The 55,787-nt window shown below is 67.8% G+C and carries 54 protein-coding genes and 2 tRNA genes (2 of these 56 cut by a window edge); 21 read left to right on the top strand and 35 right to left on the bottom strand.

Annotated elements, in window-relative coordinates:
* The 3 genes from ASF87_RS14055 to ASF87_RS14045 all read left to right on the top strand — a co-directional run.
* On the top strand, positions 1–801 hold the 3' portion of the coding sequence (locus ASF87_RS14055) for a GNAT family N-acetyltransferase (RefSeq protein ID WP_056376685.1). It extends 279 nt beyond the left edge of the window; 801 of the gene's 1,080 nt are visible here — the last part of the coding sequence; its start codon lies beyond the left edge, outside the window; it ends in the stop codon at positions 799–801.
* An 89-nt stretch (positions 802–890) separates the two neighbouring features.
* Positions 891–1,586, top strand: coding sequence for an ABC transporter ATP-binding protein (locus ASF87_RS14050; protein ID WP_056376684.1), 696 nt, complete (start codon positions 891–893; stop codon positions 1,584–1,586).
* On the top strand, positions 1,583–2,905 hold the full coding sequence (locus tag ASF87_RS14045) for a hypothetical protein (RefSeq protein ID WP_056376683.1): 1,323 nt from the start codon (positions 1,583–1,585) through the stop codon (positions 2,903–2,905). The genes ASF87_RS14050 and ASF87_RS14045 overlap by 4 nt, the downstream gene beginning before the upstream one ends.
* Positions 2,906–2,908: 3 nt before the next feature.
* Here the strand turns inward: ASF87_RS14045 and mutM are convergent, their stop codons facing one another.
* From mutM to ASF87_RS14015, 6 genes are all read right to left on the bottom strand, one after another.
* The gene (mutM, locus tag ASF87_RS14040) at positions 2,909–3,772 is read right to left on the bottom strand and encodes a bifunctional DNA-formamidopyrimidine glycosylase/DNA-(apurinic or apyrimidinic site) lyase (RefSeq protein WP_056376682.1); all 864 of its coding nucleotides are present in this window, start codon (positions 3,770–3,772) and stop codon (positions 2,909–2,911) included.
* On the bottom strand, positions 3,765–4,457 hold the full coding sequence (gene rnc / locus ASF87_RS14035) for a ribonuclease III (protein ID WP_042541693.1): 693 nt from the start codon (positions 4,455–4,457) through the stop codon (positions 3,765–3,767). Before rnc ends, mutM begins: the two co-directional genes overlap by 8 nt.
* A 17-nt stretch (positions 4,458–4,474) precedes the next feature.
* Positions 4,475–4,684, bottom strand: a complete 210-nt coding sequence (gene rpmF / locus ASF87_RS14030) for a 50S ribosomal protein L32 (protein WP_042541694.1) — start codon at positions 4,682–4,684, stop codon at positions 4,475–4,477.
* Positions 4,685–4,686: 2 nt separating this feature from the next.
* Positions 4,687–5,235, bottom strand: a complete 549-nt coding sequence (locus ASF87_RS14025) for a YceD family protein (RefSeq protein WP_056376681.1) — start codon at positions 5,233–5,235, stop codon at positions 4,687–4,689.
* Positions 5,236–5,318: 83 nt separating this feature from the next.
* Positions 5,319–5,816, bottom strand: coding sequence for a pantetheine-phosphate adenylyltransferase (coaD, locus tag ASF87_RS14020; protein WP_042541696.1), 498 nt, complete (start codon positions 5,814–5,816; stop codon positions 5,319–5,321).
* A 30-nt stretch (positions 5,817–5,846) separates the two neighbouring features.
* Positions 5,847–8,021: an ATP-dependent DNA helicase RecG gene (locus ASF87_RS14015; protein ID WP_056376680.1), complete on the bottom strand. Its 2,175-nt coding sequence runs from the start codon at positions 8,019–8,021 to the stop codon at positions 5,847–5,849.
* Positions 8,022–8,082: 61 nt separating this feature from the next.
* Between ASF87_RS14015 and rsmD the strand changes: the two genes are divergently transcribed.
* Entirely contained in the window at positions 8,083–8,685 is a 603-nt protein-coding gene (rsmD, locus tag ASF87_RS14010) for a 16S rRNA (guanine(966)-N(2))-methyltransferase RsmD (protein ID WP_056376679.1), read from the top strand.
* On the opposite strand, the gene thiL is transcribed toward rsmD, so the two are convergent.
* Positions 8,655–9,650 carry a thiamine-phosphate kinase gene (thiL, locus tag ASF87_RS14005; RefSeq protein ID WP_056376678.1) on the bottom strand — a complete coding sequence of 332 codons (996 nt, stop codon included), beginning with the start codon at positions 9,648–9,650 and terminating at the stop codon, positions 8,655–8,657. The two genes, rsmD and thiL, sit on opposite strands and share 31 nt — an antisense overlap.
* Before the next feature lie 23 nt (positions 9,651–9,673).
* Here thiL and ASF87_RS14000 point away from each other — a divergent pair, with 23 nt between their 5' ends.
* On the top strand, positions 9,674–10,180 hold the full coding sequence (locus tag ASF87_RS14000; protein WP_056376677.1) for a DUF3515 family protein: 507 nt from the start codon (positions 9,674–9,676) through the stop codon (positions 10,178–10,180).
* Positions 10,181–10,195: 15 nt separating this feature from the next.
* Here the strand turns inward: ASF87_RS14000 and ASF87_RS13995 are convergent, their stop codons facing one another.
* The 6 genes from ASF87_RS13995 to leuC form a co-directional block, all read right to left on the bottom strand.
* A complete protein-coding gene (locus tag ASF87_RS13995) occupies positions 10,196–11,278 on the bottom strand; it encodes a D-alanine--D-alanine ligase family protein (RefSeq protein ID WP_056376676.1) in 1,083 nt (360 codons plus the stop codon).
* Positions 11,184–12,275, bottom strand: coding sequence for an NAD(P)H-dependent glycerol-3-phosphate dehydrogenase (locus ASF87_RS13990; protein ID WP_442922804.1), 1,092 nt, complete (start codon positions 12,273–12,275; stop codon positions 11,184–11,186). The genes ASF87_RS13995 and ASF87_RS13990 overlap by 95 nt, the downstream gene beginning before the upstream one ends.
* A gap of 31 nt (positions 12,276–12,306) precedes the next feature.
* Positions 12,307–13,062, bottom strand: coding sequence for a lysophospholipid acyltransferase family protein (locus tag ASF87_RS13985; RefSeq protein WP_056376674.1), 756 nt, complete (start codon positions 13,060–13,062; stop codon positions 12,307–12,309).
* 5 nt (positions 13,063–13,067) lie between these two features.
* A complete protein-coding gene (gene murA, locus ASF87_RS13980; protein ID WP_056376673.1) occupies positions 13,068–14,435 on the bottom strand; it encodes a UDP-N-acetylglucosamine 1-carboxyvinyltransferase in 1,368 nt (455 codons plus the stop codon).
* 65 nt (positions 14,436–14,500) lie between these two features.
* A complete protein-coding gene (gene leuD, locus ASF87_RS13975; RefSeq protein WP_042541705.1) occupies positions 14,501–15,097 on the bottom strand; it encodes a 3-isopropylmalate dehydratase small subunit in 597 nt (198 codons plus the stop codon).
* Positions 15,098–15,099: 2 nt separating this feature from the next.
* Positions 15,100–16,551 (bottom strand): 3-isopropylmalate dehydratase large subunit, encoded by a 1,452-nt coding sequence (leuC, locus tag ASF87_RS13970; RefSeq protein ID WP_042541706.1) that lies wholly within the window; start codon positions 16,549–16,551, stop codon positions 15,100–15,102.
* Positions 16,552–16,738: 187 nt separating this feature from the next.
* On the opposite strand from leuC, the gene ASF87_RS13965 reads away from it, so the two are divergent.
* Together ASF87_RS13965 and ASF87_RS13960 are read left to right on the top strand one after the other, a co-directional pair.
* Positions 16,739–18,034, top strand: coding sequence for an O-acetylhomoserine aminocarboxypropyltransferase/cysteine synthase family protein (locus ASF87_RS13965; protein ID WP_042541707.1), 1,296 nt, complete (start codon positions 16,739–16,741; stop codon positions 18,032–18,034).
* Entirely contained in the window at positions 18,031–19,344 is a 1,314-nt protein-coding gene (locus ASF87_RS13960) for an LLM class flavin-dependent oxidoreductase (RefSeq protein ID WP_056376672.1), read from the top strand. The genes ASF87_RS13965 and ASF87_RS13960 overlap by 4 nt, the downstream gene beginning before the upstream one ends.
* 21 nt (positions 19,345–19,365) lie before the next feature.
* On the opposite strand, the gene ASF87_RS13955 is transcribed toward ASF87_RS13960, so the two are convergent.
* Positions 19,366–19,863 carry a DUF427 domain-containing protein gene (locus tag ASF87_RS13955; protein ID WP_056376671.1) on the bottom strand — a complete coding sequence of 166 codons (498 nt, stop codon included), beginning with the start codon at positions 19,861–19,863 and terminating at the stop codon, positions 19,366–19,368.
* 36 nt (positions 19,864–19,899) lie between these two features.
* On the opposite strand from ASF87_RS13955, the gene ASF87_RS13950 reads away from it, so the two are divergent.
* Entirely contained in the window at positions 19,900–20,493 is a 594-nt protein-coding gene (locus ASF87_RS13950; protein ID WP_056376670.1) for an LON peptidase substrate-binding domain-containing protein, read from the top strand.
* Between the two features lie 11 nt (positions 20,494–20,504).
* On the opposite strand, the gene ASF87_RS13945 is transcribed toward ASF87_RS13950, so the two are convergent.
* Positions 20,505–21,509, bottom strand: coding sequence for a TerC/Alx family metal homeostasis membrane protein (locus ASF87_RS13945; protein WP_056376669.1), 1,005 nt, complete (start codon positions 21,507–21,509; stop codon positions 20,505–20,507).
* A 340-nt stretch (positions 21,510–21,849) separates the two neighbouring features.
* On the opposite strand from ASF87_RS13945, the gene ASF87_RS13940 reads away from it, so the two are divergent.
* The 4 genes from ASF87_RS13940 (at position 21,850) to ASF87_RS13925 (ending at position 25,387) form a co-directional block, all read left to right on the top strand.
* Entirely contained in the window at positions 21,850–22,407 is a 558-nt protein-coding gene (locus tag ASF87_RS13940) for an RNA polymerase sigma factor (RefSeq protein WP_056376668.1), read from the top strand.
* Entirely contained in the window at positions 22,404–23,486 is a 1,083-nt protein-coding gene (locus ASF87_RS13935; protein WP_056376667.1) for a DUF4349 domain-containing protein, read from the top strand. The genes ASF87_RS13940 and ASF87_RS13935 overlap by 4 nt, the downstream gene beginning before the upstream one ends.
* Positions 23,487–23,600: 114 nt before the next feature.
* Positions 23,601–24,149 carry a winged helix-turn-helix domain-containing protein gene (locus tag ASF87_RS13930; RefSeq protein ID WP_056376666.1) on the top strand — a complete coding sequence of 183 codons (549 nt, stop codon included), beginning with the start codon at positions 23,601–23,603 and terminating at the stop codon, positions 24,147–24,149.
* The gene (locus tag ASF87_RS13925) at positions 24,146–25,387 is read left to right on the top strand and encodes an MFS transporter (protein ID WP_056376665.1); all 1,242 of its coding nucleotides are present in this window, start codon (positions 24,146–24,148) and stop codon (positions 25,385–25,387) included. The genes ASF87_RS13930 and ASF87_RS13925 overlap by 4 nt, the downstream gene beginning before the upstream one ends.
* Positions 25,388–25,469: 82 nt before the next feature.
* Here the strand turns inward: ASF87_RS13925 and ASF87_RS13920 are convergent.
* Positions 25,470–25,542, bottom strand: a tRNA-Glu gene (locus ASF87_RS13920).
* Between the two features lie 153 nt (positions 25,543–25,695).
* Here ASF87_RS13920 and ASF87_RS13915 point away from each other — a divergent pair.
* Both ASF87_RS13915 and ASF87_RS13910 read left to right on the top strand, forming a co-directional pair.
* Positions 25,696–26,334, top strand: coding sequence for an MBL fold metallo-hydrolase (locus tag ASF87_RS13915; RefSeq protein ID WP_056376664.1), 639 nt, complete (start codon positions 25,696–25,698; stop codon positions 26,332–26,334).
* A 2-nt stretch (positions 26,335–26,336) separates the two neighbouring features.
* Entirely contained in the window at positions 26,337–27,215 is an 879-nt protein-coding gene (locus tag ASF87_RS13910; protein WP_056376663.1) for an aminoglycoside phosphotransferase family protein, read from the top strand.
* On the opposite strand, the gene pepN is transcribed toward ASF87_RS13910, so the two are convergent.
* The gene (gene pepN, locus ASF87_RS13905) at positions 27,212–29,695 is read right to left on the bottom strand and encodes an aminopeptidase N (protein ID WP_056376662.1); all 2,484 of its coding nucleotides are present in this window, start codon (positions 29,693–29,695) and stop codon (positions 27,212–27,214) included. The genes ASF87_RS13910 and pepN overlap by 4 nt on opposite strands.
* Positions 29,696–29,774: 79 nt before the next feature.
* On the opposite strand from pepN, the gene ASF87_RS13900 reads away from it, so the two are divergent.
* Together ASF87_RS13900 and ASF87_RS13895 are read left to right on the top strand one after the other, a co-directional pair.
* Entirely contained in the window at positions 29,775–30,221 is a 447-nt protein-coding gene (locus ASF87_RS13900; RefSeq protein WP_056376661.1) for a MarR family winged helix-turn-helix transcriptional regulator, read from the top strand.
* 35 nt (positions 30,222–30,256) lie between these two features.
* On the top strand, positions 30,257–31,114 hold the full coding sequence (locus tag ASF87_RS13895) for a 3-hydroxyacyl-CoA dehydrogenase (RefSeq protein ID WP_056376660.1): 858 nt from the start codon (positions 30,257–30,259) through the stop codon (positions 31,112–31,114).
* A 6-nt stretch (positions 31,115–31,120) separates the two neighbouring features.
* Here ASF87_RS13895 and ASF87_RS13890 read toward each other — a convergent pair whose 3' ends face one another.
* The gene (locus ASF87_RS13890) at positions 31,121–32,080 is read right to left on the bottom strand and encodes a DNA topoisomerase IB (protein WP_056376659.1); all 960 of its coding nucleotides are present in this window, start codon (positions 32,078–32,080) and stop codon (positions 31,121–31,123) included.
* A gap of 210 nt (positions 32,081–32,290) precedes the next feature.
* Here ASF87_RS13890 and ASF87_RS13885 point away from each other — a divergent pair, with 210 nt between their 5' ends.
* Entirely contained in the window at positions 32,291–33,133 is an 843-nt protein-coding gene (locus tag ASF87_RS13885) for a hypothetical protein (RefSeq protein WP_157550117.1), read from the top strand.
* Positions 33,134–33,186: 53 nt separating this feature from the next.
* On the opposite strand, the gene ASF87_RS13880 is transcribed toward ASF87_RS13885, so the two are convergent.
* Together ASF87_RS13880 and gltX are read right to left on the bottom strand one after the other, a co-directional pair.
* Positions 33,187–33,258: transfer RNA gene (locus ASF87_RS13880), tRNA-Gln, on the bottom strand.
* Between the two features lie 169 nt (positions 33,259–33,427).
* Positions 33,428–34,933 carry a glutamate--tRNA ligase gene (gltX, locus tag ASF87_RS13875; RefSeq protein ID WP_056376657.1) on the bottom strand — a complete coding sequence of 502 codons (1,506 nt, stop codon included), beginning with the start codon at positions 34,931–34,933 and terminating at the stop codon, positions 33,428–33,430.
* Positions 34,934–35,105: 172 nt separating this feature from the next.
* On the opposite strand from gltX, the gene ASF87_RS13870 reads away from it, so the two are divergent.
* Positions 35,106–36,350, top strand: a complete 1,245-nt coding sequence (locus ASF87_RS13870) for an acyl-CoA dehydrogenase family protein (RefSeq protein WP_235558968.1) — start codon at positions 35,106–35,108, stop codon at positions 36,348–36,350.
* Positions 36,351–36,438: 88 nt separating this feature from the next.
* On the opposite strand, the gene ASF87_RS13865 is transcribed toward ASF87_RS13870, so the two are convergent.
* The 6 genes from ASF87_RS13865 to ASF87_RS13840 form a co-directional block, all read right to left on the bottom strand.
* Positions 36,439–37,203 carry a class I SAM-dependent methyltransferase gene (locus ASF87_RS13865; RefSeq protein WP_056376656.1) on the bottom strand — a complete coding sequence of 255 codons (765 nt, stop codon included), beginning with the start codon at positions 37,201–37,203 and terminating at the stop codon, positions 36,439–36,441.
* On the bottom strand, positions 37,200–38,459 hold the full coding sequence (locus tag ASF87_RS13860; RefSeq protein ID WP_056376655.1) for an MFS transporter: 1,260 nt from the start codon (positions 38,457–38,459) through the stop codon (positions 37,200–37,202). Before ASF87_RS13860 ends, ASF87_RS13865 begins: the two co-directional genes overlap by 4 nt.
* Entirely contained in the window at positions 38,456–39,232 is a 777-nt protein-coding gene (locus tag ASF87_RS13855; protein WP_056376654.1) for a fumarylacetoacetate hydrolase family protein, read from the bottom strand. Before ASF87_RS13855 ends, ASF87_RS13860 begins: the two co-directional genes overlap by 4 nt.
* Positions 39,233–39,315: 83 nt before the next feature.
* The gene (locus ASF87_RS13850) at positions 39,316–40,416 is read right to left on the bottom strand and encodes a branched-chain amino acid aminotransferase (RefSeq protein WP_056377047.1); all 1,101 of its coding nucleotides are present in this window, start codon (positions 40,414–40,416) and stop codon (positions 39,316–39,318) included.
* Positions 40,417–40,476: 60 nt separating this feature from the next.
* Positions 40,477–41,520: a 3-isopropylmalate dehydrogenase gene (locus ASF87_RS13845; RefSeq protein WP_056376653.1), complete on the bottom strand. Its 1,044-nt coding sequence runs from the start codon at positions 41,518–41,520 to the stop codon at positions 40,477–40,479.
* 75 nt (positions 41,521–41,595) lie between these two features.
* Entirely contained in the window at positions 41,596–43,131 is a 1,536-nt protein-coding gene (locus ASF87_RS13840; protein ID WP_056376652.1) for an MFS transporter, read from the bottom strand.
* 112 nt (positions 43,132–43,243) lie between these two features.
* Between ASF87_RS13840 and ASF87_RS13835 the strand changes: the two genes are divergently transcribed.
* Positions 43,244–43,789: a TetR/AcrR family transcriptional regulator gene (locus tag ASF87_RS13835; protein ID WP_056376651.1), complete on the top strand. Its 546-nt coding sequence runs from the start codon at positions 43,244–43,246 to the stop codon at positions 43,787–43,789.
* Between the two features lie 69 nt (positions 43,790–43,858).
* Here ASF87_RS13835 and serA read toward each other — a convergent pair whose 3' ends face one another.
* From serA to ASF87_RS13820, 3 genes are all read right to left on the bottom strand, one after another.
* On the bottom strand, positions 43,859–45,463 hold the full coding sequence (gene serA, locus ASF87_RS13830) for a phosphoglycerate dehydrogenase (RefSeq protein ID WP_056376650.1): 1,605 nt from the start codon (positions 45,461–45,463) through the stop codon (positions 43,859–43,861).
* Positions 45,464–45,577: 114 nt separating this feature from the next.
* Positions 45,578–45,931, bottom strand: coding sequence for a hypothetical protein (locus ASF87_RS13825; protein ID WP_056376649.1), 354 nt, complete (start codon positions 45,929–45,931; stop codon positions 45,578–45,580).
* On the bottom strand, positions 45,928–46,452 hold the full coding sequence (locus tag ASF87_RS13820) for a hypothetical protein (protein WP_056377045.1): 525 nt from the start codon (positions 46,450–46,452) through the stop codon (positions 45,928–45,930). Before ASF87_RS13820 ends, ASF87_RS13825 begins: the two co-directional genes overlap by 4 nt.
* Positions 46,453–46,528: 76 nt before the next feature.
* Between ASF87_RS13820 and ASF87_RS13815 the strand changes: the two genes are divergently transcribed.
* Positions 46,529–47,461, top strand: a complete 933-nt coding sequence (locus ASF87_RS13815; RefSeq protein WP_157550116.1) for a hypothetical protein — start codon at positions 46,529–46,531, stop codon at positions 47,459–47,461.
* Positions 47,462–47,537: 76 nt separating this feature from the next.
* Here ASF87_RS13815 and ASF87_RS13810 read toward each other — a convergent pair whose 3' ends face one another.
* From ASF87_RS13810 to ASF87_RS13785, 6 genes are read right to left on the bottom strand one after another with little or no spacing between them, the layout of a single operon-like run.
* Positions 47,538–48,890: an alpha-L-fucosidase gene (locus ASF87_RS13810; RefSeq protein ID WP_056376648.1), complete on the bottom strand. Its 1,353-nt coding sequence runs from the start codon at positions 48,888–48,890 to the stop codon at positions 47,538–47,540.
* Positions 48,887–50,431, bottom strand: a complete 1,545-nt coding sequence (locus ASF87_RS13805) for a M81 family metallopeptidase (protein ID WP_327037348.1) — start codon at positions 50,429–50,431, stop codon at positions 48,887–48,889. The genes ASF87_RS13810 and ASF87_RS13805 overlap by 4 nt, the downstream gene beginning before the upstream one ends.
* 56 nt (positions 50,432–50,487) lie before the next feature.
* The gene (locus tag ASF87_RS13800; RefSeq protein ID WP_235558967.1) at positions 50,488–51,468 is read right to left on the bottom strand and encodes an ROK family protein; all 981 of its coding nucleotides are present in this window, start codon (positions 51,466–51,468) and stop codon (positions 50,488–50,490) included.
* Positions 51,465–52,376, bottom strand: a complete 912-nt coding sequence (locus ASF87_RS13795) for a carbohydrate ABC transporter permease (RefSeq protein WP_042541737.1) — start codon at positions 52,374–52,376, stop codon at positions 51,465–51,467. The genes ASF87_RS13800 and ASF87_RS13795 overlap by 4 nt, the downstream gene beginning before the upstream one ends.
* Complete coding sequence (locus ASF87_RS13790) at positions 52,366–53,271, bottom strand: carbohydrate ABC transporter permease (RefSeq protein WP_056376647.1); 906 nt, start codon at positions 53,269–53,271, stop codon at positions 52,366–52,368. Before ASF87_RS13790 ends, ASF87_RS13795 begins: the two co-directional genes overlap by 11 nt.
* 44 nt (positions 53,272–53,315) lie before the next feature.
* Positions 53,316–54,572 carry an ABC transporter substrate-binding protein gene (locus ASF87_RS13785; protein ID WP_056376646.1) on the bottom strand — a complete coding sequence of 419 codons (1,257 nt, stop codon included), beginning with the start codon at positions 54,570–54,572 and terminating at the stop codon, positions 53,316–53,318.
* Positions 54,573–54,773: 201 nt separating this feature from the next.
* Between ASF87_RS13785 and ASF87_RS13780 the strand changes: the two genes are divergently transcribed.
* A protein-coding gene (locus tag ASF87_RS13780; RefSeq protein WP_056376645.1) for an ROK family transcriptional regulator crosses the window boundary here: on the top strand, positions 54,774–55,787 show its 5' portion. 132 nt of this gene lie beyond the right edge of the window; only the first 1,014 of its 1,146 coding nucleotides appear in the window; it begins with the start codon at positions 54,774–54,776; its stop codon lies off the right edge, out of view.

The following is a 55,787-nucleotide window of genomic DNA, read 5'->3' as shown; positions in this document are numbered from 1 at the left end:
GCCGACCTCCTCGTGCCCGAGAAGCACTGGGGAATCGGCGTCGAGGATGCCCTCCTGACGCTCGCAGAGTCGGAGGCTCGTGCCCATGGTCGGTCTCTGGTGCAGATCTGGACGCTGCACCGACCGATCGAGTCCGAGCGGATGATCTCGCCGAGGACGGGGTGGGGTCGCATCCCGGCGATCCCGCTGTCGGACGCCTTGGAGGCCCGCGGATACGATTTCGAGCAGGTCGAGCGCAACAGCGAGTTCGATCTGCGTTCGGACCCCGCTCCGCTTCAGGTCGCTCTGCGATCTGCGCAGGCGGCCGCGGGCGACGACTATCGAGTGCTCCAATGGATGGCTCCGACACCGCCGGAGTTCCGCGACGGCTATGCGGCGATCCTCGCTCGCCTGTCGACCGACGCCCCGAGCGGCGAGATGGACTTCGTCGCTGAGGAGTGGGACGCGGAGCGTGTCGTCCGCCGAGAGCGACGGCTCACCGGAGCCGGTCAGGCACTGTCGATCGTCGCGGTGCAGCACGTGCCGAGCGGGGACATCGTGGCATACAACGAGCTGCTCGTCGGAGCGGACCGCTCAGGGATCACCCACCAGCTGGGCACACTGGTGTCTCGCGAGCACCGCGGGCACCGGCTGGGCACCGTCGTCAAGTGCGCGAACCTCCTGCACTGGCGAGAGCTCATGCCGCTCTCCCCCGCAGTCTCCACGTTCAACGCCGAGGAGAACCGCCCGATGCTGAACATCAACGAGTCGATCGGGTTCGTGCCGGTCTCTTACGCCGGGGCGTGGCAGAAGCGGATCTGACCGAGATCATCCGATCGGTGTACGCGGACGCGAGCGGATCATCCCCCCGGCCGACGCAGCGCCCCTGACCGAATCGCGAGGCTGGAGGCATGAACGACTCCGTCCTCGACGCACGCTCCCTGACCAAGTCCTACGGCACCACCCGCGCACTCGCCGGGGTGGATCTCACGATCCACCGCGGCGAGTCGGTGGCGATCATGGGCGCCTCCGGATCGGGCAAGACCACTCTCCTCCATGTGCTCGCCGGTATCGTCACGCCGGACTCCGGCACCGTGACCTTCCAGCCCTCGACCGGGGAGCCTGTGCAGGTCGCGGGGCTCGGGGAAGGTGCTCGCTCCCGGCTGCGCAGGGAGCGTTTCGGGTTCGTCTTCCAGCAGGGACTCCTCATCCCTGAGCTCACCGCCGTCGAGAACGTGGCGCTCGCATCGATGATCAACGGCGTGAAGAGAGCGGATGCCACGGCCCACGCGGCGTCCTGGCTCGCCGCGCTGGGGCTCGCCGGGATGGAGGACCGCCGCATCGGCGAGCTCTCGGGCGGGCAGGCGCAGCGCGTCGCCATCGCACGGGCCCAGGCCACCGGCGCGGATCTCGTCTTCGCCGACGAGCCGACCGGAGCACTCGACTCGCACACCTCGCAGGACGTGATGAACGCCCTGCTCTGGTCGACGACCGGGCAGGGGCGGACGCTCCTCGTCGTCACCCACGACGCCGACGTCGCCGCTCGATGCTCGCGAGTCGTGGCGGTTCGCGACGGACAGATCGTCTCGTCGGCGGTGACGGCATGAACGCCCGCGTCCTGACCCTCCTTCTCCGACCCGCGAAGGGTGAGAACGCCGTCCTGGCGCTTCCTGTGGTCGCGTTCGGAGTCGTCACCGCTCTGGTGCTGACAGTCGTGGGCGGAGCACAGTCGTTCTGGACCTGGACCGACGACTACGCTCCGGTCTACCAGGCACTGGCAGCGATCGCGCTCGTCCTCCTCGTCGTACCGCTGACGAATCTCGGAGGGGCGGCTGCTCGCCTCTCGGCCCGCCGTCGCGACGAGCGACTCTCGACACTGCGACTTCTGGGTGTGACTCCGATGGGTGTCAGCGTGGCCACCATGATCGAATCCGTGCTCGTGGCGGCCGCAGGTGCCGTCGCCGGAGTGGTCGTCCATCTCGCGACCGCTCCCCTGGTCGGGCTCATCCCGTTCCGTGGAACTGCTCTCGGCACCGACGCCGTGATGCTGTCTCCCCTCAGCATCCTGGCGGTCGAGGGCGGGGTCCTTCTCGTGGCGGCCGGCAGCGCCGTGCTCGGTCTCCGACGCGTGATCGTCTCACCGCTCGGGGTGCGCATGCGGACGACGGTCTCCACCGTGCACTGGTTCCGGGCGATCATCGGCATCTCGGTGCTCGCTCTGGTCTTCGTCCTCGTCAAGGTCTTCCCGTCCATCGCGGGGCTCGCAGTGACGATCACCGTTCTCGCAGCGCTGTTCGCGGTGGCGCTCGCCGTGCTCAACGTGATCGGGCCGTGGGTACTCAAGGTCAGCGCATCACGTCAGCTCCGCCGGGCCGAGCGGGCCGACCGGCTGCTCGCCGCCCGTCTGGTGCTGGACTCGCCCAAGGCCGCATGGCGTCAGGTGAGCGGGATCGCGATGGCGAGCTTCATGGCCGTCTTCGCCGGGACCGGGGTCGCACTGATGAACGTGATGAACAGCGGAGAGGCGACGGATGCCGATGCAGCACTCGCCGTGGACATGCGCACCGGTCTCGTCATCACGCTGGTCGCCTCCTTCGTGATGGTCGCGGCGTCCGTGGGGGTGAATCAGGCCTCTTCCGTGCTCGATCAGCGCGATCTGCACCGAAGCCTCCACCACCTCGGGATGCCCCTCGACACCGTCGACAGCGCACGTCGCCGCGCGATCATGTCACCGCTGCTCGTCACCGCGATCGGATCGGCGACCTGCGCGGCCGTGCTCGTGTTCCCCCTGCTCGGGATCGCCCTGATCACCGCTCCCGAGTCGCTGCTGACGATCGGCATCGTGCTCGCGGTGGGAATCGGCATCGTGTGGGCGAGTACGCGGGCGACCCGGCCTCTGCTCGCCCGGTCGTTCGAGACGGCATGAGCCTCAGCGTCGGCGCTGGCAGCGCGGGCAGAAGTGACTCGACCGGTTCATGAAAGCCTGTCGGCGGATCAGCGTGCCGCACCGGGGGCATGGCTGACCGCCTCGACCGTAGGCGTTGAGGGAGTGCGCGAAGTAGCCGGCCTGGCCGTTCACGTTGACGTACTGGGAATCGAAGCTCGTGCCTCCCTCGGCCAGCGCCTTCGCGAGCACCACGCGGATCTCAGCGAGGAGCCGACCGATCGCGGGTGTCGACAGCGCGCTCGCGAGAGTCTCGGGGTGGATGCGCGCCGCCCAGAGCGCCTCGTCGGCGTAGATGTTGCCCACCCCGCTGATCACCTGCTGATCGAGCAGCACGCGCTTGACCGCGCTGCCCCGCTTTCGGAGCGTGCGCACCAGGATGCCGTCGTCGAAGAGAGGGTCGAGGGGATCGCGCGCGATGTGCACGACCTGGGTGGGGATCATCGTGGGCCCGTCCGGCACGAGGCTGTCGACAGCCAGCGACCCGAAGGTCCTCTGATCGGCGAACACGATGGCGAGCTCTCCGTGCTGCGGGTGCTCGATGCCGATGCGAATGCGCTCGTGGCGTTCCGCTTCGGCATCCGGTGCGCGGAGCAGCATCTGCCCGCTCATCCCGAGGTGCGCGATCAAAGCGGAACCCTCCGCGTCGAGCGGAAGCCAGAGGAACTTGCCTCGACGCTCGGCGGCGGTGAACACGCGCCCTTCCAGGCGCGACACGAAGTCCGATGCCCCCGCGGCATGACGTGTCAGGGCGCGCTCATCGAACACGCTCACCCCCGTGATGACCGAATCGACCGCGGCAGGAGCGAGACCGGCTCGCACCACCTCGACCTCGGGGAGCTCAGGCACGCTCGTTGAGGAAGCGCCACGCACTGAGCGCGGCCGCCATCTCTGCAGTCTTCTTACTGCTGCCCTTGCCGGTCATCGCCACATCGCCGACGCTCACGGTCGCCAGGAAGCGACGATCGTGATCGGGACCACTCGCCTCCACCGAATACTGCGGTGGGGTGGCACCGACCCGCGCCGCCAGCTCCTGAAGACTGGTCTTCGGATCCATGGCGGCGCCATAGCGCTCGGGGTCGGCGAGCAGCGGCGCGGTCAGACGGAGCACGAGCTCAGTGGCCGCCTCAGGACCCGCCGACAGGTAGGTCGCACCGATGACGGCTTCCATCGTGTCGGCGAGGATCGAATCCTTGTCGCGTCCGCCCGTCTGCTCCTCGCCTCGACCGAGCCGCAGGTGGCTGCCCAGATCGATGCCTCTCGCCACCTCTGCGAGAGCGACCGTCGAGACGACACTGGCGCGCCGCTTGGCGAGTTCGCCCTCATCGAGCCCTGGATGGGTCGTGAAGAGCATCACGGTGACGGCTTGGCCGAGAATGGAGTCGCCGAGGAACTCGAGACGTTCGTTGTGAGGGATGCCACCATGCTCATACGCATATGAGCGATGGGTGAGCGCCAACTCCAGAAGCTCCGCGTCTATATCGACGCGGAGCTTCTCTGGGAGTGGTCTCGTCCCCCCAGGGACCTCAGTCACGGAAGTGAAGTCGCGACTCAGACGTCGGCGACCTTGCGGCCCTTGTACTCGAGGAACAGCTCGGTGCCCTGCGAGTCGGTGACGACCTTCGCCTGGTGGGGGCGGCTGTAGACGGTCTTGCCGTTCTCGACGGTCTTGACGAGAGCGATGGGCGCCGCCTTCCACTGCGCACGGCGCGAGCGGGTGTTCGAACGGGATACCTTGCGCTTCGGGGGGTTACCAGCCATGACTAGCTCTCTTCTTTCTCGGCGGCACGAGATTCTTCCGTGCCGTCTTGGTCTGTGATGTTCTGGAGCGCGCTCCACCGAGGATCGATGGGAGCCGCCTGCTCCTTGTCGGTGCTCGCTGTCAGCCTCTCGCCCGTCTCCGGGTCGAGCCCGGGGCAATCCGGCTGACACACCGGCTGAAATGGAAGCGCCAATACGGCCGCATCCCTGACTAGAGTTTCAAGATCCACGTGGTCGTCTTGAACCTCGAAGTCAGTTTCTTCCTCACCAGGATACGCGAAAAGCTCCTGGAACTCGACTTCGACGGGCCGAACGATGTCAATGAGGCAGCGACCGCACACGCCGGAGTACTCCGCGTCGACGATTCCCGACACCAGAATGCCCTCATGGACCGACTCCAGACGGACATCCAGGTCGAGCTCGGAGCCTGCCTCATACGACACGATCCCCTCGCCCCAGGCATCCTTAAGGGTCACGGAGAACTCGTGTTCGCGCATCTCTCCCGGCTTGCGGACGATGTCGCGGACGGGGAGGACGAAAGGACCACTCATTCGGGAACGCACCCAGCAATGGTACCGGCTCCATGCGGTGGGAGGCTGGCTTCGGGCTGAGCGCGGCGCTCAGGAGCGCGACGTCAGATGCCGCGAGACCCGGTGTCGAGGAATGCGGCGACCGCAGGAGGGACGAAAGGCGACACATCGCCCCCGAGCCCCGCCACCTGTCGCACGAGGGAGCTGGACACGAGAGCATGCGCAGGGTCGGGCAGCAGGAAGACCGTCTCGATGTCTGCGAGGTGCCTGTTGACGATCGCCATCGGCGATTCATAGGCGACGTCGATCTGGGAGCGGATCCCCTTGACCAGCACGCCGGCACCCACATCGCGCGCGTAGTCGACCAGAAGGCCCATGCTCCACGATCCGACGATCACGTTGCCGTCCATGCCCTCATCGGCGATGGACTGCTCGATGAGCGACAGCCGCGCCGCGATGGGCAGCATCGCCTCCTTGCCGGGGTTGTGCACGACGAGCACATGCAGCTCGTCGTACAGCTTGGCGGCCCGACGGATGACGTCGAGGTGGCCCAGGGTCGGCGGGTCGAAGGAACCCGGGACGACGGCGATCCGGCTGCTCATGCCACCAGCCTAGGGCACGCCGTGCTCGGGTCAGTTCTTCGCCAGGGCCGCGCGATCGTCGTCGCTCACTCGTCGCTCGATGGCGGATCTGAGCCCCGGGTTCGCGTCGAGACCGGGGTCTGCGGCGAGGATCACCTCGGCGAGCTCGCGAGCTCTGACGATCAGACCGGAGTCCTTGACCACGCGCAGCAGCTTCAACGACGACCGCACGCCCGCCTGTGCTGCGCCGAGCACGTCTCCTTCACCGCGCAGCTCGAGATCGACCTCGGCGAGGGCGAAACCGTCGAGGGTCGCTGCGACCGCGTCGACTCGCTCGCGCGCCACCGAGCCGGCTTCCGCCTCTGTCACGAGCAGACACAGCCCCGGAACGCCGCCTCGACCCACCCGGCCCCTCAACTGATGCAGCTGGGAGACGCCGAAGCGATCGGCATCGAGGACGATCATGGTCGAAGCGTTGGGCACGTCGACCCCGACCTCGATGACGGTCGTCGCGAGCAGTAGGTCGATCTCGCCCCGGGCGAAGGCCTGCATCACCGCATCCTTCTCGTCAGACGGCATGCGTCCGTGCAGAACCGCTCGGCGCAGACCGCCGAGCTTCGGGTGCGTCGCCAGCGCCTCGTCGAGCTGCACCACTCCCCAGCGCGGACCGGATGCGCCCTCGGCTTGCAGGAGCGCGGGCTCGCCCGCCTCGGCCGTCTTCTTGGTGGTGTCGATCGCGGCGCACACTGCGAAGACCTGGCGCCCCTGGGCGATCTCCTCGGCGGCGCGCTCCCAGACGCGATTGAACCACCCGGGATGCTCGGCGAGTGGGGCGACGAACGACTCGATTCCCGCCCGTCCCTTCGGCATCGTGCGGATCACCGAGGTGTCGAGATCTCCGAAGACCGTCATGGCCACGGTGCGAGGGATGGGCGTGGCGGTGAGGACGAGGGCGTGCGGGCTGGAGCCCTTGGCGCGGAGAGCCTCGCGCTGCTCGACGCCGAACCGGTGCTGCTCGTCGACCACGACGAGCCCGAGATCTGCGAAGGTCGTCTTCTCGCCGAGCAGTGCGTGGGTGCCGACGACGATCAGGGCCTGCCCGGAGGCGACGCGCAGGGCGGCCTTGCGCCGCGCCGCAGCCGGCATCTGCCCGGTCAGGAGTGTGGGCATCACGAGCGGAGCCAGCTCCGGCCCGAGCATCTTCGATATCGACCGCAGGTGCTGGCCCGCCAGGACCTCGGTCGGCGCGATCAGCGCGGCTTGGCCGCCGGACTCGGCGACCTGGAGCATTGCACGCAGGGCGACGAGCGTCTTGCCCGAGCCGACCTCGCCCTGCACGAGCCGGTTCATCGGCCACAAGCCGACGAGATCCTTCGCGACCTGCTCGCCGACGGTCTGCTGATCGGGCGTGAGATCGTAGGGCAACGAGGCGTCGAAACGCTCGAGCAGACCTCCGGGCTTCGCCGCACGCGCCGTGGCCGAGAGCGATCGCACCGCGTCGCGCTGCTGCAGGAGTGCGGTCTGCAGCGTGAGCGCCTCATGCATCCGCAGCGTGCGGACTGCCGGATCGATGTCGTTGCGGGTCTTCGGTCGATGGATCTGCTCGAGTGCCTCTCTCGCGGTCAGCAGCTCCTCCCGCTGACGGACATCCGCCGAAAGAGGCTCGGGCACGTCACCGAGGCCGTCGAGCACGCGAGTGACGAATTTCGCGATCTGCCAGGTCTGCAGCGTCGACGTCGCGGGATAGATGGGGATCAGCACGGCTGCGCGGGCGTCCGCACGCCGCCTGGCCGCATCCTCGTCGTCGAAGAGCTCGTACTCAGGGTGCGCGAACTGCGTCATCCCGTTGAACTCGCCGACCTTGCCCGAGAAGACGCCTCGCCGACCGACCGCGAGATCCTCGGAGCGCCACTTGGCTGCCCCGAGGTTCTTCGCGAAGAACGTCAGGGACATCTTGCCGATGCCGTCGCCGATCACGACGTCGACCATCGCGCCCCGTCGATTGCGCATCGCCCTGGCACTCGACGACAGCACCTCGGCGACGATCGTCACGGTCTCACCGAGCGGAAGCTCACGGATGGGGGTGAGCTCGCCAGGGTCGGCATACCGCCGGGGATAGTGCGACACGAGATCGCCGACCGTCTTCATGCTGAACGCCCGATCGAGAGACTTCGCCGGCGTGGAGCCCAGCGCCTCCTCGAGCGACGAATCCAGCGTGAGCGACATGATCCGAGTCTAGGAGGCCGCACGGACACGACGTGCGCCCCGGCTGTCGTATCGTGAACGGGTGACGAGGATCATCGCCGGAAAGGCACGCGGCGCGCGGCTCGACGTTCCCCACGCGGGGACGCGACCCACCAGCGACCGCGTACGGGAGTCGCTCTTCGGGGCGCTGGAATCGGCCGACGCGATCGCCGGAGCCCGAGTGCTGGATCTCTACGCCGGATCGGGTGCACTGGGATTGGAGACGCTCAGCCGCGGCGCGGCAAGCGCCGACCTCGTCGAGCACGGCCGAGAGGCTGCGGCCGTCGTGCGTCGCAACATCGCCACCGTCGCGAAGGCCGGCGCGAACGGCGCGAGGGTGCACCAGAGCACGGTCCGGTCGTTCCTGCTGCGAGCCTCCGGTCCGTACGACCTCGTCTTCTCGGACCCGCCCTACGACCTCGAGGACGACGCGATGACCGCGGATCTCATCGCGCTCGCACCGTGTCTCGCCCCTGACGCCCTCGTGATCATCGAGCGTGCGCGGCGGTCCACGCCTCCTGATCTGCAGGCCGCCGGCCTGGAGCTGATCCGTGAGAAGGCATACGGCGACACCGCTCTCTGGTGGGCCGAGCCGGCACTCGCCTCCGAGACGCCTCAGCCCGAGGCCGAATCCCAGTCGCGATAGGGATCCCAGCCGCTCACGTCTGCGGGTGCGTCGTCGACCAGCAGATCGTGCTCGCCCTGCGGGGCCACAGTCCCGATGACGCGGAACCCCGACGGCAGCGTCGCCGGAGGGAAGGTGGCGAGCAGCGCATGATCCTCGCCACCGGCGAGGGCACGCTGCGGAGATTCTCCGAGCGTCGCGCTGTCGAGGGCGATCGTGACGGCCGAGGCCGCTGCCATCCGTCGCGCATCGAGGGCGAGACCATCCGAGATGTCCATCATCGCGGTCGCTCCGGCTGTGGCGGCGAAGGGTCCGAGGCCGATCGGGGGCGACGGACGGAGCTGGGCGGCCAGCGCCGCGCTCTCACCCCGTCCGAGCGCGGATGGATCGACGGGGACCGGTGTGTCACCATCACGGAACCTGCCGAAGAGGACGGAGAGTCCGTGGGCGGCGTGTCCGAGCTCTCCGGCCACCGCGACCACATCACCGACCCGCGCACCTGAGCGCGTCACCGGCGCCCGGCCCTCGAGATCGCCGAGAGCGGTGACGGCCACAGTGAGGACATCCGAGACGGTGAGATCGCCACCGACCACGGCGCAGCCCGGCGCCAGGGCCGCACACGCCTCACGGAATCCGTCGGCGAGGCGTTCGACGAAAGAGAGCCTCAGATCGCGCGGAACAGCCAGCGCGACGAGCAGCGCGGTCGGGCGCGCACCCATGGCGGCCACGTCGGCGAGGTTGACTGCCGCAGCCTTCCACCCGAGGTCATAGCCCGACGACCACGCGAGTCGGAAGTCAGGACCGTGCACGAGGGTGTCCGTCGTGGCGACCACGGACCCAGACGGAGCCGCGATCACCGCCGCATCGTCGCCGGGTCCGATGATCGTATGACTGGCCCGCGCAGTCCTCGCCAGGATGGCCCGCAGGATCTCCCCCTCCGAAAGGTCGCCGAGGGGCGGATCATCGTCGCGAGGTCGGGAGGGCATGCAGTCAAAGGTAGCCTGGATGCATGCCCCGCTCTCGTCGTCTCGCCGTCATCGCGGGGTCGCTGGTCCTCGTCGCAGCGCTCTCCGGATGCTCGACCACGATCCATCTGGAGCCGGCCGACGATGCGAACAATCCGGCGTGCGCGGAGGTCTCCGTGCTGCTTCCGGATGCCGTCGGCGATCTGGACCGCGTCTGGACCGATGCCCAGGCCACCGGCGCCTGGGGCGACCCGACGGTCGTGTTGCGCTGCGGCGTCGAACCGCCGGCACCGTCGACCGAAGTCTGCACCACGATCGGCAGCGTCGACTGGCTCGTGCTCGACCAGGAGGAAGAACGACAGCGTCTGGTGACCTACGGTCGTGACCCAGCCGTCGAGGTGATCATCCGCCGGGGCGAGGAGATCGACTTCCGCACGGTGGTCGAGAGTCTCTCGACGAGCATCCAGTCCGGCCTCGAACCGGCGACGGCTCGGTGCACAGACCGGGTGCCCACCGAGGAATCCCCCGACGCGGGATCGGCCGAAGGCTGAGCGGACGCCGCCCGATCAGCGGCGCAGGCCCGCTTCGATCAGCTCTGAGATCAGGTCGCCGTAGCTGAGTCCGGATGCCACCCAGCACTTGGGGAACATCGAGATCGGCGTGAATCCGGGCATCGTGTTGAGCTCATTGACGACGAGCTCTCCCTCGGCGGTGAGGAACATGTCGACACGGGCGAGGCCACGGCCGTCGACAGCCTCGAACGCTCGGATGGCGGCGTCCTGGATGGCCGCGATCTCGGAATCCTCGAGCTGCGCGGGGCACACCACGTCGACGCCGTCGCCACCGAGGTACTTGCCTTCGAAGTCGTAGAACCCGCGGGACGTCAGCACGATCTCGCCGGGCAGCGATGCGCGTACGCCGTCGGCGCTCTCCAGAACCGCGACCTCGATCTCGCGACCGACCACTCCGCTCTCGATGAGGACCTTGTCGTCCTCCGCGAAGGCGATGGCCAGCGCGGCGTCGAGCTCGTCGGGCCTTTCGACCTTCGAGACGCCCACGCTGGAACCCGCGCGCGCCGGCTTGACGAACAGCGGCATCCCGAGATCGACGGCGGAGGCGCGAACCGACGCGGCATCCCGCTCCCACTCCCGCGAGCGGACCGTGATCCCCGGTGCCACCGAGAGGCCCGCCGCGCGCAGCGCGATCTTCATGAAGTGCTTGTCCATGCAGAGCGCAGAATCGAGAACTCCACCACCGGCGTAAGGCACTTCGAGAGTGTCGAAGTAGCCCTGGATCGTCCCGTCCTCGCCGTGAGTGCCGTGCAGGATCGGGAGCACGATGTCGATCTCGCCGAAGCCCTCGACAGTCCCGTCCTGACGCACGACACGGAGCGTCCGGTCGCCGCCGGGCTCGGGCCACAGCACCCTGGTGCCGTTGTCGGCGACCTCGGGCAGATGTGCGGCATCCAGCGGGAACTTCGACGGGTCGTCGTCCTCGAGGACGAAGGCTCCCTCGCGGGTGATTCCGACCGGGATCACCGCATAGCGGTCGCGGTCAATCGCGCCCAGGACTCCGCCCGCCGTTGCGGAACTGATCGAATGCTCGCTGGAGCGCCCTCCGAAGAGCACCACCACCGTCTGCTTGTCCATGGTTGGTCCTCTCACCCTGCGGGGTGTCGTCGTCCGTCGTCAGGTGGGGTGCGATGTCACGCGGGTTCATCTTGCCGTCGAGCACCATCTTCACCTGCTCGACGATGGGCATGTGCACTTCGGACTCGCGGGCGAGCTGCAGCACCGGCGCGACGGACGCGAGGCCCTCGGCTGTCTGCTGCATCTGCTTGACGACGTCCTGGAAGCTGTATCCCTGGCCGAGCAGGCGCCCGGCCGTGTTGTTGCGGCTCAGTGGAGACTGGCACGTCGCGATGAGGTCTCCCAGTCCCGCGAGCCCTTGGAGAGTTTCGGGGTGGGCGCCGTTCGCTACCGCGAAGTCGGTCATCTCGACGAGTCCGCGGGTGATGATCGACGCCTTCGTGTTCTCGCCGTATCCGACGCCGTCGACGATGCCGATCGCCACCGCGATGAGGTTCTTCAGCACTCCCCCGAACTCCGTGCCGATCACGTCGGTGTTCACGAACGTCCGGAAGTACGAGTTGCGCGCGGCGCGTGCGACCTCTTCGGCCGTCTCCTGACTGCGTGAGGAGATCACGGCAGCCGTCGGCTGCTCACGGGCGATCTCGAGCGCGAGGTTCGGCCCCGAGGCGACAGCGATGCGATCGGGATCGCACCGCAGCTCCTGCTCGATGACCTGACTCATCCGCAGCCCTGAGGTGCGTTCGACGCCCTTCATGAGGCTGACGATCTTCGCGTCGTTGTCGGACAGCAGCGGTCGCAGCGCCTTGAGGTTCTCGCGCAGCGACTGGCTCGGCACCGAGAGGTAGACCTGGTCGACATCACGCAATGCGATCGCCAGCTCATGCGTCGCCGCCATCGTGCGCGGCAGGTTGATGCCGGGCAGGTAGCGCGAGTTGCGCTTGGCCTCGTCGATCTCGTGCGCGAGTTCGGCTCGGCGGGCCCACATCGTGACCTGCGCACCGCCGTCCGCGAGGATCTTCCCGAATGTGGTGCCCCAGCTGCCTGCACCGATCACGGCGACTCTGGGGCCCGCGGGCGTGCTGCGCTTAGGAGTCAAGGCGACCCGTCTCCTTCTGTCCGTGCGAGGCGGGGTTCCAGCGCACGGCCGGTGCCTTCTCACCGCGCAGCTCTGCGAGCAACGCCGTGATCGCGTTCATCAGCCGGTCGGTGGCCTCGTTCAGCGCCGCAGACTCGCCCGCGCGACCGCGCAGGTCGGACACGTCGACCGGGTCGCCGATGATGACGTCCACGCGCTTGCGCAGTGGCCACAGGCTCAGACCCTTCTGGTAACGACCCATGATGTGCTGGGTGCCCCACTGGGCCATCGGGATCAGCGGGATGCCGTCGGTCAGTGCCAGCCGCACAGCGCCCGACTTGCCGCGCATCGGCCACATGTCGGGGTCACGCGTCAGAGTCCCCTCGGGGTACACGATCACTCCGCGTCCGTGTTCCACCAGCTCGGCCGACTGCTTCAGCGTCTGCTTCGCGGCGGATGCGGACGACGAACGAGCCACCGGGATCATTCCGGTGCGGCGCAGAATCCATCCGAGCACAGGGACCTTGAACAGGCTCTCCTTCGCCATGAATCGGGGCGCGCGTCCGATCCGCCACACCGCGAGTGCCACGATGAGCGGATCGAACTCCGAGTAGTGGTTGGGAGCCAGCACATAGGCACCCTCACGAGGGAGCTTCTCGGCACCGGTGATGCGGATCTTCGCGAGCAGCGAGATCAACGGCACGGCGATCGCCGCGAGCGGCCAGAAAATGCTGGGCCGCGTCGTCTCGCGCGATCGGGAACCCATCGGGCTCACCGGATGACGTCGAAGTCGGCGCCCACGGCATCGAGCTTGGCGAGGAACTTCTCGTAGCCACGGCTGAGGATGTCGACTCCCGACACCTTCGACTCGCCTTCGGCCGTCAGCGCCGCGATCACGTGGCTGTACCCGCCGCGCAGGTCGGGCACGACGATGTCTGCGGCGTGCAGCGGAGTCGGCCCGGTGATGACGGCCGCCTGCTCGAGGTCACGACGCGGCACGCGCCGCGGCCCGTCCTGCAGCCCTCGCGGGTGCACGACGATGTCGGCACCCATCTTGACGAGTGCATCGGTGAAGCCGAGACGGTTCTCGTAGACCGTCTCGTGCACGACCGAGCGGCCGTTCGCCTGCGTCAGCGCCACGACGAGCGGCTGCTGCCAGTCGGTCATGAAGCCGGGGTGCACGTCGGTCTCGACGACGACGGGCTTGAGCTCGCCTTCACGGCGGAAGAGGATGCCGTCCTCCTGGATGTCGAACCAGCCGCCGGCCTTGCGGAAGATGTTGAGGAAGGTGAGCATCTCCTGCTGCTTGGCTCCGCCGACGAAGATCTCGCCGTCGGTGGCCAGCGCCGCGGATGCCCACGAGGCCGCCTCGTTGCGGTCGAAGATCGACCGGTGGTCGTAGCCGCGCAGCGTCTCGACGCCCTCGATGAGGATGACGCGGTTCGGCTCGTACGAGATGATCGCGCCCATCTTCTGCAGCACGGCGATCAGATCCATGATCTCGGGCTCGATGGCGGCGTTGCGCAGCTCGGTCGTCCCCTCGGCCCTGACCGCGGTCAGCAGCACCTGCTCGGTGGCACCCACGCTCGGGTACGGCAGGTGGATGTTGGCGCCGTGCAGGCGGGTGCCGCCGGTGGAGAGACGGATGCCGCTCGGCAGCTTCTCGACGATGGCGCCGAACTTGCGCAGTGCGTCGAGGTGGAAGTCGATCGGGCGGTCGCCGATGCGGCACCCACCGAGGTCCGGGATGAATGCCTGACCGAGACGGTGCAGGAGCGGTCCGCAGAACAGAATCGGAATCCGGGAGGCACCGGCGTGGGCGTCGATCTCCTCGAAGTGGGCCGACTCGACATCGCTCGGGTCGAAGACGAGTGCACCCGGCTCATCGCCGTCGGAGACCCGGACACCGTGCACCTCGAGCAGCGAGCGCACCACCGCGACATCGCTGATGGCCGGGACGTCGCGCAGCACGCTGACGGTCTCACCGAGCAGCGAGGCGACCATCGCCTTGGTCGCGAGGTTCTTCGCTCCCTTGACGTCGACGCGGCCGCGCAGGGGGCGGCCTCCACGAATGGCGAGGACGTCACCGGTGAGTGGGGGGACTCCGTCCGGAAGAGCGTCGCGCACAGGTGTCGTCATTCGGAGCCTCACTTCATTCAACGGAAATCGGGGCGGGGTCGCCCTCGGCTCCCCCGCCCCGCCGTTCACTGAACGGGAAGGGTCCGGGGCCGCCACGACTCGCGACGGGCCTCGAACTGCGCGATCTTGTCTTCGTTGCGCAGCGTGAGCCCGATGTCATCGAGCCCTTCAAGGAGCCGCCATCTAGTGTAATCGTCGATCCCGAGGTCAGCCTGGATCTCACCGATCGACGCGACCCGCGCCTCGATGTCCACCGTGATGGAAGCCCCGGGATTCCGGTCGATCTCGGCCCAGATCCGCTCGAGATCCTCTTCCGAGATGGTCGCCGCGACGAGCCCCTGCTTGCCTGAGTTGCCCCGGAAGATGTCGGCGAAGCGCGGGCTCAGGACGACCGCGAACCCGAAGTCGCGCAGTGCCCAGACGGCGTGCTCTCGGCTCGATCCGGTGCCGAAGTCCGGTCCGGCCACGAGCACCGACGCCCCCTGGAAGGCGGGCTGGTTGAGCACGAACTCGGGGTCCTGGCGCCAGCCGTGGAACAGCGCGTCCTCGAAGCCGGTCTTGGTGACCCGCTTGAGGAAGACGGCGGGGATGATCTGGTCGGTGTCGACGTTCGAGCGCTTCAGCGGAGCGGCGATACCGGTGTGGGTGACGAACTTCTCCATGGTCAGACCTCCGCCATCTCGTTCAGGTCGCTGGGACTCGACAGCGTGCCGCGGATCGCGGTCGCCGCGGCGACCAGCGGCGACACCAGGTGTGTGCGACCACCCTTGCCCTGCCGACCCTCGAAGTTGCGATTCGACGTCGACGCACAGCGCTCGCCCGGCGCGAGCTGATCGGGGTTCATGCCGAGGCACATCGAGCAGCCGGCGAACCGCCATTCGGCTCCGAAGTCCTTGATGATCTTGTCGAGGCCTTCCGCCTCGGCCTCCAGCCGGACGCGGGCCGAACCGGGTACGACCATGACACGCACGCCGTCGGCCTTCTTCTTGCCTTCGATGATCGACGCGAACGCACGGAGGTCCTCGATGCGGCTGTTCGTGCACGAGCCCATGAAGACCGCATCGACCGGCACCTCCTTGAGCGGCGTACCAGGGGTCAGATCCATGTACTCGAGGGCGCGCTCTGCGGCGGCGCGCTCGTTGGCGTCGGCGATCTGAGCCGGGTCGGGAACCGACGCCGACAGCGAGCTGCCCTGACCGGGGTTGGTTCCCCATGTCACGAAGGGCTCGAGATCGTCGGCGTCGATGAAGACCTCAGCATCGAAGGTCGCACCCTCGTCGGTCGGCAGGGTGCGCCAGTAGGCGACGGCGTCGTCCCAGTCCTGGCCCTGGGGAGCGTGCGGACGCCCCTTCAGGTAGTCGAACGTCGTCTCGTCGGGGGCGACCATGCCCGCACGGGCACCGGCCTCGATCGACATGTTGCAGATGGTCATCCGGCCCTCCATGGACAGAGAGCGGATCGCGCTGCCGCGGAACTCCAGGACATAGCCCTGCCCGCCACCGGTCGTGATCTTCGCGATCACTGCGAGGATGATGTCCTTCGCGGTGACTCCGGGGCGCAGAGTGCCCTCGACGGTGATGGCCATCGTCTTGAAGGGCTTGAGCGGAAGCGTCTGGGTCGCCATCACGTGCTCGACCTCGCTGGTGCCGATGCCGAAGGCCATGGCGCCGAAGGCCCCGTGAGTCGACGTGTGCGAGTCTCCGCAGACCACGGTGATCCCCGGCATGGTGAGCCCGAGCTGCGGGCCGACGACGTGCACGATGCCCTGTTCGGCATCGCCCAGAGAGTGCAGACGAACGCCGAACTCGGCGGCGTTACGGCGCAGCGTCTCGATCTGAGTGCGGCTCGTGAGGTCGGCGATGGGCTTGTCGATGTCCCACGTGGGCGTGTTGTGGTCTTCGGTGGCGATCGTCAGGTCGAGGCGACGCAGCGGACGGCCCTCCGATCGCAGTCCGTCGAACGCCTGAGGGCTCGTGACCTCGTGCACCAGGTGCAGATCGATGTAGATGAGGTCGGGCTCGCCGTTCTCGCCCTTGACGACGAGGTGGTCGTCCCAGACCTTCTCAGCGAGGGTCCTCGGACGTGCGGGAGCAGTGTCTGCTGCGGGGATGTTCATTGCGTCTCTCCTGAAGCTGGCGGTTCGGCCCACGATGGACTCCGCGACGAGGAGGGGCTCAGAACGAGGTCTCGTCGCGGCCGCTAAGAAGGAGCACGATCCGCATGACGTCAGATTACCACCGCTTCAGCGACCGGAGTCGCCGCGTGACACGCTACTGTCACCCGCACATTCGAGAGGCATCCGCATGACCGACGACACGACCGGCTTCGCCACCAGAGCGGTCCACGCCGCCCGGAATCAGGGCGCCGCGTCGTCGAGGGCGACGCCGATCTATCTGACTGCGGGCTTCGAGTTCGATGACTTCGATCATGCCGCAGACCACTTCGGCACCGGCGCCGGCTTCGGCTACACCCGCACGGGCAACCCGACGGTGAGCGCCGTCGAGCGACAGCTCGCAGCTCTCGAATCCGCCGCGGACGCGGTGCTCGTCGCGAGCGGACAGGCCGCGGTCGTCACCGCTTTGCTGACCGTGGCCGGAGCCGGAGACCACATCGTGGCCTCGACGCACATCTACGAGGGCACCCGAGGGCTCCTGCTCGACAACCTCGCACGGCTCGGCATCGAGACGACGTTCATCGACGAGATCGCCGACCCTGCGGCGTGGCAGGCTGCGATCCGCCCGACCACGCGCGCGCTGTTCGCGGAGTCGATCGCGAACGCCCGGAACGACATCCTCGACATCGCCGCTGTGAGCGCGGTCGCGGATGAGTTCGCCATCCCGCTCATCGTCGACAACACGCTCGCGACGCCCTTCCTGTTGCGTCCGATCGAGCACGGTGCCGCCATGGTCGTGCACTCCGCATCGAAGTTCCTCGCGGGTCACGGGTCCGTGCTCGGCGGTGTGATCCTCGATGACGGTCGTTTCGACGCGGATAAGGCCGGTCACAACGCACCGCACCTGGTGCTCCCCGGCCGCGGGGGCTTCCCGAGCGTCTTCGCCCGCCACGGCGGCAACGCTCGGATCGCCTACGCCCGCGAGTCGGTGGCTCCCCGCTTCGGCGCCTCGCCGTCTCCTCTCAACGCGTTCCTGATCGGACAGGGCGCCGAGACCCTCGGCCTCCGGGTCGAGCGCCAGTCCCGGAACGCGCTCGAGGTGGCCCGTTGGCTGGCCGCTCAGGATGCGGTCGAGAGCGTCGATCACGTGGGCCTCGAGACTCACCCCGACCATGCTCTCGCGCAGCGGTATCTCCACGGCGGGTACGGCTCGATCTTCACGTTCACCCTCCGCGGAGGGCTCGACGCCGCACGCGACTTCGTCGAGAGCGTGGAAGTCTTCACGCACATGACCCACATCGGCGACGTGCGCTCGCTGGTGCTGCACCCCGCGACCACCAGCCACTCGCACAGGACACCCGAAGAGCGCGACATCCTCGGTGTGCAGCCGGGAACCCTTCGACTGTCGGTCGGCATAGAAGACGTCTCCGATCTGATCGCCGACCTCGCTCGGGTGCTCGAGCCGGCGCGAGAGGCCGTCGCATGACCAGGCCCCAGCACTTCGGCTGGTTCCTCGCCCGCGGTTTCGGTCCGCAGGGGTGGGGATACCCGTCTCTGGACTGGGACTACGACTGGACGCGTCCCGAGGTCTATCAGGAGGCGGCCCGGACGCTCGAGCAGGCAGGCTTCGACCTCGTGATCATCGAGGACGCGCCGTCTCTCGGCTCGCCGGACACGATCGACCTCCGCGTCCGCCATGCCTTCGGCGGGCCCAAGCACGACCCGCTGCTCCTCGCTCCCTACCTGTTCCAGGCGACACGGCACCTCGGAGTCGTGCCCACCGTCAATCCCGCGGCGTACCTTCCCTATACGGCGGCGCGGCAGTTCTCCACCCTTCAGCATCTCAGCGGTCACCGTCTCGGGCTCAACGTGGTGACCGACACCGGCAGCGCGCGTCACTTCTCGGCCGCGGCGCAGCTCGGACACGATGCCGCCTACGACCGGGCCGAGGAATGGCTCTCAGGCATCCGCTCGCTCTGGCGCAGCTGGGGCGACGGAGCGCTGGTCGGCGACCGCGAGACGGATGTCTTCGCGGACGGATCGAAGCTGAGCACCGTCCGGCATCGCGGAGAGCACTACGCGTTCGACGGCCCTCTGAACGCCGTGCCGTTCACCGACGGCGAGCCGGCGATCGTCTCCCCCGGCGGGTCGGGTCGCGGCCTCGGATTCGCCGGCGCCAACTCCGATGTCCAACTCGCCCTCGCTCCGCTGGACGAAGCATCCGTGCGCGCCTACCGCGCGAAGATCCACGACGCGGCGATCGCCGCCGGGCGCTCAGCCGACGACATCAAGATCCTGTTCGCGATCCAGCCCGTGATCACGGCATCCGCCGAAGAGGCCGACCGGATCGTCGCTGCGTCCGCGCACCCCGATGATGCGGCTCTCCTGCAGATCGCGCGCAAGCAGTCGAGCGATCTCGAGACCGACCTCACCGCACTCGACCTCGAGCGGCCGCTCGATGTGTCGCTCTTCGGGGAGCACGTCTCGCGCGGAAGCATCCAGCGCCTGATGGGCGACCGTGGCGAGGATGCTCCGCTGCGCGCCCACCTCACCGCCCTCGCCCGCGCCGGCCGCACCGCCGACCGCTCGGGCTTCGTCGGGACGGCCGAGGAGTTCGCCGATCTGATCGAGGAACTCGGAGAGTGGGGCAACGACGGCGTGCTGCTGTGGGGCGACTTCCACCCCGTCACGCTGCACCGCACACTCGACGAGCTCGTGCCGGTGCTGCGTCGCCGTGGGATCCTCCGCCGCGACCACGTCGATGGCGGCCTGCAGGCCAACCTCCGCGCGTTCTGACAGGAACGGCGGGGCCGAGCCTTACCAGCCCATGGAACCCGGCACGCCCTTGAAAGGCCCGACGACCGACGACGTGACCCAGCCGCCGTAGAATCCTCCCGGCTGCGGAACGACGACCTCGTCACCGACCGTGCACGCGTCCATCGGCCCCGCGTACACGGCCACGCGGTCGCGCAGCACCTCGAAACCGGGCGAAGGATGCGGGTAGTTCCATGCCGCGCCCGCGGCCGTCAGGAGGCCGCCACGCACGTCGAGATAGCGCGCGGCACCCTTGAACTCGCAGAACGATGAACCCGGCGCATCCGAGAGCCCGCCCTCGATGAAGTCGGCGATCGGCAGATAGTACACAGGAGGGTGACTCGTCTCGAGCACCCGCACGGCATCTCGCGTATCGGCGACCAGAACGCCGCCGAGGCGGATGGTGACGCGCTCGGGCACCGGCTCGACCCTCGGTGGCCGCGGATAGTCCCACACGGATTCCTGACCGGGCGAGGGGACGATCGGCTGAGGTCTGCGCATCTGTTCACTGTACGTCCCGCGGTGTTGACTGGGGTCATGGCTGAACTACCGATGTTCCCGCTCGGCTCGGTGCTCTTTCCCTACACCGCGCTTCCGCTTCGCGTCTTCGAGCCGAGGTACCTCACGATGATCGGGCACCTGCTCGACGACGACGACCCGCAGTTCGGCGTCGTGCTCATCGAGCGCGGTCACGAGGTCGGCGGCGGCGATCGACGCAGCAAGATCGGCACGATGGCCCGGCTGGTGAGCGTCGCGGCGGACGCCCAGGTGCTGCACACCCTCGCGGTCGGCACGGCCCGCTTCACCGTCGATCAGTGGCTCGACGACGCGCCCTTTCCTCGCGCCGAGGTCACGCAGCTGCCTGAGCTGACGTGGCACGACGCGCTGACCCCTCTGCGGACCGAAGCAGAGGCGATCGTGCGGCGAGTCCTCGCACGCGTGGACTCGCCGTGGGATGCCGACACCGAACTGTCAGACGATCCGCTCGCCGCAGCCTGGCAGCTCGCCGCGATCGCACCGCTGGGCGAGTACGACCAGTTCGCCCTGCTGCAGTCCAACTCGCTCGGCGCCCTGCTCGGCCAGGTCATCGATCTCACCCTCGAAGCGGAGCTCCTCTGGTCAGCCGAGTGAGCGGGCTGCGCTCACTCGACGATCGCTGCCTTCTTCGCCGCCGACTTCTCGCGCGACGACGCGATGAGGCTGGCGACCGTCGCGACGGTCATCGACACGACGATGACTCCCAGCGACACCATGTTGTCGATGTCTGGCACCCATTCGACGTGCTCGCCGCCGTTGATGAAGGGCAGCTCGTTCTCATGCAGCGCGTGCAGGATGAGCTTGATGCCGATGAAACCGAGGATCACGGCGATGCCGTAATGCAGGTAGCGCAGGCGATCGAGCAGATCGCCGAGCAGGAAGTAGAGCTGACGCAGGCCCATGAGCGCGAAGATGTTCGCGGCGAAGACGAGGAACCCGTTGGTGGTGATCTCGAAGATCGCGGGAATCGAGTCGATCGCGAAGATCAGGTCGGTGACACCGATCGTGATGAACACGATGACCATCGGCGTCCACATGCGCTTGCCGTCGACCGTGGTGCGGAGCTTGGAGCCGTCGTAGGTCTCGCTGATGTCGATCCGGCGCCGGAGCAGGCGCACGATGAAGTTCTCCTTCTTCACGTCGTCTTCGTGATCGCCCTCGGGCATCGCCTGCTTGATCGCGGTGTAGATGAGGAACGCGCCGAAGACGTAGAAGATCGGCGAGAAGTGCTCGACGACCGCCACTCCCACGAGGATGAACGCCCCACGCAGGACGAGCGCGATGATGATCCCGACCATCAGCACCTGCTGCTGCAGGCGTCGCGGGACGGCGAACTGCGCCATGATCAGCACGAAGACGAAGAGGTTGTCGATGGACAGGCTGTATTCGAGCGCCCAGCCGGTGATGAAGTCGCCCGCGTTGCGCCAACCGGCCACGTTGCCGAGGAGCACAGCGAAGAGAAGCGCGAGGGCGACGTAGAACACGACCCACAGGGTCGACTCCTTCGTCGAGGGGATGTGGGGGCGAAGGCGGATCAGAAGCAGGTCGCCGATCAGGATGATCGTGAGGACGATCATCGAGGTGATCTCGAACCAGACGGGGATTTCCAAGGGCGTACAGCCTTTCGGGAGGGTAGGAAGAACGCCGAAAGTCTCTCCCACGCACAGAGTGCGTCGCACGACCGGAGCAGCGATGTCGGTGCTCGTGATGACGGTGGATGCGCTTGCGGGATACTCCCTCTCGCGTGACCAATGTTAGCGGAGCGGAAGGGCCGTGGCGGCATGGTCGACGTGACCTCGAACTCGCACCCGGACACCGCCGCGAACGCCCTCCCTCGGCGTCCTCCGGCAGCGGACGCTCGCGAAGGTGCGCGCGCAGCCCGCACACTGATCTGAGACGATGGGGCATCTTCCGACACCTCCCAGGTGAGAGACACAAAACGGAATCGGGATGCCAGTGCAGACGAGTGATCAGAAATGGGCGGCACAGGCCGCGGCAGGTGACGAGAGCGCCTTCCGCGAGCTGTACCGCTCGTATGTCCGCCCGGTCTACTGGATCGCGCATGGCATGCTCGGCTCCCCCGCCGATGCCGAGGATGTGACCCAGGAGACCTTCGTCACGGCTTGGCGCAAGCTTCCGGGGTTCGAGCTTCAGGGAGAATCGATCCTCCCGTGGCTCGCGACGATCTGCCGCTTCCAGGCCGCGAATCGCCTTCGTCAGCGCACGCGCGACCAGGCCCACACGACGGAAGCGGTGGACGAGACCCTGCCTTCGACGATCAGCGTCGAGGAGCAGGTGATCACCGCAGACCTCGCGGAGCGGATCGCCGCCGAGGTCGGCACGCTGAGCGACCTCGACCGCGCGATCTTCCGACTCTGCGCCGCCGAAGGCTATGCCTACCAGGCCGCGGCCGAGGAGCTCGGCGTGAGCCATGCCATCGTCCGGAACCGTCTCTCACGAGTCCGCACCCGACTTCGCGGTGCCGTGAAGGAAGCGAGCGACGCATGAACGACAAGACCAGCACCGAGCGACTGCCCGAGCTCACCGATGCCGCAGTGGCGCGCATCGAGACAGCCGTGTTCGACGACATCGCCGCCGAGCGGCCGCGACAGGCGCCAGCCGCAGCACGCGCTCGACACCGCCGGCGTCGGTGGATGACCGGTGCCGGGATCGCGGCGGCGTTCGTCGTCGGCGTCCTCGTCACTCCTCCGATCCTCACTGCGGTGGGCGGGTCGGCGACGAGCTCGGCCGAGGGCGGAGACATGGTCGTCACGGAGGAGTCACGCTCTGGCTCCGCCGACCAGGGCGCACCTGGGGCCGCGACGGACTCGGCCGAGTCCGCACCGGCGGTCGGAGATGTCGCAGTCACTGATCGCGAGATCATCGCGACCGCCAACGCGACAGTGGAGGTGAAGGACATCGCGGACGCCGCCGACACGATCGGCGCACTCGCCGAGTCGCATGGCGGGTATGTCGAGAGCACTGAGGTCGGCAAGAGCGTCGCCGTCGACGGCACCTCGGAGCCGGCGCCTTCCGACCCCGGGTACGGCTGGATCAGCATCCGCGTACCCTCCGCCGACCTCGCCGCCGTCATCGATGAGCTCGCCACCTCGGGCGAAGTGCTCTCCTCATCGATCTCGAAGCAGGATGTCACCTCGACGGCGATCGATCTGCGTGCGCGCGTGGATGCCACCAGGGCATCGGTGCAGCGACTCACCGAGCTGATGTCGCAGACCGGCACGGTCGCGGAGCTCATCGAGGCAGAGGTCGCGCTCACCGATCGCCAGGGGCAGCTCGAGTCGTACGAGCAGCAGCTCGCATCGCTCGAGGACCAGGTCGCGATGTCGAGTCTGCAGGTGCAGCTGACCCGGACGACACCGCCGACGACCGCCGATCCGGCCGGCTTCGCAGACGGCCTCCTCGCCGGCTGGAACGGCCTCGTGGTGTCGTTGAACGCGCTGGTCGTGGCGGTCGGCTTCGTCCTGCCGTGGCTCGCCCTCGCGGGAGTGGTGGTGCTGGTGATCTGGCTCATCCGGCGCGCGCGGCGCACTCGTACGGCAGCCGGCGAACCGCCCGCCGAGAGCTGAGTCGCATCCTACGAAAGGGCCGCTGCTCCCAGCGAGAAGCGGCCCTCACCGCTGTTTTTCCGGGGTATACAAGAAGTCTTGTGAGAACCCGGACCCGGTTCTACCGTTGCGTCCATGGAAGACATCTCGGTGATCACAGCGGTGCACCACCCTCTGCGGCGGCGCATCTACGACTATCTGCGGCTCTTCGGCACCTCGCAGGTCACCACGATCGCTCGCTCGCTCGGGAGCCAGGTCGGGAGCATCAGCCACCACCTGAGGATGCTCGAACGAGCCGGGCTCGTCGAACGCGACGAAGACCCGTCCGGCGACCGTCGCACCAGCTGGTGGAAGCCCGCTCGACATGGGCTCACCTGGTCGGCGGAGGACTACGCCGACTCCCCCGCCGACGCGCTGCTCGCACGGGAGGCGCAGCGCCAGGGCATCCGGATGCAGATCGATCGTCTTCAGCGGTGGCAGCGCCGTCATGATGACCCCGCCTATGCCGCGTACGACGCCTCGAACACCGAGACGACGGCCTGGGCTTCTCCCGACGAACTCCGTGATCTGAGTGCGCGCCTTCTGCGCACGATGGAGGAATGGCGGGCGTCCGTGGACCTCGAGGACGGACAGGAGCGCACTCCGATCTTCTTCTTCGCCCATGCGTTCCCGACGACGCCATGAGCACCGCGATCGAACCCGTGCAGCTGTCGGAGCCACCGGCGTTCCGCGGAGACCGTCGTGTGCACGCCTGGATCGCCGTCAAGGCGCTCTCGGATGGCGGAGATGCCCTGTGGACCATCGCCCTCGCCTGGACTGCCGTGCAGACGGCCTCTCCCGCGATCGCCGGGCTCATCGTCGCCGCCGGGACGATCCCTCGGGCGATCGTGCTGCTCTTCGGCGGTGTGATCGCCGACCGCTCCGATGCGCGGCGGGTGATGATGCTCTTCAACGTGCTGCGTGTCGGCGTGCTCGTGGCCGTGGCGCTCTGGGTCCTCGCGATCCCACCGACGGTCGGCGTACTGCTGTTCGCGGCGATCGCCTTCGGAATCTGCGACGCGTTCTATGAGCCGTCGGCAGGAACCGTCGCCCGCCAGCTCGTGCGGCCCGCGGATCTCCCCTCATACGGCGCGCTGGCCCAGACCGCGTCGCGCCTCGGAACCATGGCGGGCGCGGCGATCGGCGGTGTGCTCGTCGCGTACGCGGGACTGGTGGGCAGCGCGGCCGTCAACGCCCTCACGTTCAGTCTCGTCGTCGCCTTCATCGCGATCTGGCTCCGGCCCCGCTTCCTTCTCGCCCGCGCGGCGAGAGAGCCCGTGCTGCGCGGCATCGCAAGTGGATTCGCCCATCTCGGCACCCACCCGACCACCCGCACGCTCGTCATCGCGCTCTCGGGGCTCAACCTCGCGGTCGGCCCGGCGGTCGGGATCGGGCTCGCCCTGCGCGCGCACGACGAGGGATGGGGCGCTCAGGCGGTGGGGCTGTTCGAAGCGCTGCTCGGACTGGGCGCGGCACTCGGCGCCGTCTCGGTCGTGAAGTGGCGACCGCGAAGAGAGGCACTCGCCGGCTTCTGGGCGCTCGTCGTCCAAGGCGCCGGGATCATCGCACTCGGCTGGGGCCCGGCGTGGACGGTCGCGACGGCGGCCTTCGTCATCGGCGCAACCGCGGGCTACGCCTCGGTCCTCCTGAGCGCCACCTTCTCCGCCACCGTCGACACCGCCTACCTCGGCCGGATGGGCTCGATCACCCGTCTCGGTGACGACTGTCTCATACCCGTCGTCATGGCGGGGTTCGGTCTGCTCGCCTCGATCACGGCAGTCTGGGTGCCGTTCGCTCTCTTCGGCGGCGGGATGATGGCGCTCATGACGCTGCCGCTGAGCAACCGCACGTTCCGGCGGCTGAGCATCGGGCCGAAGACCTGACTCCCGCTGACCTCCGTGAGGGCCGCGATGCGCCCGCACATACGACGAAAGCCCTCGGAGAACCGAGGGCTTTCGCTTGTTGTGACCCCAGCGGGATTCGAACCCGCGTTACCGCCGTGAGAGGGCAGCGTACTAGGCCGCTATACGATGGGGCCGTCTGGCGGAACGTTTCCGTGCCGCGACAACTCAACAAGTATGCCATGACGATTCTCGCGCCGCCAAATCGAGCCGAGCCCTCGTCGATTCCCGGGCGTGGCGCGCTGGATCGGCGGTTTGCCAGAGAGGCCGCGAAGGAGTTGACTCACCTCATGCGCATCACGAAATTCGAACATGCCGCTCTTCGCATCCAGCAGGGCGATGACACCCTCCTCATCGACCCGGGTTCGTTCACCGCTCCCCTGAACGATCTCTCGGGTCTCGTCGCCGTCGTGATCACCCACGAGCACCCCGACCACTGGACGCCCGAGCACCTGGATCGGATTCTCCGCGCCGCCCCCGGCACTCCGATCTACGCCCCTGCAGGCGTTGCACGTGCGGCCGAGGGCTATGACATCTCAGAGGTCGCTCCGGGAGACACCGTGGAGGTGGGAGCGTTCACGCTCCGTTTCTTCGGCGGCACGCACGAGGTGATCCACTCCTCACTCCCCACTGTCGAGAATGTGGGCGTGCTGGTCAATGAGGTCTTCTACTACCCCGGCGACTCCTACGCGGTTCCGGAGGGTGTCGAGGTCGGCACGCTCGCCGCTCCTCTCGGAGCGCCCTGGCTGAAGATCGGCGAGGCGATGGACTACGTTCTCGCGGTGCGCCCGCGTCGGGCGTTCGGCACTCACGACATGACCCTGTCGGTCGCAGGCAAGACGATGCACCGGCAGCGGCTGCAGTGGGCGACCGAGCAGGGTGGCGGAGAGCTCTCGGTCCTCGAGCCGGGCGACTCGCTCGACATCTGACCGTGGCGGACTCCCCCTCCGCCGAATACTCGCTCGATGAGAGCGGCGTACGAGACCTTCTTCGGCGGACGAGCCCTGATCTCGCCGCCCTGCCGCTCAGGCTGTTCGCCGACGGCTGGGACAACTCGATGTGGAGGCTCGGATCTGAGCTGGTCGTGCGATTGCCACGACGCGAGCTCGCCGTGCCTCTCATAACGAATGAGCAGCGCGCGCTCCGCGCGATCGCTCCGGCGCTGGCGGCCATCGGCATCCGCACCCCGGTGCCGCTGATCTCCGGCGAACCGAGCGAGCTGTTTCCGCGGCCCTGGTCAGTCGTCCCATGGATCTCCGGAACGACGGCGCTCGCCTCCTCCCGATCGGACAACGCGGCGTGGGCACCACGACTCGCCGACGCCCTGAGGGCGCTGCACGCCCCGGCCCCCGCGGATGCTCCGCGCAACCCGGTGCGAGGACGCGCCCTGAGCACTCGAGACGACGCGATACGGCCACGGCTCGAGGCGTTCAGGCACCGCACGGCGCTGCGTGACGCCTGGGTCGCAGGTCTCGCCGCATCGGCCGACTCGGAGCAGGTCTGGATCCACGGCGACCTGCACCCCGGCAACGTGCTGGTGGCAGACGGCGCACTCGCGGCGCTCATCGACTTCGGTGACGTCACGGTCGGAGACCCCGCTTACGACCTCGCGTCATCCTGGATGCTCTTCGATGCACCCGGTCGCGACGTCTTCCGCAGAGCGACCGGAGATCGGTACGACGAGGCCACCTGGGTTCGCGCCAGAGCGTGGGCGGCGTACATGGCCCTCGTCCTCCTGACTCAGAGCGACGATCGACCCGAGTACCTCTCGGTAGGAGCGAGCACCGCCGACGCGCTCGACGCCGACTAGCCCTGCGCAGCCCGAACGCGCAGCGCTCGGGCCAGGTGATCACGCTGCTCGATGACGATCCGGCGCAGCGCGGCGGGCGCCGAGCTGTTGCCGGCAAGCCACGCATCCACGAGATCGAGCGTCGGCGAGGCGGGGAACAGCCCCACGACCAGGCGCTGAGCCAGCTCGATGCTCCGCGTGCCCCACGCGTCGCCGATCCTCTCGAAGTACTCGGCATCGAAACCCGCGATGAGATCACGGCGTCCACCTGCGCGGAAGCCTGCGATCTCGGCATCGAGATGGTCGTTGCTCAGCGAGGCGTCGTTCCACGCCGCGTCCCACGCTGCAGCCCGCACCGCGGAATCAGGTCGCGAGGCGAGTGCCCTGCGAGCGGCCGTCCGACCGCTTCCGGTGTCGTCGGACTCGAGCTGGGCTGCGACGTCATCGTTCCCCGCGTGCCCTGTCGTGACGAGAGCCGTGAGCAGCTGCCACCGCAGATCAGGGTCGATGGTGAGACCATCCGGGACATAACCGTGCAGGAGCGCGCGGACCTCGGCGGCGTGCACGTCGTCGAACGCCGACGCCGCCGCGAGGGCCCGCGCCCACGAGAGCTGGGCATCGCTTCCGGCATCCGATGCCTGCAGCGCAGCCCACGCGGTCTCCACCCAGGCCCGCTGCTCGCCCTGTCGCGCGCCGTCGCTCGCGTAGTGCCGGATCGCGAAGAGGGCATTCGAGAGAATGCCGACGAGAAGACCGATGTTCGACTCGTGTGGGGCATGTGCGCGCACGATCGAGGTGTATTGCGCCACTGTCAGCTCGCCGTCGCGCGTGGCGTTCCACAGCGACGACCACACGACGGCCCTCGCGAGGGGGTCGTCGATGGAGGACAGTGATTCCTGCACCGTCGTCAATGATGCCTCGTCGAGCCGCACCTTGGCGTAGGTGAGGTCGTCGTCGTTGAGAAGCACGAGATCGGCGGAGGGGACCTCGATGGGCGTCCGCTCGTCGTGGATGTCCAGGGCGAGCTGGTCGCGACGCACCACGCGCCCGTCGATGCGGTGATAGAGCCCGACGCGCAGGCGATGCGGCCGAGGATCGCTCTGCACGAGCGTGGCGCTGCCGTCGGCCTCTCGTTCGAGCCGCAGCGTGGACACCCCTGTCGTCTGCAGCCATGCCTGCGACCACTCGGTCATGTCGCGCCCGGAGACCGCGCTCAGCTGCACGAGGAAGTCGTCGAGAGTCGTGTTGCCGAACGCGTTGGCCGCGAAGTATCTGCGGGCCCCCTCAAAGAACGCCTCATCGCCGACGAAGGCCACGAGCTGCTTCAGCACCGCGGCACCCTTGGCATAGGTGATGCCGTCGAAGTTGAGCTTCGCGGCCTCGAGGTCGGTGATGTCGGCGACGATCGGGTGGGTGGTCGGCAGCTGGTCCTGCTGGTACGCCCATGCCTTGCGGTTGGCGGCGAACTTGACCCACGCGTCATGGAAGCGCGTCGCCGCCGCTGATGCGTGCGAGCCCATGTAGTCCGCGAAGGACTCCTTGAGCCACAGGTCGTCCCACCACTTCATGGTCACGAGGTCGCCGAACCACATATGCGCCATCTCGTGCAGGATCGTGTTCGCGCGTGCGGCACGCTGCGCGTCGGTGGCCGCACCCCTCGAGAGATAGGATTCGGTGAACGTCACGAGTCCCGGGTTCTCCATCGCACCGAGGTTGTACTCGGGAACGAAGATCTGGTCGTACTTGCCCCAGGGATAGGGGTAGGCGAAGGCATCCGTGAAGAAGTCCAGACCCTGGCGCGTGATCTCGAGGATCTCCTCGGACTCCAGATACTGCGTGAGCGACTGCCGCGCGAACACACCGAGTGCGACGCGCTGATCATCGCGCGCCCACTCGCCGTCGACCCGGGCATACGGCCCGGCCGCGACCGAGGTGATGTAGCTCGAGATCGGGAGCGTCGGGGCGAACTCGACACGCTGCACCCCGACTCCGGCGTCGACCGTCGCCGCGACCCGGTTCGAGAGCACCTCCCAGCCCGCAGGAGCATCGATCACGAAGGTGTACGGCGCCTTGATGTCCGGCTGCTCGAAACACGCCATCACCCGCCGCGAGTCGGCCGGTTCGTATTGCGTGTAGAGGTAGGTGCGATCGTCGACGGGGTCGTGGAACCGGTGCAGCCCCTCGCCGGACCGGCTGTAGCTTCCGACCGCCTCGACACGCACCACGTTCGTGTCGGCGAGGTCGTGCAGCTCGATGCGCGCACCGTCGTAGATCACGTCGCGCTCGACGCCGTTCACGACGACTCGTTCGACGCTCTCCCCGATGAAGTCCAACCAGGTCGAGTGCGCCGTCGTGGTGAACTCCAGCGTGGTGGTCGTGGAGAACCCGCTGCGCGCCCGCTCGGGTGCACCCGTGAGGTCGAGTTCGACGCGGATGCTGCGCACGGAGACGGCGGCGGATCGCGCCGCGGTCTCCTCTCGCGAGAGGTTGGCTGTGTCCATGCCTCCATCCTTCCATCTGGCGTGCTCAGAGGCGGACCCTTGCGTTGCATCACGCAACAGAACGGCGTATAGTTGCACTATGCAACAGCAAGAGAGCTCGGGCGGACGTCGCAGCGACAGCGCCGACGTCCTGCGATCTCTCGTCGCCATCACGCGTCGCGGTCTCGTCGACGCACGTGCGGAGGAACCGAGGCTGTCGATCACGGATCAATCCATCGTCATGGCGATCGCCGACGAGCCGGGGATCCGTTCGACGGACATCGCCCGCATGTTCCGCCTCAACCGGTCGACCGTGTCGCGTCAGCTCTCGACGCTCGTCTCTCTCGGCCTCGTGCAGGAGACGCCGTCGGCCTCCGGGCGCGGCCGTCCGCTCGAGCTGACCGCCGAGGGCGAAGAAGCCTTCCGCAACACACTGCGATCGCTGCAGGGCGTGATCGACGTGCATCTCGCGCAGTGGACGGATGCCGAGGTGCAGCGCTTCGCGCACGACCTCCAGCGTTTCGACAGAGGCCACGAACCCGCTTGACCACGGCCCACAAGGCCCTCAGAGGAAGAAGAGAAATGAAGAACATCACTGTTCTCGGCACCGGCGTGCTCGGATCGCAGATCGCGTTCCAGACCGCCTTCCACGGTTTCGACGTCGTCGCCTACGACATCGATCAGCCTGCGCTCGACCGCGCGGCCGAGCGATTCGAGGGTCTCGCCGCGCGTTACGTCGCCGACGGTGTCGAGAATGCCTCAGACGGCGGCTCGCAGGCGGCGATCGGCCGCATCCGGCTCACGTCCGACCTCGCGGAAGCCGCAGGATCGGCCGAGCTCATCATCGAGGCCGTGCCGGAGAACCTCGAGCTCAAGCAGGGCATCTACCGGACTCTCGCCGACGCCGCGCCGGCGACGACCATCTTCGCGACGAACTCGTCGACTCTGCTCCCCAGTGCGCTGGCAGAGTCGACGGGGCGCCCCCACCGCTTCCTCGCCCTGCACTTCGCGAACGAGATCTGGTCGCACAACACCGCGGAGATCATGGGGACGCCGGCCACCGACCCGGCGGTCTACGACAAGGTGGTCGAGTTCGCGACGCAGATCGGCATGGTCCCGATCCAGATCAAGAAGGAGAAGGCCGGGTACCTGCTGAACTCGCTGCTCGTGCCCTTCCTCCAGGCCGGAGCAGAGCTGCTCGTCGACGGAATCGCCGAGCCCGAGGCGATCGATGCGACGTGGCGGATCGGCACCGGCGCCCCGGCCGGCCCGTTCGAGATCTATGACATCGTGGGCCTGAACACGGCATACAACATCTCCCGCATGGGAGGCGAGAAGCAGCAGCGCTTCGCCGAGCTGCTCAAAGAGCAGTACATCGACAAGGGCAAGCTGGGCGTGGCGACGGGCGAGGGCTTCTACACCTACCCGCGAGAGAGCTGAATCCCCTCAGCGCCCGAGGAGCTTGCGGATCGCCGTCTCAGGCGACACCGTGAGATCGAGAGTGCGACCGCGCGCGTAGAGCCGGAACACGCGTGGATCGATGTAGCTCCCCCTGGCCACCGCGAGGGTGTTGCCGAGCGCTGACGCCGTCGCCTGGACGGCGAGGCGCTCGGCACGCCGCCGCTCGTTCTTCGTCTCGAGTCGACCGATCCGCGCGAGGGCGTCAGCCGCGAGGATTGTGCCGTGCAGCGTGCGGAAGTCCTTCGCAGTGAACGACGCCCCGGCCACCTGCCGGAGATAGTCGTTGACCTCGGTCGACGTGAGGCGCACTCGGCGGCGGCCCTTGCGGTACGCGAGCAGCGGCGCCCGCGGCGAGCCGACGGCGAACTCCGACAGCGCCTCGGCGAGGGCGGCGTCGGAGATCTCGATCGCGGCGAGCTGCTTGCTCTTCGCGGGGAAGCTCAGGGCCACGTCGCTGCCGTCGATACGCACGTCCCGTCGCCGAAGCGTGCTCAGCCCCCGACTGCCGTGCTTCACGAGATAGCGCTCGGAGCCGATGCGCAGAGCGGCGTCGTCGAGCAGCCGGAAGGAGACCGCGAGTGCCCGCTCTCGTGTCAGACCCGGCTCGCCGATGGCGCGCGTGACCTTGGCCCTGGCCGCAGGCAGCGCCGCGGCGAGCTTGAGCGCCCGCGCGAACTTGCGCTGATCCCTCCCCGTGCGCCAGAGCGGGTGGTAAAGGTACTGACGTCGTCCCGCATCGTCGGTGCCGACCGCCTGGATATGAGCGAGCGGATCGGCGGCGATCCACACGTCCTTCCACGCCGGGGGTATCGCGAGGTCGCGGATGCGCTCCCTATCGGCCTCGACGACGGGGGTGTTGCCCGCGTCGACGTATCGGAACCCTGACCCGGATCGCACACGGCGGATTCCTGGTGTCTCGCCCGGAACGACTCTCGTGAGCGCCATTCTCGTCCTCTCGGTCATGCCTCGTCGGGCATCGGGTGTTTCTCGCTCACGATGACCGACGAAGAGCGAGGCGTGAAGGGCATGGCGCGACGCACGGGCGACCTGCTAGGCGACGCCGGCTCCTTCAGGCGGTGCCGGGAGGGTGCGGCCGCTGCCCAGGGATCCGATTGTCGGGGCACACCGAGGTCTGCCATCCTCTTCACTATGGCCATGTCATTCGAGGAATTCCGCACATCCCTGACCAGTGCAGATCTGCGGGCAGCCCTCGGGGTGCAGCTCACCGACCTCGAAGCGCAGCAGGTCGCCGACGATCCGGCCTCCGCTCAGAGCTGGTACGCGTACTGGCTCTCGACCCAGCCGACGACTCCCCCGCCGCCCGCGGGCCCCGCGTTCGATGCGCCGCCGCCCGCGTTCGATGCGCCGCCGGCCGCCTACGATGCACCTCCACCCGCCTACGCCGCGGCTCCCGGCTACGCTGCGGCTCCCGGCTACGCCGCGCAGGGCGGCGCTCCCGCCTATCCGGGGTACGCGCCCGTCCCCGACGGCCGACCCGGCAAGAAGAAGAGGGTCGGACTGTGGGTGACCCTGTCGATCCTCGGCGCCCTGCTGGTGATCGCCGCCATCGTCGTGATCTTCGCCTTCGCCACAGCACGCCATTGGACCAAGACCGATGTTCCTGAGCAGCCCGAGACCTTCCGCAGTGAGGAGTACGAGACCGGTCGCGTCGACGTCACGATGGACGACGTCAACCCGTGCTCGGTGAACCAGGATTGGACCGACTGCACGAACCTGATGGTCGCGACCTATACGGCCGCCTGCGTCGATGTCGAGCTCACCGAGACCGCGGCCCTCCTGTGCACCGAGTACAGCTCCGCGATAGACGAGATGAAGGCGCAGGACGGCGAGGGCTATTACGTCGCGACGCTCGGCAGCTACGGGAGCCTGCATCAGACGCCTGAGATCGACACCCGCCAGGTCTCGAACGACGACTACGAGCCCGCCGTCACCCACGAGGCGGTGTGCTACCTCGGATTCATCGGAGAGTGCGAGTGAGACACTGGACCGGAAACGACAAAACCCCCGCCTGAGCGGGGGTTTTTGTCTTGCTGGGGTACCTGGACTCGAACCAAGAACAACGGAACCAGAAACCGCCGTGTTGCCAATTACACCATACCCCAAGGGCGAAACCGGAGTCTCGCACCGAGAGTCAAGCTTACCCGAGCCGTGGGCCTAATGCCAAAACGCCTCGGTCCGTCCGGGCGCGTCGCCCGGCGATCGCTGCGGGTGCGTGACCTCGGCAGCGGGCAGGAGCTCATCGAAGCGATGCTCCCCCGCCCGCCTGCCTCGTCAGTTCGCGAGGAACGCCGACAGCGACCGGAGGCGCCGCAGCGACTCGTCCTTGCCCAGGAGCTCCATGGACTCGAACAGCGGCGGCGAGATCCGACGACCGGTGATCGCGACGCGCGGAGGGCCGTAGGCGATGCGAGGCTTGAGCTCGAGCTTCTCGACGAGCGCCTCCGCGAGAGCCTCCTGGATCTTCTCTGGAGTGAACTCGGTCACCGGCTCGAGGGCGACGACGCAAGCGTCGAGGACCGCGGCGGCGTTCGCGGGCAGCCCCTTGAGGGCGTCGGCATCATACGAGACGTCCTCGGTGAACAGGAACCCGACCATGCCCGGCACATCGCCGAGCAACTGCACGCGCTCCTGCACGAGCGGTGCGACGCGGAAGGCGAGCACGAGCTGCTCGTGCGTCGGCTCATCGAAGAGGTCGGCGGCAGCGAGGTAAGGGATCGTCCTCTCGGCGAAGTCCTTCTCGTCGAGCTTGCGGATGTGGTCGCCGTTGATCGACTCGGCCTTCTTCTGGTCGAAGCGTGCCGGGTTCGGATTCACGTCGACGATGTCGAATGCCTCGATGAACTCCTCGAGCGAGAACACGTCGCGGTCGTGGCCGATCGACCAGCCGAGGAGCGCGAGGTAGTTCAACAGTCCCTCGTGGATGAAGCCGCGATCCCGATGCAGGAACAGATCGGCCTGCGGGTCGCGCTTGGAGAGCTTCTTGTTGCCGGTCTCGCCGAGCACCAGAGGCATGTGGGCGAAGCGGGGCACGAAGGTGGTGACCTCCGCATCGATGAGCGCCGCGTAGAGCGCCAGCTGGCGAGCCGTCGAGGGCATCAGGTCTTCGCCGCGCAGGACGTGCGTGATGCCCATCAGCGCGTCGTCGACCGGGTTCACGAAGGTGTACAGCGGGATGCCGTTCGGACGTACCACCACGAAGTCGGGGAACGAACCTGCGGGGAAGGTCACCTCGCCGCGGATCAGGTCGACGTAGGTGAGGTCCTCGTCCGGCACGCGCAGGCGGAGTGCGGGCTGACGCCCTTCGGCCCGGAAGGCGTCCTTCTGCTCCGCCGTGAGGTCGCGGTCATGGTTGTCGTACCCGAGCTGCTTCGCTCGCCCGGCGGCCTCGTTGCGAGCGTCGATCTCCTCCGCGGTCGAGAAGCTCTCATACAGAGCGCCGGATGCGAGGAGCTTGTCGATCACGCCGCGATAGATGTCGTGGCGCTCGGACTGACGGTAGGGAGCGTGGGGTCCACCGACCTCGACACCCTCATCCCAGTCGATCTTCAGCCAGGTCAGAGCGTCGACCAGCTGCCGGAAGCTCTCCTCGCTGTCTCGGGCGGCGTCGGTGTCCTCGATGCGGAACACCATCTTGCCGCCGTTGTGGCGGGCGTACGCCCAGTTGAAGAGGGCCGTGCGGACCATGCCGACGTGCGGCAGTCCGGTCGGAGAGGGGCAGAAGCGGACGCGGACGTCGGCGCCACTGGCGGTCGTGGTGAGGGGGTGCGGGGTAGCCATATCCCCTCGATTCTAGTTGCCGGGCGGGGTCTCGACCTCCCCGATCCGTCCACGATCGGAGCCGGTGAGAGGGGTCACCGTGGGTAACAGTCACTCACCGTGGGTAACAACCCGCATGCGACCTCGTCGCGCTCCTATCGTTGCCGCATCGACCAATCGGAAGGGTGACGACGTGACAATCACGGATGCAGTGACGACAGGCCTCAGCGATCGCTGGCTGAGCGCACCGAGACCTCAGACCAGCCTCGAATGGATCGACCGCGCCGAGGAGGTTGCCGACATCCTCGCTGTGGATGCCGTCGAGAGGGACCGAGCGAACGAGACACCTCGGGCAGAGGTGCAGCTGCTGAAGGACTCGGGTCTGGTCACTCTGCTCGGCCCGCGCGCCCATGGCGGCGCGGGCGAGAGCTGGGAGACCGCGTACCGGGTGATCAGAGCGGTGGCCCGCGGCGACGGCTCGATCGGGCAGGTCCTCGGGTACCACTACCTCTGGGCGTGGGCGGCTCGTCTCGTGGGAACCGAAGAGCAGATCACCGCGGTCGAGGAGCTGTACACCGCGAACGACTTCGTCTTCGGCGGTGCGGTCAACCCCCGCGACTCCGATCTGGTGGTCCGCGAAGACGGCGACGACCTCGTGTTCTCCGGCCGCAAGTCCTTCTCCACCGGTGGTCGGATCTCGGATCTGACCGTTCTCGAAGGCGTCCTCGAAGGCACCGAGACGCACATCTTCGCGATCGTCCCCACGGCTCAGGAGGGAATCGTCTTCGGGAACGACTGGGACAACCTTGGCCAGCGACTGACCGAATCGGGGTCCGTGGAGATCCGTGACGTGCGCGTGCCCTGGACAGCGGCAGCCGGCTTCGTCGACCGGGTGTTCCAGCCTCTGACGTACAACACCCTGAACGTGCCGACCATCCAGCTCGTGTTCGCCAACTTCTACCTGGGCATCGCACAGGGTGCACTCGAGACGGCATCCGCCTACACCCGATCGACCACCCGAGCGTGGCCGTACGGCGGCGATGACAAGCAGCACGCGACGGACGAGTGGTACCTGCTCGAGGGCTATGGCGATCTGGCCTCGAAGCTGTGGGCGGATGAAGCACTGCTGGATGCCGTGGGCTCCGAGATCAGCGCGGTGCTGCACGCCCCTCGCGAAGACCTCACTGCACGCCGACGTGGCGAGATCGCCGTGCGCATCGCAGCGGGGAAGCTGCGCATCGTCGACGACGGCCTGGAGGTCGCCACGAAGATCTACGAGCTCACCGGTGCCAGAGCATCGGCCAACTCGGTCGGCCTCGACATCTTCTGGCGCAACCTGCGCACGCACAGCCTGCACGACCCGATCGCGTACAAGAAACGTGAGGTCGGCGACTACGTGCTGCGCAACGAGGTGCCTGAGCCGACCTGGTACACCTGACCGCCGCGATGCAGGTGGTCCTCGGTGCCGCGCCGACACAGGCGGTCGCGGCACCGAGCGACCGCGGGCACTCTGGCCGAGGGCGGCCTCAGCCGCGCGACGCCACGGCAACCGCGGCAGAATGCACCAGCGGCAGGCGGCCGGCGATCGATCGATCGGCGCACACTGAATCGAAGGCAGCACGGAACGAGCGCCGACCTGTGTCGTCGAGCGCTCGGTAGAACTGGCCCGCTCCCCCGACGCCTCCTTCGGCTGACACCCACAGCGCAGTCGCATCCGCTGACCACGTCCAGGTGATCTCCGACACCCGCGGGCGCATCCAGCCCGCGTCGTCGAGCATCCTCGCGAAGCCGTCGACGGTCCGCTCGAAGTCCTTCTCCGGCGGAAGCCGCTCGCCCTCCGTCGGGACGAGCGCCGCGCGGTCGCACACCTCTCGCCAGAGCCAGGTCGGCGAGTTCGTCCAGATCGTGGCCGCCACACAGCCGGCAGAGACGCGGAGAAGCTCTCCGGCCGATGCGCGGGGGTCGGCGACGTGGTTCAACACGAAGTTCGCCACGACCGCATCGAACTCCGCGTCCTCGAACGACAGCGACGGCAGCGCTCCGTCGCGCACCCGCATCGCCGGGTGCTGCCGCAGCGCGACCTCCCGCATCGTCGGCTCGGGCTCGCACCCTGTCGCATCCCATCCGGCATCCGTGAATGCGGCCGTGAGGAGACCCGTTCCGGAACCGACATCGAGCAGCGAGCGACCCGCAGGGTCTCCGAGCATCCCGAGCAGAGTCCCCGCCGTGCCGACGCACAGCGAGGCATACGAATCGGCGTATGCGTGCCCCGTGCCCGCCCAGTCCTTCATCGCCTCGAGCGTCCGAGAGGAGAGAGGGCGACAATGGCGACGACGATGACGGACGCGGCGATGCCCAGTCCGGCATAGTCGAAGTTCGAGAGCACCACACCGGCGAGAACCGCACCCGCGGCCGCAGAGAGACTCATCAGCGAGTCGCTGCGGCCCTGCCTGCGCGTGCGGATCTCGGGCGCACTCGACTCGGTCAGCAGCGCGGCCCCCGCGACGGTCGCCGCGCTCCATCCGAGCCCCAACAGGATCAGAGCGACGATCACGCCCCACTCCCTGTCGTTCGCGAACACGGCGAACGCCAGCGCGGCCCCGAGGAGCACCTGCCCCAGCAGAACCACGCGCAGCCGCCCCCACCGGTCGGCGAGGATGCCGAAGAGCGGCGACAGCGCGTACATGCCGCCGACATGCAGGGCGATCGTGATGCCGACGAGAGCCGAGACGTCGGCTGGTGTGGGCGCCATTCCGTGCGCGCCGTGCGCCATGTGCGCGAGATGCACAGGAGTCATCGCCATGACTGATGCCATCACGACGTGCGAGCCGGCGACCGCGAACATCGCGTAGCGAGCCACCACCGCTCTGTCTGCGAACGCCTTGCCTGTAGTCCCCGCAGCAGCCGCTGAGGCGAGCTTCTGCGCGGCCAGAAGAGGATCTGGCCGCAGCGCCACGAGATACAGGATGAGAGCCGCGCATTGAGCGACGAACGAGAAGACGTAGGAACCGGTCTGAGGCGGCATGCCGATCGCGGCGCCCACGATCTCACCCGGTCCGAGCAGCAGAGGGCCCGCGACCCCGCCGATGGTGGTCGCCCACACGACGATCGAGAGGTCCCGCCCTCGGTGCTGCGGCGCAGCGAGGTCGGTGGCGGCGAATCGCGACTGCAGATTGCCCGCGTTGCCGGCGCCGATCATGAGGATGCCCACCAGCAGCAGCGGGAACACCCGCAGCGACGCCGCGAGGATCACGACCGCGATCCCGACGAGCGCGAACAGATTGCCGAGCGTCAGTGCACGGCGACGCCCCACCCTGGCGGCGAGACGAGCGAGGGGGATCGCACACAGCGCGGCGCCCAGCGTGACCGATGCGGTCGCGAGTCCCGACAGCGCGTCGCTGCCGGAGATGTCGGCGGCGAGCAGCGCACCGAGCGACACTGTCGCTCCGAACGCGATTCCGCCGAGCACCTGTCCCGACGAGAGAACCAGCACGGTTCTCCGCTGCACCGATGCCTGCTGAGCCGCCGTCATGGCGACGACGGTCATGATGCGCGCACGGCGTCGCGCACGTTGTTGCGCAGAATCCCCAGACCGGTGATCTCGACTTCGACGGTGTCGCCGGCGACGAACTCCCCCACACCAGCCGGCGTGCCGGTCAGGATGACGTCACCCGGCAGCAGTGTGAACGCCGCTGATGCGTGCTCGATGATGGCCTCGACGGAGTGGATCATGTCGGTGAGCGGCGCCTTCTGACGGACCTCGCCGTTGACGCGGGTCTCGATCGTCGCGACCGAGGGATCGAACTCCGTGCTGATGGTCGGGCCGAGAGGGCAGAACGTGTCGAAGCCCTTGGCCCGAGCCCACTGGCCGTCCTTGCGCTGGAGGTCACGCGCCGTGACATCGTTGGCGATCGTGTAGCCGAGCACGTGGTCGAGGGCAGCCGCCGCCTTCACGTTCTTCGCGACCCGTCCGATCACGACGGCCAGCTCGCCCTCGTATTCGGTCTGCTCTGAGATCGACGGGCGCACGATCGCGTCGCCCGGGCCGATGACGGCGGTGTTGGGCTTGAGGAACAGCAGCGGCTCCTCGGGGGCGACTCCCCCCATCTCAGCGGCGTGGTCGTGGTAGTTCTTGCCGACGCACACGATCTTGGATCGAGGGATGACCGGCGCCAGGATCACCGCGTCCGCGATCGGGACTCGGTCTCCGGTGGGTTCGTACCCGGCGAAGAGCGGATCGCCCGCGAGGACGACCAGGTCGGTGTCGTCGACGATCCCGAAGAGGATGGCGTCGTCATGGCTGAATCGGGCGATCTTCATGCCACCAGCCTAGCCAGAGCACCGGACGACGAGACCCCGCTGCGCAGGTCGCGCGGCGGGGTCTCGGGGAGTTCCTGCGAAGATCAGGCGTCGAGGCGCAGGAGCCAGCCGTGCTTGTCTTCGCGGCGGCCGTACTGGATGTCGGTGAGCTCTTCGCGGAGCGACAGCGCGAGTTCGCCGAGCGGCTGCGGCTCATCGAAGCCTTCGCCGACAAGTGCGCCGATCGGCGTCACGACTGCGGCCGTGCCGCAGGCGAACACCTCGACGATGTCGCCGGATGCCACGCCCTCGCGCCACTCGTCGATCGAGATCGGTCGCTTCTCGACCGTGTAGCCGCGATCCTCGGCGAGCTGGAGCAGCGAGTCGCGCGTGATCCCCTCGAGGATGCTGTCGGACTCGGGCGTGACGACGCGGCCGTCCTTGAACACGAACACGACGTTCATCCCGCCGAGCTCCTCGACGTTGCGCTGCTCATCGAGGAACACGACCTGGTCGCAGCCCTTCGACGATGCCTCGCTCTGCGCGAGCAGGCTCGACGCGTAGTTGCCGCCCGTCTTGGCCTTGCCCGTGCCCCCCTTGCCGGCGCGTGCGTAGTCCTCGGAGAGCCAGATGCGCACGGGCTTCACGCCGCCGCTGAAGTATGCGCCGGCCGGGCTTGCGATCACGTAATAGGCGACCTTCTGCGCGGCTCGGACACCGAGGAACGCCTCTTTGGCGAACATGAACGGGCGCAGGTAGAGGCTCTGGTCGGCGCCGGACGGCACCCAGCGTCCATCGACCGCGATGATCTCGCGCAGCGACTGGATGAAGTACTCGGTGGGCAGCTCCGGCAGCGCGAGTCGACGTGCGCTGGCCTGGAGTCGTGCGGCATTGCGGTCAGGGCGGAAGGTGTGGATCGAACCGTCGGCGTGACGGTATGCCTTGATGCCCTCGAAGATCTCCTGCGCGTAGTGCAGCACGGAGGCGGCGGGGTCGAGCGGGATCGGTCCGTACGGCTGCACGCGCGGGCGGTGCCATCCGCCCTTCGTCGACCAGCAGATGTCGACCATGTGATCGGTGAAGACCACGCCGAAGCCGGGATTCTCATGAACCTCGGCGACACGACCGGCCGTCGCGGCGGCCAGGTTCTTGGTCACGGCGAACTCCAGTGGAGCCACGGTGGTCTCGGCATCGATGGTCGTCATCTCGTCATCCATTCCTCGTGTGGCGCGCATCCTCGCGCCGTCTCAGCCTACGCCTGTCGTTCAGAGCAGAGCAGTGATCGCGGAGCCGATCTCCGCCGTGCTGCGGGCACCCGTGCGGGTCGCGATGTCGGACTCGACGGCGGCACTCACGCGGGCGGCCTCCGCACCGAGCCCGAGATGGTCGAGCAGCAGCGCCACCGAGAGGATGGCCGCCGTGGGGTCGGCCTTCTGCTGGCCGGCGATGTCGGGGGCGGATCCGTGGACCGGCTCGAACATCGACGGGAACGCTCCGTCGGGGTTGATGTTGCCCGAGGCGGCGAGTCCGATGCCTCCGGTGACCGCGCCGGCGAGGTCGGTGAGGATGTCGCCGAACAGGTTGTCGGTGACGATCACGTCGAAGCGCGAGGGGTCGGTCACGAGGAAGATCGTCGCCGCGTCGACATGCAGGTAGTCGACCGTCACCTCGGGATGCTCTGCGGCGACCTCGTTCACGACGCGCTGCCAGATGGCACCGGCGTGCACGAGCACGTTGGTCTTGTGAACGAGCGTGACCTTCTTGCTGCGCCGCTCGGCGAGGTCGAAGGCGTACCTCACGACGCGCTCGACGCCGAACGCCGTGTTCACCGAGGTCTCGTTGGCCACCTCCTGAGGGGTGCCCTTGCGGATCGCGCCCCCGTTGCCGACGTACGGACCCTCGGTGCCCTCACGCACGACAACGAAGTCAATGGCGCCCGGGTTCGCGAGCGGTCCCGGAGCACCCGCGAACAGCTTCGACGGGCGCAGGTTCACGTAGTGGTCGAGCGTGAAACGCAGCTTCAGGAGCAGCCCGCGCTCGATGTTCGCATCCTTGAGCCGGGGGTCGCCCGGCGTGCCGCCGACGGCACCCAGCAGGATCGCGTCGTGAGCCGCGATCGCCTGCAGGTCGTCGTCCGTCAGCGTGTCGCCGGTCTCGAAGAAACGAGCGGCGCCGAGCGAGAAGCGGGTCTTGTCGAACGTCACTCCGCTGGAGGCGGTGACCGCATCGAGGACCTTCTCTGCCTCGGCGACGACCTCTGGGCCGATTCCGTCACCGGGGATGACGGCCAGCTTCACGACACGCGACATGACACTCCTTGCATCGGGATGAACCGGCCAGCGTTCGGGCGGATGCCGAGCGGGCCGGTTCTCCCAGCGTACTGGTCAGTGCGCGGGGGCCTTGCGCAGTGTGACGGCCGCGATCACTCCGGCGAGAACGACCAGCCCTGCGCCGATCAGCGAGGTGACCATGACGCCCGAACCGAATGCCGCCGATGCCGCGTCCCACAGCGCGTCTCCGAGCTGCGCAGGAAGCTCCTGCGCGGCGGTGTAGGCGCCCGCGAGGGTCTCGGTCGCTGCATGCGCGGCCTCGGCAGGAATGCCCACCGGGACCACGAGCGCGCCCCGGTAGAACGCGGTGATGAGGCCACCGAGCACTGCCGTGCCGAGCACCGCACCGAGTTCGTACGCCGTCTCGGACACGGCGCTCGCGGCTCCGGCCTTCTCAGCCGGCGCGCTCGAGAGGATGAGCTCGTTCGAGATCGTCTCGGCACCGCCGATGCCGATCCCGAGCACCACGAACGCGATGACGAGGGGCGCGATGCCGTGATCGGACGTCGTGAACGCCACGAGCAGATAGCCGGCGACCGAGAAGACGAGTCCCACCGGCACCAGGATGTGGGGTGGCACCCTGCGGGAGATCGGCACCACGGAGAGTCCGGCCACGATCATCGCGAGCATGCCGGGCACGAGTGCCGCGCCCGCCATCATCGGCGAGAGGCCGAGCACGAGCTGCAGGTGCTGCGAGACGAAGTAGAGGAACCCCACGAGCGCGACCACGCTGAGCAGGTTGACCAGGATCGCCCCCGAGAAGGAGCCCCGGCGGAAGAGGCCCATGTCGAGCATGGGCACATCAGCGGTGAGCTGGCGACGCACGAAGAGATAGCCCATGGCGACGCCGAGCAGTGCCCAGGCTCCGGCGGTGAGACTCGGGCCATCGACGGCGAGCGACTTGATCGCATAGACGACGGGGATCATCGCGGCCATCGAGAGCACGATGCTGACGATGTCGATGCGACCAGGATTCGGATCGCGGCTCTCGGGCACGAGCAGCGGCGCCGCGATCAGGAGCGGGATGAGCACCGGGACGGCGATGAGGAACACCGAGCCCCAGTCGAAGTGCTCGAGCAGGAACCCTCCGACGATCGGACCGAGCGCCGAACCTGCGGAGAAGGCCGACGCCCACACCGCGATCGCGAGGCGACGCTGATCACGGTTCTGGAAGATCGAACGCAGGAGCGACAGCGTCGACGGCATGAGCATCGCGCCGAAGAAGCCGAGCAGCGCACGTGCGGCGATCAGCAGACCGGCGGTCGGGGCGAAGGCGGCGAGGGCCGACACCGCCGCGAAGCCGGACGCACCGATCAGCAGCATCCGCCGGCGTCCGAAGCGGTCTCCGAGGGTTCCCATGGTCACCAGGAGTCCCGCGAGCACGAGCGGGTACACGTCGATGATCCACAGCTGCTCCGCCCCGGTGGGCGCGAGCGCGATGGATATCTCGGGGAGCGCGAAGCTCAGCACCGTGTTGTCCACCGACACCAGGAGCACCGGCAGCATGAGGACGACGAGTGCCGCCCAGCCACGGGCTCCGACGCGGGGAGCATCCGTCTCTGTCGTCGGGATCGACGCAGTACGGGTCATGGAACACCTCTCAGGATCACGACGGCATCGTAACTAAACCGTCCAGCTGGTATAGTAACAGAATCGTCATCTATCGGCGTTACGGTGATGAGAGACGAACAGAGGAACTCCGATGCCCCGACCTCCCCTGGCCCGCGAACGCGTGCTCGACGCGTTCGAGTCGATCGTCATCAACGACGGCGAGCGAGCGGCGACGCTCGACGCGACGGCGAAGGCCGCCGGCGTCTCGAAGGGCGGGCTGCTCTACCACTTCGGTTCGAAAGAGGACCTCGCGACGGGACTCCTCGATCGTCTCGACGCACTCACCACGGCAGACCTCGAGCGCATGGCCGCGGCAGACGATGGTCCGGTGGCGTATTACGTGCGCACGTCGGTCATGGAAGACGACGCCTTGGACCGCGCGCTCATCGCCGCGTCACGTCTGGCACAGGGCGGCTCCCTGCCTGCCGGCGAGGCGCTGCGCACAGTGCGGCGCCGTTGGGAGGACATGATCCGTCCGCACGTGCGCGATCGGGCGAGCCTCAACCTCGTGATGCTGCTCAGCGACGGGCTCTATTTCAACAACTCACTCGATGTGAACGGCGAAGAGCATCTCGTTCCCCATCGCGCCGAGCTCGACGACCTGATCGCCCTCGTGCTCCGCACCACGGCCCCCTGAGACGGGCGAGAGACAGAGCGGGAGGGGCGGCCGCTCGGCCGCCCCTCCCGCTCTCTTCGTGCGTCTGGATCAGATGTCGGTGATCTCGATCTGACGGAAGAGGTCGGCGTCGATCTCGGTGCGCAGGGCCTCGAGCAGGTCGTCGGACACCGGCGAGTCCAGCGTGAGCACGCTGAGCGCCTGGTCACCGGCTCCGAGCCGCGAGATCTGCATGCCGGCGATGTTGATGCCTGCCTCGCCGAACTTCTGGCCGTAGACCGCGACGATGCCGGGGCGGTCGGTGTAGAGCATCACGACGTGGTGCTTCTCGATCGGCAGCTCGAGCGCATGGTCGTTGATGGCGACCAGCTTCTCTGCCTGCTTCGGACCGGTGAGGGTGCCCGACACCGAGAGCTGCGAGCCGTCGGAGAGAGCGCCGCTCAGAGTGATCACGTTGCGGTACTCGTCGCTCACGTCGTCCTTGAGAAGGCGAACCGCGATGCCCCGCTGGTCGGCGAGCAGCGGCGCGTTGACGTACGAGACCGTCTCGCTGACGATGTTCGTGAAGACGCCCTTGAGCGCCGCGAGCTTCAGCACGCTGACGTCGTAGTCGTTCAGCTCGCCGTGGACCTCGACGTCGAAGCTCGTGAGAGGCGACGTCGCGAGGGCGGCGAAGATCTGACCGAGCTTCTCGACGAGCGAGATTCCGGGGCGCACGTAGGGGTCGATGACTCCCCCGGCGACGTTGACCGCGTCGGGGACGAGGTCGCCGCCGAGCGCGAGGCGCACGGAGCGCGCGACTGAGACACCGGCCTTCTCCTGCGCCTCCTCGGTGCTGGCACCGAGATGAGGGGTCACGACGACGTTGGGGAGGTCGAGCAGCGGACGAGCGGTTCCGCCCTCGGCGGGCGGCTCGGAGGTGAAGACGTCGAGTCCTGCGCCGGCGATCTCACCGGCGACGAGCGCGGCGTGAAGCGCTTCCTCATCGATGAGGCCACCGCGGGCGACGTTCACGACGAAGGCGGTCGGCTTCATGGCCTTGAACTGCTCGGCGCCGATCATGCCGGTCGTCTCGGGCGTCTTGGGCATGTGGATCGTGAGGAAGTCGGCCTCGGCGACGAGCTCGTCGAGCGAGAGGAGCTGCACACCGAGCTGCTGCGCACGAGCCGAGGTGACGTAGGGATCGTACGCGACGACGCGCATGTCGAACGCGGCGAGGCGGGCGGCGACGAGAGCGCCGATGCGACCGAGGCCGACGATGCCGACGGTCTTCTCGAAGAGTTCCGCGCCCGTGAACGAGCTGCGCTTCCACTGACCGGCGGCGAGGGAGGCGTGGGCCGCGGGGATGCGACGGGCGAGGCTGAGGATGTGTCCGACCGTGAGCTCGGCGGCCGAGATGATGTTCGACGTCGGAGCGTTGACGACCATGACGCCGGCCGCGGTGGCCGCCTTGATGTCGACGTTGTCGAGTCCGACGCCCGCGCGGGCGACGACCTTCAGCTTCGGCGCGTGCGTCAGCGCCTCTTCGTCGATGTGCGTCGCCGAGCGGATCAGCACCGCATCGGCCTCTGCGAGCGAGGCGAAGAGCGCCCCGCGGTCAGTGCCGTCGACGTTGCGGACGTCGAAGTCGGGGCCGAGGGCCTCGATCGTGGCGGGAGAGAGAACTTCGGCGATGAGCACGACGGGCTTCGGCACAGGGATCCTTCGGGGCAGCGCGACAGGGGGCCGATGCGCCGCACACCATGGGGGCGCGATCACCTCAACTGTACCCGAGCGCTCCTGCTGCTCCGTGCCGTGTGACGCCGTGGATCAGACCACGGCCGTCACGAGATCCGACATGTTGAGGATGCTGTATCCGATCAGGCTCAACCAGAACACCGCCACGATGCCGAGGCCGGCCAGCAGCACCAGCGCGAGCTCGCCGGCGCGACGGCGTCGTCCGATCGCATACGCGAAGACGAACACGATGGCGGGGAAGACGACGCCGAAGAGCAGCGTCACCCATCCGATCCCCGTGAGGCCGTTCTGCGCCATCGAGATCACATGCGCGACGGCATTCCAGATGGCGTAGGCGTAGAAGAGACCTGCGAGGCCGAGAACGACCGCGCTCAGCCACCGAGGAGAACCGGAGGCTGCGGGAGAAGCCGATTGCGTCTCGGTCATGATCCGATCACCCCCACCGTCACGAAGGGCCATGGCACGAGAAGAACCACTCCGAGCAGGAGCAACCCGATGCGGATCCAGGCCGCCTTGGCCCGGGTGAGCACCCACACCGCGAGGAACCACAGAGCGGGTGCCGCCACCGCGAGCACGAACCACGGCACGTACATGGCATCGGCCACGATCAGATTGGCGAGCGGCTTGAGCCGAAGGCCACCGACGACCCAGCCGATGCTGTACAGCAGATAGACGCCGCCGACGATCCCGAGTGTCAGGAGCATCGCCGTGCTCAGATGCGCCGGTTCCTGCTCATCGGGCATCGTGACCGAGCCGTCGGCATCGACGTGCCCGACGGCCTCGCTGCCCCGGCCGACGGCGTTCCACCCGTCCGGCAGGGCTGCGTCGTCGGAGGCGGCGCCGTGAGGCACGGACGCCTCTCTGTCAGAGCCCTTCGGTGCGGGTGTCTTCGGCGCGACGCCGTCGTCACCGTCCCAGGTCAGGGCGTCGTCGGAATCGGAAGTCATGTCCTCAGCGTAGGACACGTCGTCCACTATGCTCGGGGGCATCTGGGCCACCGGGGCCCTTTCCGGAAGGAAGATCGTGGCCGAGCAGAACAAGAGCGCCGACCAGAGCCCCTCTGGCGGTTCCGTCGACGAACCCGCGGCCGGGTGGAAGCCGACGGCCGCAGCCAAGTCCAAGGCCACCACGTTCCGCTGGATCGCCGCCGTGCTGTGGGCGCTCGCGATCATCGGCGAGGGCGTCTCGATCTTCTGGCTCCTGCGCCAGCGCGAGTACGTCGGCGAAGACGGAGCCCTCGTCCGCGATCCGGACACCGGCCTGCTCGAAGACCGCGGCGTCACCGTGGTGTTCCCGCAGTGGGCGTTCGTCACCCTCCTCGTGCTGCTCGTGGTGATCGCAGCCCTTGCCATCACCGGTTCGATCCTGTGGAAGAAGGCGAACCGTCTCGATCCCGCCCGCAGGTCCGAGACGGTGCGCTTCTTCGTGCAGAACCAGCTCGGCGCGATCATCGCGATCATCGCGTTCCTGCCCTTGGTGATCCTCATCTTCCTCAACAAGGACATGAGCAAGGGCCAGAAGACCACCGCCGGGATCGTCGGAGTGGTCCTCGCTCTGCTCGCCACGGTGATCGGAGTGGACTTCAACCCGCCCTCCGTCGAGAAGTACACCGCCGACCAGTCAGCCGTGATCCAGCTCCTCGGCAAGGACGAGGTCGTGTGGGTCGACGGCGGCGCGGTCTACCACGTCTGCGAAGACGTGTCGGACATCCAGACGGGCAGCGAGAAGCGCATCGGCACCACGGCAGAAGCCGTGGAGGCTGGCAAATCCCGCCTCACGCTGAAGTTCGCGTCAGAGCTGAATGCCTGCGGTCTGTCCGTCCCTCAGAACGCCGACGAGATCGAAGACGCGCTGCGCGAGATCCAGGCAGGCGCGGTCGACACCGCTCTCCCGGCTCCTGTCTGGACCAACGGCGACGACGCCCCGCCTGTGATCGAGGACGCACCGTCCGAGTGACGGACGACCGCACGCCGAGAGGGGCCCGGTGCGATGTGCACCGGGCCCCTCTCGCGCGAACGGGTTACGGGGTCGGTCAGACTGCGGAAGCGGTGAGAACGGCGACCGCCTCCGCGCGCAGCGCCGAGGGGATGATCGCTGTGCGCACGCCCGACGCATCGGACGTGGATTCGACCGCTGTGCCGTCCAACCAGCTCAGCGCGCTCTCGTCGAACTCCGCCGGCAGCTCGGCCGTGCCCGTCGTGGGATCGAGCACGTGCATGTGCACTCCGGCTGCGGAGCGCGTGTACCGACGCGGAGATCCGGTCGGCTCCCCCATCCTGATCCAGGGGCGAGTGCCGTAGATCGCGTCGCCGTTCGCCCGCAGCCACCCTCCGAGCTCGCGCATCGCACTGCGCTGCAGGGCGGGGATGGAACCGTCGGCGGCAGGGCCGACGTTGATGAGGAGATTGCCGTTCTTGGCCACGACGTCGACGAGGAGTCTGATGAGCGCAGCGCCCGACAGCGAGTGGCGCGAGTCCTCATCCTGGTTGAAGCCGAACGAGTAGCCGAGTCCGCGGGTCGACTCCCACGGCTCAGGGATGATCTCGGGAATGTCCGTGTATTCACGGGTGAGGAAGCCGTGGTACGGCACTCCCCACCGATCGTTCACGACGCCGTCGGGCACGGCATCGAAGTAGCGCCGGAGCAGCGCGGCGACCGCATAGTCGTCCCCTGCCTTCCCGCCGTCCGGCCACTCGATGTCGTTCCAGAGCAGGTCCGGCGAGAACCGCTCGATCAGCTCGTCGAGCTGTGCCGCCGAGTAGCGGGCGAAGTGCTCATCGTTGCGGCGGTAGCGGAACAGGTCGGTGTCGGACTCGATCGGCGGGAAATCGCTCACATGCCAGTCGAGCGCGCCCGAGTAGTACACGCCGAACTTCGCTCCCGCCCTGCGGGTCGCGGCCTGGAACTCCGCGATCAGATCACGACGGGGCCCGCGGGCGACCGCATTGAATCCTGTCGTCTCGGTGCCCCACAGGCAGAACCCCTCGTGGTGCTTCGTAGTCGGCACGATGTACCGAGCCCCCGCATCCACGAGCTCTCCGACGAAGGAGTCCGCATCGAATGCCGACGCATCCCATCGATCGGCGAGGTCCTCGTACGAGGTTCCGGGGCCGAAGAGTCTTTGGTGCCGTTCCCAGGTCGGGCTTCCCGCGATTCTCACCGTGTTGCCGTACCACTCGGCGTACTGGTGCCACGCGTAGGCGTCTTCGGTGGGGATGTTCACGCCGTCTCCGTGCTGCACCGCCCACGCCGGCACCGAGTAGAGACCCCAGTGCACGAAGAAGCCCAGCTTCGCGTCGCGGTACCAGTCTGGCACGCCGTTCGTCGGATAGACAGGCGCCGCAGTGCCGAAGTCGGGGCCCGTGCGCTTCTCGAAGTTCATCATGCGGTGGTCTCCTCACGGTCGCCGCGGCGTCCGACCACGGCGGTCAGATCCGGCGTGCCGGACGGGTCGAACGGGTACACGCCCGGCCGCAGCCGATGATGACCGAGCCGAAGAAGGTCCTGGTCGACGCCACCGGGCGTGAGCGCGAGCGTCCAGCCGCGGGCGAGGTCATACAGCTCGGGCTCCAGATAGCCGATCTTGACGACCACGATGTCGGCGGTCGTCGGTTCCAGGCCCAGCATCCGGAAGTCGGCCAGGTGATGGAAGGGCTTGCGGCGCTCGGTGATGATCGCATGCAGACCGCCGACGGCGATCACGACCTGCGTGCCGGCGTCCGGATCACCCTCGGTGATCGAGAAGACGGTGCCCGTGATCTCGACAGGCCCATGCGGGCCGTCATCCACTCGGGCTCCCGCCGACAGCGACACCTTTGCGCCGACTCCCGCGGCGACCGCCTGTGCGACCGCGTCGGCATCGAACACCGAGGCGACCAGAACGGTGTGCGAGCCGTCCGTCAGCTCGCGGCATCCGAGCAGGTGCGCAAGAGTCCAGGTGACATCGCCCGCACCCCCGGCCGTGGGGTTGTCACCCGAGTCGGAGATCAGGTACGGACGCTCGGCATCCGGTACGAGTGCCTTGGCGAGGGCCTCCCCGAGCGACCCCGTCTCGGCGACGAACACGAAGTCCTCGCGTGCCTCCCAGAACATCCGGGCGATGCGCTCCGCTTCGCGGGTGATGACCTCGCGATCGTCACCGGTGACCACGACGTACGCCTGGCAACGCGGTTCATCCGCCCAGGCGTAGCCGATCCACACCGAGGCGTCGACGACACCGGGAAGTGCGTCGATCAGGGGCAGCTCGGCGTAGATCCCCCTGGCGGGCTCCAGTCGGGTGCTCGTCTTCTCACCCGGCAGCAGCACCGGCACCGGTACCCACGCGGTGTACGGCCGACGGAGCTGCGGATCGGCACCGCACTCCCCCCGCAGCCGGGCGAGGAGGTTCCACACGGCTCGTTCCTTGGTGTTCAGCCAGTCCTCGTGCGGCGCCATGCGGTAGCAGGTGAGCAGGTCCACGGCGTCGCGCAGCGTCTCCGAGACGTTGCCGTGCAGATCCATCGACGTCGACACCAGCGTGTCGTCCCCGAGCGCCTCCCGCACAGCGAGCGCGAGATCCCCCTCGGCGTCGTCCATGCCGACGACGCTCATGGCGCCGTGGATGTCGAAGAAGAACCCGTCGAATGGCCCGTGTGCGCGGATGCTGTCGACGATGGCCGTCTTCATGCGGCGGTAGGTGTCAGCATCCACGGCACCACCGGGAAGCGATCGGCCGTGGGTCAGCGGCACCCAGTCCGCGGCCTCCGCGAGCTCACGCCCCTCGTCGAGGAAGGGATAGTAGGCACGCAGCTCCGCACCCGTGCGAACCGTGAACGCCTCGTCGCCGGAGATGTGCGGCGAGAACGTGCTCGATTCGATCGAGATCCCGGCGATCCCGATCCTTGGTCGCTCGAGCCCGCCCGTCTCGACGCCAGGAAGCGCGCCCATCCAGATCTCGCTGGCCTCGGGTCGTGCGGTCACTGCTTTCTCCTCTGTCACGTTCGTCATGGTCTCTCTCCCGCCGTCACGAGGGTCCGGCGCGCCGCTTCGATGGCACCGAGCGCGACGGCATCCGCACCCAGCCGCGCCGGTGCGATGACGAGCGGCAGGCCGGAGACGGGAGAATCCGTCCGCAGCGTCTGCTCGATCGCCGGTGCCAGCAGATCCCAGGCCTCTGCGACTCCTCCGCCGACGATGGCGCGAGGGAGATCGAGCAGGGTCGCCGCGCTCGCGCACGCCAGTGCGACCGCGCGGCCGGCCGACGCGAACACCTCGACGGCGATGGGGTCACCCGAGCGTGCTCGCTCGGCGACGGTGCGTGCGTCCTCGACGGCATCTCCGACGCGCTCGGAGTATCGGCGTGCGATCGAGGTCCCGGAGGCCAGGGTCTCGAGGTGACCGACCTGGCCGCAGGTGCAGACGAGGTCGCTGTACCCGGGGGTGTGGCCGATCTCGCCCGCTGCTCCGTGTGGGCCATGCCGCAGCCGTCCGTCGATGATCACGGCGCCGCCGACTCCGGTGCCCAGCATCACGCCGAGCACGTCGTCGGCACGGCGATCGGCAGCCACCTCGCCGAGGAGGAAGGCGTTGACGTCGTTCTCGACGCTCACGGGCACTGAGAGCCGCGAGGACAGCGCATCGGCCAGAGGGAAGCCCGCCCACCCGACGAAGGTCGCCGAAGCCGCGCGGATGGTGCCGGTCGCATGATCGACGACCCCTGCCGCACCCACGCCGACCGCGACGAGCCGCGCCGAGGCGCGGGCGACGAGATCGCGCACGAGCGTCGCCGCGGCATCGGCCATCGCCTCGCCGCCCTCGCTCGCGGGCGCCGCGACGCTGGCGCGCGTGAGGATCGTTCCCGATTCGTCGACGAGGAGACCCGCGATCTTGGTGCCTCCGATATCGATCCCGACGATGCCCTGCGATGCCCCGGGCGGTCGTGCATCCGGCGTCACCGCCATCTGTTCCTGATCGGTGACCGTCATCGTCCGCCGAGCCCCGCCATCGCGATGCCCTTGACCAGGTGCTTCTGCAGCACGATCACGAGCAGAGTCGTCGGGATCATCGAGATGATCGCCGCTGCCATCTGCAGATCCCACCGGGTGCCGGTGAGCCCCGCGAAGCTCGCGAGACCGACCGGAAGCGTGCCGTGCGCGTCGTAGTCGACTGTGACGATCAGCGGCCACAGGTAGCTGTTCCAGAACGTCAGGAAGGTGAAGACCGCCAGCACCGCTACGGCCGACTTCGACAGGGGCAGGATGATCTGCAGGAACGTGCGGACGGGACCCGCGCCGTCGACGCGGGCGGCCTCTTCGAGCTCATACGGGATGCCGCGGAAGAACTGCCGCATCAGGAAGGTTCCGAAGGCGCCGAAGGCGAAAGGCAGCACGAGCGCCTGATAGGTGTCGACCCAGTCGAACCACTGCATCACCTGGAACATCGGGATGACGAGCACCTCGGCCGGAACCATCAGAGTCGCGAGGAACAGGATGAAGACGGCATCCCTGCCCTTCCAGCGGAGGCGCCCGAACGCATAGCCGGCTGTGGTCGAGACGACCAGCACCACGAGAGTTCCGAGGATCGCGACGATGAACGAGTTCGCGATGTACGTGACGAACGGGCCGTAGGCGAAGACGTCTACGAAGTTGCTCCACCGCAGCTCGGAGCCGACGAGCGTGGGCGGCATCGAGAACATCTCGGTGTTTGGTTTCAGCGCCGAGAAGAACGCATAGACGATGGGCGAGACGAAGATCAGCGCGGCGATGTAGATGCACACGTGCGCGATGACGAGGCGGACACGGGCCGCCGGCGTCGTCGCGGCACCACGTGCGCGGCGCAGCTCTCGGGGTGTTCGCATGGCCGCGGTGGGCGTGGTGAGGGTCTCAGTGCTCATAGTGCACCCACTTCTTCTGTGCGGCGAACTGCAGGCCGGTGATCGCGATGATGATCGCGAAGAGGATCCAGGCGGCCGCGGCGGCGAGGCCGAGGTCTCCGAACGTGAAGCCCTGCTCCCAGATGAACATGACGAGCGGCTTCGTGGCGTTCCCTGGCCCGCCGCCGGTGAGCAGCTGGGGCTGGACGAACACCTGGAGGGCGGTGATCATCGTCATGATCGTCGCGAAGAAGATCGCCGGCGAGATCATCGGGATGATGATGCTCCAGACGCGGCGGAGCCCCTGCGCACCGTCGATGCTCGCCGCCTCGAGGACACTCTCGGGGAGCTGCTCGAGAGCGGCGGAGAAGATCAGCATGTTGTACCCGAGTCCCTGCCAGACGCTCATCGCGACGACCATGATCATGGCCCACGAGGGGTCGGCGAGGAAGTTGGGCAACTGGATCCCGAACCAGGTCTCCGAGAGACCGTTGAACAGACCCTGGGGCTGCAGCATCATCTTCCACACCAGGACGTTCGCGACCATCGGTGTCACGACCGGGATGAAGAAGAGCACACGCAGGGCTCCGCGTCCGCGGATGCGCGGACCGAGCCCGAGGGCGAGCACGAGCGAGAGAGCGACGCTCAGCGGCACGTAGAGCAGCGTGTACACCGCCGAGTTGCGCAGCGCCGGCCAGAAGTCGGGGCTGCTGGTGAACAGCCTGATGTAGTTGTCCGCACCGTTGAAGGTCCGCTCGCCGAAGGTCGGCCAATCGAAGACGCTCATCACGATCGACAGCCCCACGGGCACGATCGTGAACAGGGCGAGCCCCACCAGGGCTGGGCTGGCAAATCCCAGCGCCTGGCGGGCCTCGACCTTGGCGAGCGATCCTCGACGTCTCGTCGTGATCGTCATCTCAGTTTCTTTCGTTGATTACTGCAGCAGAGACCGGAGTCGACTCACTCGCCGAACTGCGCCTGAGCGTTCGACAGCAGCTCTTCCATCGTCATCTGGCCGTTGTAGACGCTGACGAGGTTGGGCTGGATGTAGCTGTCGAGCTTCTGCCAGTTCTGCGTCATGTAGAGCGGCACGGTGTCGCCGAAGGCCGCCTCGAACACCGACTGCACCTGATCGCGGTACTCCTCGTCGATGGACTCGAAGTACAGCGGCTGCGACGAGATGCGAGCGGGGTACGAACGACCAGACGACGCGATGTAGTCCTGCGCATCCTCACCGAGGAGCGAGCCCATCACCTTGAGGGCGGCTTCGGGGTTCTCGCAGTTCGCGGAGATCCCGTAGCCCGAGCCGAGGATCGGTCCCGGGTTGCCGTCGACGCCCGCGGGCAGCGGAGCCATTCCAGCGGCGAAGCCGGACTCGTTGTTCAAGTAGGTCACCGCGTTCCAGGTGCCGTCGACAGCCATCGCCGCGTTGCCGCCCGAGTACTGGTTCTCACCCCAGCCTGTGTCGGAGGCGGACGCCACGGGCGCGGCGACCTTCTTCTCGTCGACGAGCCCGGCGTACCAGGACGCCGCGTCGACGAAAGCCTTCTCGTCGATGTGGAGCGTGCCGTCCTCCGACGCGGGCTGCGTCGCCGAGTAGGCGATCGGCATCGACATCCACTGGTAGCCGCCCATGCCCATGGCGAACCCGTACTTGCCGTCCTTGGTGGCGTCGGCCGCGATCTTGTCGAAGTCGTCGAACGTCCAGCCGATCTCCGGGGTGGCGGCGCCCGCTGACGTCAGCATGTCCTGGTTGTAGTAGACGAGCATCGTGGCGACGTCGAAGGGCACGCCGTAGACCTTGCCCTCGAAGCTCAGGATGCCGTCGGCGCTCGGGTTGAACTCCGACCAGTCGATGCCGGCCGTCTCGAGGTCATCCGCGCTCAGCTCTCGGAAGCCCTGGGTGTAGCCGCCGAGCTGCGCACCGCTCATGCCCGTGACGCAGGCCATGTTGCCGCTCGCCATATTCGTCGTGAGCTTGGTGAAGAAGTCGCTCCAGGGCGACGTCTGCAGCTTGATCTTGATGTCGGGGTTCTGCTCCTGGGCGAAGGCGACCTGCGCCTCCAAGGCGTCCACATCGGATTCGCTGCCGGCCCACATGTCGACGACGATCGTGTCGCCGTCGGCCGAACCGCCGGCGTCTCCATTTGCACAGCCGGTCATCGCCACAGCGACGCCGGCGACAGCGATGGCTGCCCCCACACGCAACTTCTTCATTGAATGCCTCCTCGGGAAGGATCAGGTTATTTCGATAATCGAAGCAACCTAGTAGGATTTCGTATGAAGTGAGGCTGTCACACTTCATAACCTCTGGCAAGCCGAACATCCGATGTTTATCGGAGCTTGATAATTCGTAACGAGTCAGAAACGCACGCTCGCCCCGCTACGCTGACCTTGCTTCGATCACGAAGGAGCCTCATGCCCGACACCTCGCCCCTCGCCGTCGAGGACCAGCACTCTCGACGCATCCTCGATCTGGTGGCGCGCGGCGAGGCGCGCTCCCGCAGCGAGCTTGCCGCGCTGCTCGGCGTCGCGGCCTCGACCGTCGGGCTCAGGGTGCAGCTGCTCCTCGATGCCGGCGTGTTGCAGGAGGCAGGCGACGGCACGTCACGCGGGGGAAGACGACCACGCGTCCTGCAGATCGCCGGAGACGGCATCGTGCTGTCCGCCGACCTGGGGGGCCGGCACGCTCGGATCGGAAGACACTCGCTGAGCGGCGCGCTGCTGGGCGTCGAGTCGATCGCCATCGATCTCACCGACGGCCCCGAGGCCACCCTCGGGCGCATCGCCGAGGTCTTCGATCGCCTGGGCGCAGACACGCGGATCCATGCGATCGGCGTCAGCCTTCCCGGCCCGGTGGACACGCTCACCGGATCCGTCGATCAGCCTTCTCGCATGCCCGGCTGGCCGGGCTTTCGGGTCGGCGAGCATCTGGCCGGTCGCTTCGCGACTCACGTCACGGTCGACAATGACGCGAACCTCGCCGCGCTCGGCGAGCACCGCGCACAGTTCGGCCACACGCACCACAGCATCACGGTGAAAGCGGGCACCGCCATCGGCAGCGGGGTGATCGTCGACGGGCACATCCACCGAGGCGCCACGAGCGCTGCCGGCGACATCACGCACACCCGCATCGACGGCAGCGGCGACATCCCCTGCTCGTGCGGCAACACCGGATGCCTCGAGACGGTCGCCAGCGGCGCGAGCCTCGTGCGTCAGATGCGCGAGCGCGGCAACGACACCGTGCGCACGACCACCGATGTGCTGATGCTGGCGAGGGATGCCGATCCGCTCGCGACCTCGCTCGTACGGACGGCGGGCACGCACCTCGGTCAGGCACTGTCGGGGGTCGTCAACTTCTTCAACCCGCACGCGGTCTTCCTGACCGGGGGCATGAGTGCCTCCGAGCCGTTCATCGCCGCAGTCCGCAGT

It is taken from the genome of Microbacterium sp. Leaf161 (assembly GCF_001423645.1).
In the GTDB taxonomy this organism is placed as follows: Bacteria; Actinomycetota; Actinomycetes; order Actinomycetales; family Microbacteriaceae; genus Microbacterium; species Microbacterium forte.
Note: the sequence above shows the minus strand (reverse complement) of the source record. Positions and strands in the feature narration are given on the sequence as shown.

Coding starts and splice junctions, on each gene's coding strand:
- ASF87_RS14050 (WP_056376684.1), top strand. CDS start 891: ATGAACGACTCCGTCCTCGACGCACGCTCCCTGACCAAGTCCTACGGC.
- ASF87_RS14045 (WP_056376683.1), top strand. CDS start 1,583: ATGAACGCCCGCGTCCTGACCCTCCTTCTCCGACCCGCGAAGGGTGAG.
- rpmF (WP_042541694.1), bottom strand. CDS start 4,684: ATGGCTGGTAACCCCCCGAAGCGCAAGGTATCCCGTTCGAACACCCGC.
- ASF87_RS14025 (WP_056376681.1), bottom strand. CDS start 5,235: ATGAGTGGTCCTTTCGTCCTCCCCGTCCGCGACATCGTCCGCAAGCCG.
- coaD (WP_042541696.1), bottom strand. CDS start 5,816: ATGAGCAGCCGGATCGCCGTCGTCCCGGGTTCCTTCGACCCGCCGACC.
- ASF87_RS14015 (WP_056376680.1), bottom strand. CDS start 8,021: ATGTCGCTCACGCTGGATTCGTCGCTCGAGGAGGCGCTGGGCTCCACG.
- thiL (WP_056376678.1), bottom strand. CDS start 9,650: ATGCCCTCCCGACCTCGCGACGATGATCCGCCCCTCGGCGACCTTTCG.
- ASF87_RS14000 (WP_056376677.1), top strand. CDS start 9,674: ATGCCCCGCTCTCGTCGTCTCGCCGTCATCGCGGGGTCGCTGGTCCTC.
- ASF87_RS13995 (WP_056376676.1), bottom strand. CDS start 11,278: ATGGACAAGCAGACGGTGGTGGTGCTCTTCGGAGGGCGCTCCAGCGAG.
- ASF87_RS13985 (WP_056376674.1), bottom strand. CDS start 13,062: ATGGGTTCCCGATCGCGCGAGACGACGCGGCCCAGCATTTTCTGGCCG.
- murA (WP_056376673.1), bottom strand. CDS start 14,435: ATGACGACACCTGTGCGCGACGCTCTTCCGGACGGAGTCCCCCCACTC.
- leuD (WP_042541705.1), bottom strand. CDS start 15,097: ATGGAGAAGTTCGTCACCCACACCGGTATCGCCGCTCCGCTGAAGCGC.
- leuC (WP_042541706.1), bottom strand. CDS start 16,551: ATGAACATCCCCGCAGCAGACACTGCTCCCGCACGTCCGAGGACCCTC.
- ASF87_RS13965 (WP_042541707.1), top strand. CDS start 16,739: ATGACCGACGACACGACCGGCTTCGCCACCAGAGCGGTCCACGCCGCC.
- ASF87_RS13960 (WP_056376672.1), top strand. CDS start 18,031: ATGACCAGGCCCCAGCACTTCGGCTGGTTCCTCGCCCGCGGTTTCGGT.
- ASF87_RS13955 (WP_056376671.1), bottom strand. CDS start 19,863: ATGCGCAGACCTCAGCCGATCGTCCCCTCGCCCGGTCAGGAATCCGTG.
- ASF87_RS13950 (WP_056376670.1), top strand. CDS start 19,900: ATGGCTGAACTACCGATGTTCCCGCTCGGCTCGGTGCTCTTTCCCTAC.
- ASF87_RS13940 (WP_056376668.1), top strand. CDS start 21,850: ATGCCAGTGCAGACGAGTGATCAGAAATGGGCGGCACAGGCCGCGGCA.
- ASF87_RS13935 (WP_056376667.1), top strand. CDS start 22,404: ATGAACGACAAGACCAGCACCGAGCGACTGCCCGAGCTCACCGATGCC.
- ASF87_RS13930 (WP_056376666.1), top strand. CDS start 23,601: ATGGAAGACATCTCGGTGATCACAGCGGTGCACCACCCTCTGCGGCGG.
- ASF87_RS13925 (WP_056376665.1), top strand. CDS start 24,146: ATGAGCACCGCGATCGAACCCGTGCAGCTGTCGGAGCCACCGGCGTTC.
- ASF87_RS13915 (WP_056376664.1), top strand. CDS start 25,696: ATGCGCATCACGAAATTCGAACATGCCGCTCTTCGCATCCAGCAGGGC.
- pepN (WP_056376662.1), bottom strand. CDS start 29,695: ATGGACACAGCCAACCTCTCGCGAGAGGAGACCGCGGCGCGATCCGCC.
- ASF87_RS13900 (WP_056376661.1), top strand. CDS start 29,775: ATGCAACAGCAAGAGAGCTCGGGCGGACGTCGCAGCGACAGCGCCGAC.
- ASF87_RS13895 (WP_056376660.1), top strand. CDS start 30,257: ATGAAGAACATCACTGTTCTCGGCACCGGCGTGCTCGGATCGCAGATC.
- ASF87_RS13890 (WP_056376659.1), bottom strand. CDS start 32,080: ATGGCGCTCACGAGAGTCGTTCCGGGCGAGACACCAGGAATCCGCCGT.
- ASF87_RS13885 (WP_157550117.1), top strand. CDS start 32,291: ATGTCATTCGAGGAATTCCGCACATCCCTGACCAGTGCAGATCTGCGG.
- gltX (WP_056376657.1), bottom strand. CDS start 34,933: ATGGCTACCCCGCACCCCCTCACCACGACCGCCAGTGGCGCCGACGTC.
- ASF87_RS13865 (WP_056376656.1), bottom strand. CDS start 37,203: ATGAAGGACTGGGCGGGCACGGGGCACGCATACGCCGATTCGTATGCC.
- ASF87_RS13860 (WP_056376655.1), bottom strand. CDS start 38,459: ATGACCGTCGTCGCCATGACGGCGGCTCAGCAGGCATCGGTGCAGCGG.
- ASF87_RS13855 (WP_056376654.1), bottom strand. CDS start 39,232: ATGAAGATCGCCCGATTCAGCCATGACGACGCCATCCTCTTCGGGATC.
- ASF87_RS13850 (WP_056377047.1), bottom strand. CDS start 40,416: ATGACGACCATCGATGCCGAGACCACCGTGGCTCCACTGGAGTTCGCC.
- ASF87_RS13845 (WP_056376653.1), bottom strand. CDS start 41,520: ATGTCGCGTGTCGTGAAGCTGGCCGTCATCCCCGGTGACGGAATCGGC.
- ASF87_RS13840 (WP_056376652.1), bottom strand. CDS start 43,131: ATGACCCGTACTGCGTCGATCCCGACGACAGAGACGGATGCTCCCCGC.
- ASF87_RS13835 (WP_056376651.1), top strand. CDS start 43,244: ATGCCCCGACCTCCCCTGGCCCGCGAACGCGTGCTCGACGCGTTCGAG.
- ASF87_RS13825 (WP_056376649.1), bottom strand. CDS start 45,931: ATGACCGAGACGCAATCGGCTTCTCCCGCAGCCTCCGGTTCTCCTCGG.
- ASF87_RS13820 (WP_056377045.1), bottom strand. CDS start 46,452: ATGACTTCCGATTCCGACGACGCCCTGACCTGGGACGGTGACGACGGC.
- ASF87_RS13810 (WP_056376648.1), bottom strand. CDS start 48,890: ATGATGAACTTCGAGAAGCGCACGGGCCCCGACTTCGGCACTGCGGCG.
- ASF87_RS13805 (WP_327037348.1), bottom strand. CDS start 50,431: ATGGGCGCGCTTCCTGGCGTCGAGACGGGCGGGCTCGAGCGACCAAGG.
- ASF87_RS13800 (WP_235558967.1), bottom strand. CDS start 51,468: ATGACGGTCACCGATCAGGAACAGATGGCGGTGACGCCGGATGCACGA.
- ASF87_RS13795 (WP_042541737.1), bottom strand. CDS start 52,376: ATGAGCACTGAGACCCTCACCACGCCCACCGCGGCCATGCGAACACCC.
- ASF87_RS13790 (WP_056376647.1), bottom strand. CDS start 53,271: ATGACGATCACGACGAGACGTCGAGGATCGCTCGCCAAGGTCGAGGCC.
- ASF87_RS13785 (WP_056376646.1), bottom strand. CDS start 54,572: ATGAAGAAGTTGCGTGTGGGGGCAGCCATCGCTGTCGCCGGCGTCGCT.